This window comes from Vibrio sp. Vb339 (assembly GCF_902751245.1).
Classification (GTDB): Bacteria; Pseudomonadota; Gammaproteobacteria; order Enterobacterales; family Vibrionaceae; genus Vibrio; species Vibrio coralliirubri.
In genome coordinates this window covers 1-57,671 of record NZ_CADDIS010000011.1, presented here as the reverse complement: position 1 = coordinate 57,671, position 57,671 = coordinate 1, and the positions used below count along the sequence as shown (strand labels likewise).

Here is a 57,671-nt window from a genome sequence, read left to right as displayed (position 1 = left end):
GCGGCTACGACCAGAACGAACCTGAATACGGTCACCATCCAATACCACAGTGATCACTGAGTTATCTGGCAATCCACGGCAGATATCTAGGAATTTACGTGAAGGTACGGTAATGCTGCCCGCTTCGAAATCACCTTCAAGCGTTACACGGCTGATCAGTTCAACTTCTAGATCCGTCGCTGTCATCGACAACACGTTATCTTCTACTTTAATCAGTAGGTTTCCTAGAATTGGAAGCGTTGGCCTGCCACCGAGAGCGCCAGATACTTGTTGTAATGGCTTAATCAGGTGACTACGTTCAATGGTAAATTTCATATCTTGCTCTTACGGTCTAAATGGCACTGCGTAATAGTACGTGGCCAAGATTCTGCTTATTAAGGTTAAGAATACTGTGTATTAAGAAGAAAGGGTACGAATCAAGTTCGAATAATCTTCTTTAATGTCGTGGCTCTCTTCACGCAGCTGAGCAATTTTACGACAAGCATGCAGTACCGTCGTGTGGTCACGACCACCGAATGCATCGCCAATCTCAGGCAAGCTGTGGTTTGTTAGCTCTTTCGCCAGTGCCATCGCCAATTGACGTGGACGAGCAACAGAACGAGAACGACGCTTAGACAATAGATCAGCGACTTTGATTTTGTAGTACTCGGCGACTGTCTTTTGAATGTTATCAATAGTGACCAGTTTTTCTTGCAGTGCAAGTAGGTCACGCAGTGCTTCACGCACGAAGTCGATCGTGATCGGGCGGCCAGTGAAGTTTGCATTCGCAATAACACGGTTCAATGCGCCTTCCAGCTCACGAACGTTAGAGCGCAGACGCTTGGCAATAAAGAACGCCACTTCATCCGCAAGGTGAATTTGGTGGTCTTCCGCTTTCTTCATCAAGATCGCAACACGCGTCTCAAGCTCTGGTGGCTCAATTGCTACCGTCAAACCCCAGCCGAAGCGAGATTTAAGACGATCCTCTACCCCGTTGATCTCTTTTGGATAACGGTCAGACGTTAGGATGATCTGCTGGTTGCCTTCAAGCAGCGCGTTAAAGGTATGGAAGAACTCTTCTTGAGAACGCTCTTTATTAGCAAAGAATTGGATGTCATCGATAAGCAATGCATCAACACTACGGTAGTAGCGCTTAAATTCTTCGATCGCGTTGTTTTGTAGGGCCTTTACCATATCCTGAACAAAACGCTCTGAGTGCATGTAAACCACTTTCGCATTCGGCTTATTATCAACAATGGCGTTACCCACCGCATGCAACAAGTGCGTTTTACCTAAACCAGTGCCGCCGTATAGGAACAGCGGGTTGTAGGCTGTACCTGGGTTATCAGAAACCTGACGTGCCGCAGCCAAACCCAGTTGGTTCGACTTACCTTCAACAAAGTTATTGAACTTATGTTTTGGGTTCACGTTTGAGCGGTGATTCAAGTCAACCGCGACAGGCTCTTCATCACGCCAGATATTATGGACAGGCTTGCGAGCTTGTAATTGCGCAGGTGCTGATGACTCAGCGGCCACATCAGCAGCAGTACGAGTCTGAGTTGGTGCCGGTGTCGCTGGCTTTGGTGCAATCACACGCTTGCTTCCCACTTCAAAATGAAGATGTGGGATATCGTTACCGCAATATTCTTGCAGCAGACGGTTAATGCTATTTAGATACTTATCACGAACCCAATCGAGTACGAAACGGTTCGGTGCAAATAGAGTTAGAGTATTGTCATTGAGTTCCGCTTGTAACGGACGAACCCACATACTGAATTCTGTAGCTGGTAACTCTTCTTGAAGCTGTTGCAAACACTGCAACCAAAGCGAAGATGACACGGTGCCCTCACTCTATTTAAAGTAATATGAAATGACCGCTAATTTTACCTGTTGATAAGTCAGATCACCAGCAATTGATCACAGATCCAGTGAATAAGATCCAAGTTATTCACAATAAATTTGTAATTTATCGGTGGATCCACACATCTTGCCCCTAATTTACTCACACAATGATCCACTTATGCCCGGATCCTTGCTAGTTATCCCCAAATCGGGAATTCAATCTGGTTATGGTTAATAACATCTGGTTATTTATTCTAGTGAGCATTTTCCCAGTAACATCCAAACCCATAAATATAAGGAGTTACCAAATGAATAACTGGATTAAGGCTGCAATTGCGGCTATCGCACTCTCTGCTGCTACTGTTCAAGCTGCGACTGAAGTTAAAGTCGGCATGTCTGGTCGCTATTTCCCGTTTACGTTCGTTAAACAAGACCAATTACAGGGTTTTGAAGTGGATTTATGGGATGAGATCGGTAAGCGTAACGATTACAAGGTTGAATACGTAACGGCAAACTTCTCTGGTCTGTTTGGTCTTCTTGAAACGGGTCGCATCGATACCATTTCAAACCAAATTACAATGACGGATGCACGTAAAGCGAAATACCTATTCGCAGACCCATACGTAGTAGACGGTGCACAAATTACCGTTCGTAAAGGTAATGACAGCATTAAAGGCATCGAAGACCTTGATGGCAAGACGGTTGCGGTAAACCTAGGCTCAAACTTTGAACAACTGCTTCGCAGCTACGACAAAGATGGCAAGATCAATGTAAAAACCTACGATACAGGTATTGAACATGATGTGGCACTGGGTCGCGCCGATGCATTCGTAATGGATCGCCTATCAGCACTAGAGCTTATCAAGAAGACTGGTCTACCATTACAACTGGCGGGTCAGCCATTCGAAACAATTGAAAACGCTTGGCCTTTCGTGGACAACGATAACGGCAAAAAACTGCAAGCAGAAGTAAATGAAGCATTAGCAGCAATGCGCGCAGATGGTACGCTAGAAAGTATCTCTCAGAAATGGTTTGGTGCGGACATTACTCAGAAGTAATTACTCACTTTCTCCATTCAAGGCCCACGGCTTTATACAGCGGTGGGCTTTTTGCTTTTGTGCACTGATTAAAAAATCTGATAGAACAGTACTTACATATAGAACAACACTGCCAATAAAAATACGAGATAGATTATGGGATTTGACTTTAATTACATGCTAGAGCTGTTGCCGATACTACTGAAGTATTTAGGCACCACGATGGAGATGGCGACTTGGGGCTTGTTCTTTGCTCTGATCCTGTCTCTGATACTGGCGAATATTCGTGTATTCAAAATCCCAGTACTCGACCAACTGAGCCAGCTGTACATTAGCTTCTTCCGAGGCACGCCACTGTTGGTGCAGCTGTTCCTCCTTTATTACGGCTTACCACAAGTCTTCCCGTGGATGGTTGGGTTGGATGCCTTCAGCGCCGCTGTGATTGGCTTAACCCTGCACTTTGCCGCGTATATGGCAGAAAGTATTCGTGCGGCGATTATCGGTATTGATCGCAGCCAGATGGAAGCCAGCCTTTCGGTCGGTATGACAACCAGCCAAGCGATGCGCCGAGTGATCTTACCGCAAGCAACTCGCGTGGCACTGCCGTCATTGATGAACTACTTCATCGACATGATCAAGTCGACTTCACTTGCCTTCACCCTAGGTGTTGCCGAAATCATGGCTAAAGCTCAGATGGAGGCTTCTTCAAGTTTCCGCTTCTTCGAGGCTTTCTTAGCGGTCGCGCTGATTTACTGGGGCGTGGTGGTTATCCTCACTCGTATTCAAATTTGGGCCGAAGTGAAACTGAATAAGGCGTATGTACGATGATCAAATTACAAAATATCCACAAGCAGTTTGGTGACACCGAAGTTTTGAAAGGGATCGACCTAGAAATCAAGCAAGGCGAGATAATTGTCATCATAGGTTCAAGTGGTACGGGTAAATCTACCCTACTGCGTTGTGTGAATTTTCTAGAGCAAGCCGATCAAGGCACGATTTCGATTGATGATATCAAGGTTGATACTCAGAAACACACTAAGGCAGAGGTGCTTGCACTGCGTCGTAAGACCGGTTTTGTGTTCCAAAACTATGCACTGTTCGCTCACCAAACCGCGAGACAGAATATTGCTGAAGGTTTAATTACCGTTCGTGGTTGGAAAAAACAGCAAGCCCATGAAAAAGCACAACAAATACTTGATGATATTGGCTTAGGTGACAAAGGCGATAGCTACCCAGCCGCGCTCTCTGGTGGCCAACAACAACGGGTGGGTATTGGCCGTGCAATGGCACTACAACCCGAGCTTTTACTGTTTGATGAGCCGACTTCAGCGCTCGATCCTGAGTGGGTTGGCGAAGTGCTTAACCTAATGAAAAAGCTGGCAAATCAGCATCAAACCATGCTGGTGGTTACCCATGAAATGCAGTTCGCTAGAGAGGTCGCAGACCGAGTGATCTTCATGGCTGACGGTCATATTGTCGAGCAGGGATCTCCACAGGATATTTTTGGTAATCCACAGGATCCTAAATTAAAAAAATTCTTAAATAAGGTTGGGATCGACTAAGGATCCTTGTGATTTTAGTTATTCTACGTATAATCCCCCGACCGGAATTTTAGTTAACCCAATCATTGACACTTTTTGTGACAGTGATTACAATTCCGCCTCTTTGTTGAGAGGCGTCGGTTTTCCTTTCTTATATAAAGAAGAGAAAAAATGCCCACGCCGGGTTTAACAAAAACCTAAAACTACTGATCAGTAAGGTAATTACAATGAAACGCACTTTTCAACCTACAGTTCTAAAGCGTAAGCGTACTCACGGTTTCCGTGCTCGCATGGCTACTAAGAACGGTCGCGCAACAATCAATGCACGTCGTGCAAAAGGCCGTAAGCGTCTTTCTAAGTAATCTTTGATTATTTTGAATAAGCTAGCCTTCGGTCGGGAGTTACGCTTGTTAACTCCCGAACATTATCAAAATGTCTTCAAGCAAGCTCATCGAGCTGGCTCCCCTCATTTCACCATCATTGCCCGAAATAACTCTCTTTCAAATCCTCGTCTTGGATTAGCCGTTCCGAAAAAGCAGATTAAAACCGCCGTGGGTCGTAACCGATTCAAGCGTCTTACTCGTGAAAGCTTTCGTAACACTCAACACAAACTTCCTAACAAAGATTTTGTTGTAATCGCTAAGAAGAGCGCGCAAGATTTAAGCAATGAAGAAATGTTCAAGCTACTCGACAAATTATGGCTTCGCCTGTCTCGCCCTTCGCGTGGATAGCGCTAATACCCATCTATTTTTATAGATGGTTTATTAGTCCACTCATCGGCCCACGCTGCCGATTTACTCCAACCTGCTCTTTATATGCGATAGAAGCGTTGAAAGCTCACGGTTTTGTAAAAGGGTGTTGGTTATCAGGCAAACGTCTATTAAAATGCCATCCTTTGAACGAAGGGGGCTTTGACCCCGTTCCACCAGTCCAAAAACAAGACAGAGATAAATAACGATGGATTCTCAACGTAATATCCTGTTAATCGCATTGGCTTTGGTTTCTTTCCTACTGTTCCAACAATGGAACGTAGCTCAGAATCCAGCACCACAAGCGGTTGAGCAGGCACAATCTGGCAGCACCCTACCAGCGCCATCTTATGCAGATGATCTAGACCCGGCTCCTGGTCAAGTTGCTTCTGCTAAAACTATCACAGTAACAACTGATGTACTGACTCTGTCAATTGATACGGTTGGTGGTGATGTCGTTAAAGCAAACCTAAACGATTACTCTGCTGAGTTCGATTCAGAAGATACGTTTGTTCTTCTTAAAAACGAACCTGGTCACCAATTTATCGCTCAAAGCGGTCTAGTGGGCCCTCAAGGTATCGACCTAAGCAGCACAAACCGCCCAAGCTACACAGTTTCAGCAGACAGCTTCACGCTTGCTGATGGTCAAGATGAACTACGCATCCCGATGACTTACCAAGCGAACGGCCTTGATTACACGAAAACATTCGTCCTTAAGCGTGGCAGCTACGCAATGGATGTTGAATACGATGTAGTCAACAACTCTGGTAACAACGCGACATTCGGCATGTACGCTCACCTACGTCAAAACGTAATGGATGACGGTGGTAGCCTAACAATGCCAACTTACCGTGGTGGTGCTTACTCTACGGAAGATACGCGTTACAAAAAATACAGCTTCGACGATATGCAAGATCGCAACCTGTCTCTTAACCTAGCAAACGGTCAAGGTTGGGCAGCGATGATTCAGCACTACTTTGCAAGTGCTTGGATCCCACGCGACGAAGCAGGCAGCAACCTTTACACTCGTGTAATCGGTAACCTAGGCGACATCGGTGTTCGTATGCCGAACAAGACTATCGCTAATGGCGACGAAGCGAGCTTCAAAGCAACGCTTTGGGTTGGTCCTAAACTTCAAGACCAAATGGCTGCTGTTGCACCAAACCTAGACCTAGTAGTTGACTACGGTTGGTTATGGTTCATTGCTAAACCACTTCATACTCTGCTTTCGTTCATTCAAGGCATCGTTGTGAACTGGGGTCTGGCAATCATCTGTCTAACTTTCATCGTTCGTGGTGCTATGTACCCACTAACGAAAGCTCAGTACACGTCTATGGCGAAAATGCGTATGCTTCAGCCTAAGCTGACTGCAATGCGTGAGCGTATTGGCGACGACCGTCAACGCATGAGCCAAGAAATGATGGAGCTTTACAAGAAAGAGAAAGTAAACCCACTAGGTGGCTGTTTACCTATCCTTCTGCAAATGCCTATCTTCATTTCGCTATACTGGGCACTAATGGAGTCTGTTGAACTGCGTCACTCACCGTTCTTCGGTTGGATTACTGACCTTTCAGCACAAGACCCATACTACATCTTGCCACTTCTGATGGGTGCTTCAATGTTCCTAATCCAGAAGATGAGCCCGACAACTGTAACGGATCCAATGCAGCAGAAGATCATGACCTTTATGCCGGTTATGTTCACATTCTTCTTCCTGTTCTTCCCTTCAGGTCTGGTTCTATACTGGCTAGTATCGAACATCGTAACTCTGATTCAGCAAACGCTTATCTACCGTGCGCTGGAAAAGAAAGGCTTACATTCTAAGTAAGTTCGATAATAGAAAGAGATAAAGAAAGGCGACCAAAAGGTCGCCTTTTTGTTTTTAGCTGATTACAATTCAGCTAATTGATTAATCGTGAGCGCCCCTTTTTGGCTTTCACATGCTAGCAGGCACAACTATGACTACAGATACGATTGTTGCTCAAGCGACTGCACCCGGCCGTGGCGGCGTCGGTATTATTCGCGTTTCAGGCCCACAAGCAGCCCAAGTTGCGCTTGAAGTTACCGGCAAAGTACTGAAACCACGTTACGCTGAGTACACCCCTTTTAAATCTCACGATGGTTTAGAGCTAGACCAAGGCATCGCGCTTTACTTTCCTAACCCGCACTCGTTTACTGGTGAAGACGTATTAGAGCTACAAGGCCACGGTGGTCCTGTGGTAATGGATATGCTCATCAAACGCATCCTCGCGATTCCAGGGCTACGCGCAGCACGCCCAGGTGAGTTCTCGGAGCGTGCGTTCTTGAACGACAAGATGGATTTAACCCAAGCAGAAGCGATTGCCGACCTCATTGATGCCAGTTCAGAAGAAGCGGCGAAATCAGCCCTGCAATCGCTGCAAGGTGAGTTCTCAAAACGCATTAATACGCTGGTGGATTCTTTGATTCACTTACGCATCTATGTTGAAGCCGCTATCGACTTCCCAGAAGAAGAGATTGATTTCCTTGCTGACGGTAAAGTAAGTGCTGACTTACAAGCTATCATCGACAACCTCGAAGCGGTTCGCCAAGAAGCCAATCAAGGTGCCATCATGCGTGAAGGTATGAAGGTGGTGATTGCAGGTCGTCCTAATGCCGGTAAGTCGAGCTTATTGAATGCATTATCGGGTAAAGACTCCGCGATTGTGACTGATATTGCTGGTACAACCCGTGATGTACTGCGTGAACATATCCATATTGATGGTATGCCACTACACATTATTGATACCGCAGGCCTGCGTGAAGCCTCGGATGAAGTCGAAAAAATCGGTATTGAACGCGCTTGGGAAGAAATTGCTCAAGCCGATCGAGTTTTATTTATGGTCGATGGCACCACTACCGATGCAACCGACCCGAAAGATATCTGGCCAGATTTCGTTGATCGTCTGCCGAATAACATCGGAATGACCGTGATTCGTAACAAAGCCGATCAAACCGGTGAAGATCTCGGGATTTGCCATGTTAATGATCCAACTCTGATTCGACTATCAGCAAAGACGGGACAAGGCGTTGATGCACTGCGTAATCACTTAAAAGATTGCATGGGCTTTGCTGGTGGCAATGAAGGTGGCTTTATGGCACGTCGTCGCCACTTAGATGCCCTAGAACGCGCATCTGAGCACCTAGATATTGGCCAGCAACAGCTCGAAGGCTATATGGCAGGGGAAATATTGGCAGAAGAACTGCGTATAACGCAGCAACACCTTAACGAGATTACTGGTGAGTTCAGTTCCGATGACCTACTCGGCCGTATCTTCACCTCTTTCTGTATTGGTAAATAACCTTTAAAGGCCGGCTCATGCTGGCCTTTTTCTTTAGTAAGGACAGCTTAATGATCCACATTATTACAGGCAGCACCTTAGGTGGTGCAGAGTACGTTGGCGATCACCTTAATGATCTTCTTGAAGAGCAAGGCCACGAGATCACCCTTCACAATCAGCCTGAATTCGATGATATTCCCCAACAAGGCTTTTGGTTGCTGGTGACTTCAACTCATGGCGCTGGAGAATTTCCAGATAATATTAAGCCGTTTATCGACGCATTGACCCAGCAATCTCCAGATTTAAGCCCGGTTCGCTTTGCTGTCGTGGCGCTTGGTGATTCGAGTTACGATACCTTCTGTTTGGCGGGAAAATCAGTCCACAGCCAGATGAAAGAGCTCGGTGCTCAGCCTATTTCTGACTGTTTTACCATCGATGTATTGGAAACTCCGGTACCAGAAGACGCAGCAGAAGCTTGGTTTAACGATCATAGCGACCAGTTTTAACCTCTCTCTTCTCTCCAAAAGCGGCTTATGCCGCTTTTTTTGTCTCTGAACATCGCGATTGTGAATAACTTTTTTTCAAAAACATCGAAAATTAGCGATCTATTTTCAATTTCTGCTGTGGATAAGATCATACATATACGGTGATTAACCTATAGTTATCCAAATAACAAGTTTTAGGCTAATTTCCTCCTGTGAATAAGTAGCCATTTTGATCCCAGCTAATCCTCATTCTGATCAAAGTTAGATCACATCATTTGATCCAAAAAAGATCCATGATCTCGTTGATCATTTTCGACTTATCCACAGACACCCTCGATCCTAATAATAGATCTAATAAAAGATCTCCTTAAAGATCTTATCTATATTAATTAAAAACAGCTTTTTCGAAAAATCCCAAAAACGTTTTCTCAGGCTATGAAAACAGGTAGAATATCGCTCCTTTTTATCAATCTAGAAAACGTTTGAATACCTGAGGTCGTTTCATGCTTTATCACGAAAAATTTGACGTCATCGTTGTTGGTGGTGGCCATGCAGGAACGGAAGCCGCACTCGCATCTGCACGTACTGGTCAAAGTACGTTATTACTTACTCATAATATCGATACACTAGGACAAATGTCTTGTAACCCAGCCATTGGCGGGATCGGTAAGGGCCACTTGGTAAAAGAGGTCGATGCAATGGGTGGATTAATGGCGCAAGCTATTGATCATGCAGGTATTCAGTTCAGAACATTGAACGCATCAAAAGGCCCTGCGGTTCGTGCTACTCGTGCACAAGCTGACCGCGCACTGTACAAAGCCTTTGTTCGTAACGTTCTTGAAAACACGCCAAACCTGACTTTGTTCCAACAGTCGGTTGATGACTTGACCGTTGAACAGGATCAAGTGGTAGGTGTGGTAACGCAGATGGGCCTTAAGTTCCGCGCAAGCGCTGTGGTTCTGACTGTGGGCACATTCCTAGGCGGCAAGATCCATATTGGTATGGAAAGTTCTTCAGGTGGCCGTGCTGGTGATCCACCATCGATCGCACTGGCTGACCGTCTTCGTGATCTTCCATTCCGAGTTGATCGCCTGAAAACAGGTACTCCTCCTCGTATCGATGCGCGTAGCGTTGATTTTTCTGAGCTTGAGGTTCAGCACGGCGATAACCCTACGCCTGTTTTCTCGTTCATGGGCAGCCGAGCTCAACAACCTCGTCAAATTCCATGTTACATCACGCATACCAATGAAAATACGCATGACGTAATTCGTGCCAACCTTGATCGCAGCCCTATGTACGCAGGTGTGATTGAAGGCATTGGCCCTCGTTACTGTCCTTCGATTGAAGACAAAGTAATGCGTTTTGCTGACAAGAACAGTCACCAAATTTTTATTGAACCAGAAGGTCTAACGACTCACGAGCTATACCCGAATGGTATCTCTACCAGTCTGCCGTTTGATGTACAGGTTCAAATTGTTCGTTCGATGAAGGGTTTTGAAAATGCTCATATCGTTCGACCTGGCTATGCGATTGAGTACGATTTCTTTGATCCTCGCGACCTTAAGCTGACTTACGAAACTAAGTTTATCAAAGGTCTATTCTTTGCGGGTCAAATCAACGGTACCACTGGCTACGAAGAAGCGGCAGCACAAGGCTTGATGGCGGGTCTGAATGCAAGTTTGTTTACTCAAGGCAAAGAGGGTTGGAGTCCGCGTCGTGACCAAGCTTACATGGGCGTGCTTATTGACGATCTATCGACCATGGGTACCAAAGAACCTTACCGCATGTTTACGTCTCGCGCGGAATACCGTCTGCTGCTTCGTGAAGACAACGCCGATATCCGCTTGACTGAAAAGTCGCGTGAACTTGGCCTTGTTGATGACGCTCGTTGGGCTCGTTTCAACGAGAAGATGGAAAACATGGAGAAGGAGCGTCAACGTCTGAAAGAGACTTGGATTAATCCAAAATCTGAAGATATTGATCAACTGAACCAAATTCTGAAAACACCAATGTCTCGTGAAGCGAGCGGTGAAGATCTTCTTCGTCGCCCTGAAATGACTTATTCACAGCTAACCGCATTGGATCGTTTTGGTCCAGCACTGGAAGATCAACAAGCGTCTGAGCAAGTTGAGATCCAAGTGAAGTACGATGGTTACATTCAGCGTCAACAAGACGAAATTGAAAAATCACTGCGTCATGAAAACACCAAACTGCCTGCTGACATCGATTACAGCAAGGTAAAAGGACTTTCTAACGAAGTGGTTCTTAAACTAACGACAGCTAAGCCTGATTCAATTGGTATTGCTTCGCGAATTTCAGGTATCACACCTGCAGCAATCTCAATTCTGTTGGTTTACTTGAAAAAGCATGGCCTGTTGAAAAAAGGTGAGGAAGCATAATGAGCGCATTACGCGAAAAACTGGATCACCTGATTGGCCAGACTGAACTTGAAGTATCTGAAAAACAACGTGGCCAGTTGGTTGGCTACGTTGAGTTACTGAACAAGTGGAACAAAGCTTATAACCTAACATCAGTTCGTGACCCACAAGAAATGATGGTGAAACATATCTTAGATAGCATCATTGTTAGCACTCACTTACAAGGTAAGCGCTTTATCGATGTGGGCACGGGACCTGGTCTTCCTGGGATTCCGCTCTCAATCATGAATCCAGACTGCGAGTTTTACTTGCTAGATAGCCTAGGTAAGCGTATTCGTTTTATCAAACAGGTGATTCATGAGCTGGGTATCGACAACGTGGTACCGGTTCAAAGTCGCGTTGAAGAATTTCAACCAGAAGAAAAGTTTGATGCAGTGCTCAGTCGTGCATTTGCGTCAATGACAGACATGGTAGAGTGGTGTCACCATTTACCTAAAGAGCAATCCGGTGTATTTTTGGCTCTTAAGGGACAACATCCTAGAGACGAAATCGACCTGTTACCTGAATGGTGTTCAGTGACAGACATTAAAGCTTTGCAAGTGCCAGAGCTTGATGGAGAGCGTCATCTAGTTACTTTATCGCGTCAGGGATAATCAGCGAGGCCATAGTGGGTAGAATCGTAGCAATTGCCAACCAGAAGGGTGGCGTAGGAAAAACAACAACTTGCATTAATTTAGCAGCATCAATGGCGGCAACAAAACGCAAGATATTGGTTGTTGACCTCGATCCTCAAGGTAATGCCACTATGGCGAGCGGTGTCGACAAGTATCAAGTTGAAGCAACTGCTTACGATTTGTTGGTTGAAGACACCCCATTTGATGAGGTAGTTTGCCGGAGTACATCTGGCAATTATGACCTCATCGCCGCGAACGGTGATGTTACTGCGGCAGAAATCAAGCTGATGGAAGTGTTTGCTCGTGAAGTTCGTTTAAAAAATGCACTCGAATCCATTCGCAATAACTATGATTTCATCTTTATTGATTGCCCACCCTCATTAAACCTTCTTACAATCAACGCGATGGCTGCGGCCGACTCCGTATTGGTTCCTATGCAATGTGAATACTTTGCTTTGGAAGGTTTGACTGCATTGATGGATACCATCAGTAAGCTAGCGGCTGTTGTAAACGAGAACCTGAAGATCGAAGGTCTTCTGCGTACTATGTACGATCCTCGCAACCGCTTATCGAACGAAGTATCTGATCAACTCAAAAAACACTTTGGTAGCAAAGTCTACCGAACTGTGATCCCTAGAAATGTGCGTCTGGCAGAAGCCCCGAGTCACGGCAAGCCAGCAATGTACTACGACAAATATTCCGCAGGAGCTAAGGCTTACCTTGCTCTTGCTGGCGAAATGTTGCGTCGTGAAGAAGTCCCAGTATAGGTCCAATCAAAGGAATTCGCTCAATGTCTAAGCGTGGTTTAGGAAAAGGGCTAGATGCATTGCTTGCAACTAGCTCATTGGCTCGTGAAAAACAGCAAGTTGCTTCTCATAGTCAGGCGTTGTCGGCTGATGGTGAGCTTATTGAACTGGCTGTTGGTTGCTTGAAGCCTGGTGTATATCAACCGCGTAAGGATATTGCGCCTGAAGCGCTAGAAGAGCTGGCTGCATCAATTCAATCTCAAGGCATTATCCAACCGATCGTAGTTCGCCCATTGGCGCATGACCAGTTCGAGATTATTGCTGGTGAACGTCGTTGGAGAGCGGCTCGTCAAGCTGGCCTTAAACAAGTGCCATGCCTGATCAAGAGAGTTGAAGACAAGGCCGCTATCGCGATGGCATTGATTGAGAATATTCAGCGTGAAGACCTGAATGTTATCGAAGAAGCACAAGCGCTAGAGCGCCTACAGAACGAATTTGAGCTGACACACCAACAAGTCGCTGATGTTATCGGTAAATCGAGAGCAACGGTGAGTAACTTATTACGTCTAAATCAGCTCGAAAATGAAGTAAAAGGTTTAGTTTCCAATAAACAACTGGAAATGGGGCATGCTCGAGCACTGCTTGCGCTTGAAGGTGATACCCAGGTTGAAGCAGCAAACACTGCGGCAACCAAAAAAATGACCGTGCGTCAAACTGAGCAACTTGTCAAAAAGTGCTTAAAACCAGACGTTGAGCCAGAATCGAAGCCTGAAGACACAGAAGCTATCGAACTTTCACGAAGACTCACGGAAAAATTGCAAGCAAACGTTTCAGTCACTCGTTCTGTTAGCGGTAAGTCAAAAGTAATAATTACTATTGATGAGCCTCACAAATTAGAGCAACTTATTGCTAAACTAGAGTACTAAATGAGATAATTGATTTAGGTCAATTATGTAATAAACAAGTGATTTCGTACAAAAGTTGTCGCTTTGTATGCAAAAATGTAAATGATTGCTGCGTTGTTGTTGCAATCAATTTGGCTGAACGTATAATTTTCGCCAATTTCTCAGCACGCTTTTAAGCGAGTAGTAAAGAAGGCTTAAAAGAGGAACGAATACATGGTAGCGGCGTTAGCAAGACCAGGACGAGTGCTTGCAAAGCAAATGTTATTGATCGAGCTTAGCGCGGTTATATTAGTGGCGATAGGGTTAGGTTTAGCTGTTAATCCTGATTGGGGTTTTGCTGCATTAATCGGTGGCGGTATTTTTGTCATCGCAAATGCAGTTTTTTGTGTGTGTGCTTTCCTATTTAGTGGAGCTCGTGCAACTAAGTTAGTTGCGGCGTCGTTCTATGCAGGCGAAGCGCTAAAAATCCTTATCACAGTTTTACTATTCTCTATTGTCTACATGTATATGCAGGTGGAATTAGTTCCCCTCAAACTGACCTATTTACTGGTTCTAGGTATTAATATCTTTGCGCCAGTGCTTTTCATTAACAATAAAAAATAGGATGAGTTATGGCTGCGCCAACAGCATCCGGATACATTGAACACCACTTACAAAACCTTTCTTTAGCTAAGTTTGGTCTTGTAGAGGAGACAAGTTTCTGGAACGTACATATAGACAGTCTGTTTTTTTCGGTGTTGACAGGGATGTTATTCCTTTGGGTTTTTCGCTCAGTCGCAAAGAAAGCAACAGTAGGTGTACCTGGTAAGCTTCAGTGTTTTGTTGAAATGGTAGTGGAATTCGTTGGTGACAACGTTAAAGAAACTTTCCATGGCCGCAACCCTCTGATTGCCCCACTAGCACTGACTATATTCTGCTGGATTATATTAATGAACTTGATGGACTTAGTGCCTATCGATTTCTTACCATATCCTGCAGAGCATTGGCTAGGTATCCCTTACTTGAAAGTGGTTCCTACAGCTGATGTAAATATAACAATGGCAATGGCTTTAGGTGTTTTTGCTCTGATGATCTACTACAGCATCAAAGTGAAAGGTCTAGGCGGATTTGCTAAAGAATTGGCACTGCATCCATTTAATCACCCAATCATGATTCCATTTAACTTGGTACTTGAGGTAATTTCGTTATTAGCGAAGCCACTATCTCTAGGTATGCGTTTATTTGGTAATATGTTTGCGGGTGAGGTGGTGTTTATTCTTATCGCGGCAATGCTACCGTGGTACTTACAATGGGTAGGTGCACTACCTTGGGCTATCTTCCATATCTTGGTTATTTTGATTCAAGCGTTTGTTTTCATGATGTTGACAATCGTTTACTTATCAATGGCTCATGAAGATAGTGATCACTAAAAAAAATTTTTAAGCTTTATTCTAACTATTAATGTTAATCGGAGAACGTAAATGGAAACTGTACTAAGTTTTTCAGCAATCGCTGTTGCTATTATTGTTGGTCTTTGTGCCGTAGGTACTGCAATTGGTTTTGCTATTCTTGGTGGTAAATTCCTAGAAGGCGCTGCGCGTCAACCTGAAATGGCTCCAATGCTACAAGTTAAGATGTTCATCATCGCTGGTCTACTGGATGCTGTTCCAATGATCGGTATCGTAATCGCACTACTATTCACGTTTGCTAACCCATTTGTTGGTCAACTAGCAGGCTAATTAACTCTCAATAGTTAATTAAATTTTTGTAGTTGATTCTTAACGAGGGGTAGCTGTTGTGAATATGAACGCAACTCTGTTAGGTCAAGCAATTGCTTTTTCATTGTTTGTTTGGTTCTGCATGAAATATGTATGGCCACCAATCATGCAAGCAATTGAAGAACGTCAGAAAAAAATTGCTGACGGTCTAGTAGCCGCTGAACGCGCTGCTAAAGACTTGAACCTGGCACAAGCCAACGCTTCTGAGCAAATGAAAGAAGCAAAGCGCACTGCAACTGAGGTTATTGATCAGGCAAACAAACGTAAAGCTCAAATTATTGATGAAGCACGCGAAGAAGCTCAGGCAGAACGCCAGAAAATCTTAGCGCAAGCTGAAGCAGAAATTGAAGCAGAGCGTACACGTGCCCGTGATGACCTGCGCAAACAAGTCGCAACTCTGGCTATAGCTGGTGCTGAGAAAATCCTTGAGCGTACAATCGATAAAGATGTACACGATGATCTTCTTAACAACATTACTGCAAAACTTTAAAGCAAGGGGCTGTATATGTCTGATTTGACTACAATCGCACGCCCCTATGCTAAAGCAGCGTTTGACTTTGCGGTAGATAAAGGTGAGCTAGACCAATGGGGTCAGATGCTTACTTTTGCTGCCGAAGTGGCACAAAATGATGATGTTCATAATTTATTAAGCGGTTCTATGACTGCTGAAAAATTAGCTGAAGTATTCATTGTAATTTGTGGCGAACAATTTGATGAATTCGGTCAGAACTTAATTAAAGTGATGGCAGAGAATGGCCGCTTAATGGCTTTTCCTGATGTTTGTAAAGAGTTCTTTATACTCAAAAAAGAGTATGAGAAAGAGATCGACGTTGAAGTAACTTCAGCGGTAGAACTTTCTGAAGAACAACGCGCAGAGATCAGCAGCAAATTGGAACAGCGCTTAGCGCGCAAAGTTCAGCTGAATTGCAGTATAGATGAGACTCTACTTAGTGGAGTTATTATTCGAGCCGGAGACCTAGTCATCGATAACTCAGCGCGCAGTCGTTTAGACCGCCTGAGCGATGCATTGCAGTCTTAATGGGGATTGGAGCATGCAACTTAATTCCACTGAAATTAGCGATCTAATTAAACAACGTATTGAATCTTTCGACGTTGTTAGTGAAGCTCGCAATGAAGGTACTATCGTTTCTGTAAGCGATGGCATCCTTAGCATCCACGGCCTAGCGGACGTGATGCAAGGTGAAATGATCGAACTACCGGGTGGCCGTTACGCTCTAGCACTAAACTTGAACCGTGATTCGGTTGGTGCTGTTGTAATGGGCCCGTATGCTGACCTACAGGAAGGCATGAAAGTTACAGGTACTGGTCGTATTCTAGAAGTACCAGTAGGTCCTGAAATGCTTGGTCGTGTTGTAAACACGCTAGGTGAGCCAATTGATGGTAAAGGTCCAATCGAAGCTAAATTGACTTCGCCTGTAGAAATTATCGCACCAGGTGTAATCGACCGTAAATCGGTAGATCAACCTGTTCAAACTGGTTACAAGTCTGTTGACTCAATGATCCCTATCGGTCGTGGTCAACGTGAACTAGTAATCGGTGACCGTCAGACTGGTAAAACAGCAATGGCGATCGATGCGATTATTAACCAAAAAGATTCTGGTATTTTCTCTATCTACGTAGCTATCGGCCAAAAAGCGTCGACTATTGCTAACGTAGTTCGCAAACTAGAAGAGCACGGCGCACTAGCAAACACTGTTGTTGTTGTTGCATCTGCTTCTGAATCTGCAGCGCTGCAATACCTTGCACCGTACGCTGGTTGTGCGATGGGCGAATACTTCCGTGATCGCGGTGAAGATGCACTGATTGTTTATGATGATCTATCTAAGCAAGCTGTAGCTTACCGTCAAATCTCGCTACTACTTAAGCGTCCACCAGGTCGTGAAGCGTTCCCAGGTGATGTTTTCTACCTTCACTCTCGTCTACTAGAGCGTGCTGCTCGTGTAAGCGAAGCATACGTAGAAAAATTCACTAACGGTGAAGTGACAGGCAAGACTGGTTCTTTAACTGCTCTACCTATCATCGAAACGCAAGCTGGTGACGTATCTGCATTCGTACCAACGAACGTAATCTCGATTACTGATGGTCAGATCTTCCTACAAACTGAGCTATTCAACGCGGGCGTACGTCCAGCTGTTGACCCAGGTATCTCAGTTTCTCGTGTAGGTGGTTCGGCGCAGACTAAAATCATCAAGAAGCTATCTGGCGGTATCCGTACTGCTCTAGCTCAATACCGTGAACTTGCAGCATTTGCTCAGTTCTCTTCGGATCTTGATGAAGCGACTAAGAAGCAGCTAGACCACGGTCAAAAAGTTACAGAACTGATGAAGCAGAAGCAATACGCTCCTATGTCTGTATTTGACCAAGCTCTAGTAATCTTCGCTGCAGAGCGTGGATACCTTCAAGACGTTGAACTTTCTAAAGTTCTAGACTTTGAAGCTGCTTTACTGTCGTTTGCTCGTGGTCAATATGCCGATCTAGCAACACAGATCGACACAACGGGTGCTTTCAATAAAGAAATCGAAGCTGAGCTGAAGAAGCTTGTTGACGATTTCAAGGCAACCCAGACCTGGTAATTGGTAGGTGGTCTTAGGGCCACCTCATACCATTAACGGAGAGTAACGATGGCCGGCGCAAAAGAGATACGTAATAAAATCGGTAGTGTTAAAAGCACACAGAAGATTACGAAAGCAATGGAAATGGTAGCAGCTTCAAAAATGCGTCGTTCTCAAGACGCAATGGAAGCTACTCGTCCATATGCAGAAACAATGCGTAAAGTGATCGGTCATTTGGCTAATGGTAGCCTCGAGTATAAGCATCCTTATCTTGAGGAACGTGAAGCCAAACGTGTTGGTTACATCATCGTTTCTACAGACCGTGGTCTTTGTGGTGGTTTGAACATTAACTTGTTCAAAAAAGCCATGAACGACATGAAAGATTGGTCTGAGAAAGGTGCTGACGTTGAACTTGCAATTGTAGGTTCAAAAGCGACAGCATTTTTCAACAACAGCGGCGCGAAAGTAGCAGCTCAAGTTTCTGGTCTGGGCGATCGTCCAAGCCTTGAAGACTTGATTGGCTCTGTAAGCGTTATGCTGAAGAAATATGATGAAGGCGAATTAGATCGCCTGTTCGTAGTGTTCAACAAGTTTGAAAACACTATGGTTCAAGAACCAACGATCGATCAATTACTTCCTTTGCCTAAATCAGACAGCGAAGAAATGAAACGCAGTCATTCTTGGGACTACATTTATGAGCCCGAGCCAAAACCACTACTAGATGCACTATTGGTTCGCTATGTCGAATCTCAAGTGTACCAAGGTGTGGTTGAGAACCTTGCTTGTGAGCAAGCGGCTCGAATGATTGCAATGAAATCAGCAACAGATAACGCTGGTGACATTATTGATGACTTAGAACTTGTGTATAACAAAGCGCGTCAAGCGGCGATTACACAAGAACTTTCTGAGATCGTTTCAGGCGCAGCTGCGGTTTAAGCTTAGGTAAAACTAAATAGTTAGAGGATTAACGATGGCTACAGGTAAGATCGTACAGATCATCGGTGCGGTAGTCGACGTAGAGTTCCCACAGGGTGAAGTACCTCGTGTATACGACGCTCTGAATGTTAATGAAGTACAAGAACGTCTAGTTCTTGAAGTTCAGCAACAACTTGGCGGTGGCGTAGTTCGCGCAATCGTAATGGGTAGCTCTGATGGTTTACGTCGTGGTTTGACAGTTGAAAATACTGGCGCTCCAATCTCAGTACCAGTAGGTACTAAGACATTGGGTCGTATCATGAACGTCCTAGGTGACGCGATTGATGAGTGTGGCGAGATTGGTGCTGAAGAGCATTACGCCATTCACCGTGAAGCTCCAAGCTACGAAGAGCAGTCTAACGAGACAGCTCTTCTAGAAACTGGTGTTAAAGTAATCGACTTGATTTGTCCATTCGCTAAGGGTGGTAAAATCGGTCTATTCGGTGGTGCTGGTGTAGGTAAGACCGTTAACATGATGGAACTTATCAACAACATCGCACTTCAACACTCAGGCCTATCTGTATTTGCAGGTGTAGGTGAGCGTACTCGTGAAGGTAACGATTTCTACTTTGAGATGCAGGAAGCAGGTGTTGTAAACATCGAAAAACCTGAAGAATCAAAAGTAGCGATGGTTTACGGTCAGATGAACGAGCCACCAGGTAACCGTCTACGTGTTGCACTGACTGGTCTAACAATGGCAGAGCGCTTCCGTGACGAAGGTCGTGACGTTCTACTGTTCGTTGATAACATCTACCGTTACACACTAGCAGGTACTGAAGTATCAGCACTTCTAGGTCGTATGCCTTCTGCGGTAGGTTACCAACCTACACTAGCTGAAGAAATGGGTGTTCTACAAGAGCGTATCACGTCAACTAAATCTGGTTCTATCACGTCTGTACAGGCGGTATACGTACCAGCGGATGACTTGACTGACCCGTCTCCAGCAACAACGTTCGCTCACTTGGATGCAACGGTTGTACTTAACCGTAACATCGCATCTATGGGTCTATACCCAGCGATCGACCCGCTAGATTCTACTTCACGTCAACTGGATCCATTGGTAGTTGGACAAGAGCACTACGACATCGCTCGTGGCGTTCAGTCTACTCTTCAGCGCTATAAAGAGCTGAAAGATATCATTGCTATCCTAGGTATGGACGAGCTATCTGAAGAAGATAAGCAAGTTGTATCTCGTGCTCGTAAGATTGAGAAGTTCCTAACTCAGCCTTACCACGTAGCGGAAGTATTTACAGGTGACCCAGGCGTTTACGTACCTCTTAAAGAGACTCTACGTGGCTTCCAAGGTCTTCTATCTGGTGAATACGATGACATTCCAGAGCAAGCGTTCATGTACTGTGGTGCAATTGACGAAGCTATCGAGAATGCTAAGAAGCTATAAGGCTAACTAGGAGGCGATATGGCAGCAATAACCTTTCACCTAGACGTTGTAAGTGCAGAGAAACAAATTTTCTCAGGCCTTGTTGAGACGTTTCAGGTGACCGGTAGTGAGGGTGAGCTTGGTATTTTCCATGGTCATACTCCACTGCTGACCGCTATCAAGCCTGGTATGGTGCGTATTGTTAAGCAGCACGGCCACGAAGAAATTATTTATGTTTCTGGTGGTATGGTAGAAGTTCAGCCTGGTACAGCGACTGTACTGGCTGATACAGCTATCCGTGGTGAAGAGCTAGACGCAGCAAAGGCGGAAGAAGCTAAACGCAAGGCTGTGGAGAATATCCAAAATCAGCATGGCGACATAGACTTCGCACAAGCGGCCGGTGAACTGGCTAAAGCCATTGCTCAGTTACGAGTTATCGAACTGACAAAACAGCGTCGTTAATCTTTTTAAGATTATAGACTCTGAGATAAAGGCGACCTAAGGGTCGCCTTTTTGCATTTTTGATGTTCTCAAAAATGCTTCTTTTACGTATCACTACTGGTTAAATGGTTATTGCGATTTAATTTTTCGGCCAAAAACGGTTACAATATCGGCTTAATAAAAATAACGTTGGATAGGTTTACAATGAAGTTTAGCGCGGTAATTCTCGCGGCGGGCAAAGGCACTCGCATGTATTCAAACACACCAAAGGTTCTGCACACACTTGCGGGTAAGCCAATGGTGAAGCATGTTATCGATACCTGTAATGGTCTAGGCGCTCAAAACATCAACCTGGTTTACGGCCACGGTGGTGATCAGATGAAGGCTACTCTAGCTGAAGAATCTGTAAATTGGGCACTGCAAGCTGAGCAACTGGGTACAGGCCACGCGGTGGATCAAGCATCTGCACATTTCGCTGATGATGAAAAAGTATTGGTGCTATACGGTGATGTTCCACTGATCTCACCTGAAACCATTGAAAACCTATTAGACGCTCAACCAAACGGTGGTATCGCGCTACTTACGGTCGTGCTAGACAACCCAATGGGATACGGTCGCATTATTCGTCGTAATGGCCCTGTTGTGGCTATCGTTGAGCAGAAAGATGCAACGGATGAGCAGAAGCTTATCAAAGAGATCAACACTGGCGTTATGGTGGCGACTGGTGGCGATCTGAAGCGCTGGTTGTCTGGCCTAAGTAACGACAACGCACAGGGTGAATACTACCTGACTGACGTTATCGCAGCGGCTCACGATGAAGGTCGAGCGGTTGAAGCGGTACACCCAGTAAGCCCAATTGAAGTGGAAGGCGTAAACGACCGCTCTCAACTGGCTCGTCTAGAGCGTGCTTACCAAGCTGAGCAAGCAGACAAGTTATTAAAGCAAGGCGTAATGCTGCGCGACCCAAGCCGCTTCGATCTACGTGGCGAACTGCAGTGCGGTATGGACGTTGAGATTGATACTAACGTTATCATCGAAGGCAGCGTAAGCATTGGCGATAACGTGATTATCGGCACTGGTTGTGTATTGAAAGACTGCGAGATTGATGACAACACCATCGTTCGCCCATACAGTGTGATCGAAGGTGCAACAGTAGGTGAAGACTGTACGGTTGGTCCTTTCACTCGTCTACGTCCTGGTGCTGACATGCGTAATAACTCGCACGTCGGTAACTTTGTTGAAGTGAAGAACACTCGCCTTGGTGAAGGTTCTAAAGCGAACCACTTAACGTATCTAGGCGATGCTGAAATTGGTCAGCGCGTAAACGTGGGTGCGGGTGCAATTACTTGTAACTACGATGGTGCGAATAAGTTTAAGACCATCATCGGCGACGACGTATTCGTTGGTTCAGATAGCCAATTAATAGCACCTGTTACGATTGGTAATGGTGCTACCGTTGGAGCTGGCTCTACAGTAACACGCGATGTTTCTGAAAATGAGCTGGTTATCAGCCGTGCGAAAGAACGTAAGATTGCTGATTGGAAACGTCCAACTAAGAAATAATCTCTAACGTTCAAAAGATATTCTTATGAAAGCCAGTAGCATCGCTACTGGCTTTTTTGTATCGGTCACTCACTGCTAACAAAATAATCAATTTGGCAATTGTATTTTTTTAATAGATTGTTAATATTCGGGCAGTAGTTCGGTATAAATGGGTTAATGTACGGTGATATTGGTTGAAAAGAAATGGCAAACATTGCCGATCATTATTTTGTCTTTTTCAATGTTAATAGGTCTCTATGGCTTTTATGTAACGTTGGAAAAGCTGGTTGTTGAGAATGAGCGTGATCATCTTGTCTCTTTGATGTCAGACGTTATCTATGAAATTCGTGAAGATAGTGAGTTATTTACGGCTGATATGGATGTCGATGATTACATCGGAGACTTAACGCAAGCCAACACTCGACTCCGAATCCAAGTGATCAGTCCCGATGGTGTCGTGATTGGTGATACGGATCTTTCAGACCATGCACTAGCTAGAGTTGAAAATCACGCTAACCGCCCCGAATTCAAGCAAGCCCTTCAACAAGGTACTGGCAGTGATGTCCGTTTTAGTACCGTTACCTCCATCGACCGAATCTACTATTCAATGAATGAGAGCGTTAACGGGCAAGATTTCGTTATCGTGATCTCTTCGCCAATGCATCAACTGAAACAGATGAACTTCCAATTGATGGGGATTCTGGTTGGTATGGTGTTACTGAGTTTGAGCTTCTTGATCGGCACCTCTTACGTGAGTAATCGCCAAATTGTTCATCGAGTGGAAGAAGAACAGAAGAAGCAAGATGAACGCATTCGCCAACGAACCCACGAAATTGAGTTGATGCACCGCCTCGCGAATATGCTGGCCGCGTGTAACAACATGGTGGAAGCCCAACAGATCGTGTCGGATATCTTGCCGCGAATTCTCGGTAACGTGAACGGCAGTGTTTCTTTGATGCGTGCATCGCGTAACCAGTTGATCACTCAGCTCGATTGGGGAGAGACTTGGCCGGGAAGTGCGAGCTTTGCTCCTGAAGAGTGTTGGTCACTGCGTAAGGGGCGTGCACATCAATCAAATGACGATTTCCACTCGTTAACCTGTGGTCACATGCATGAGATGGAAAACAACCAAACCCTGTGTATTCCGTTGACGGCACATGGCAACACCATCGGTATAATGCACCTTTATTTCGGTGTTGGTGATATCAAGATAGATCCCATTACTGAGCAATTGGCGTTCAGCGTTTCAGAGCACTTAGGCTTGGCATTAGCTAACCTGAGCCTGCAAGAGAAGCTTCGCTCGCAAGCATTGAGCGACCCTCTTACTGGCTTATTCAACCGTCGTTTCTTCGAACAAAAACTGGAAGAGCACTCAATGAATTCGGCCACCAGCGAGCAGCCATTATCGCTATTGATGCTCGATTTGGATCACTTCAAACGCTTTAATAACAACTTTGGTCATGATGCGGGTGACTTCGTATTGAAAGAGATCAGTGCACTACTCAAACAGAGTGTTAGCGAAGACGAGATTGCTTGCCGGCTCGGTGGTGAGGAGTTAGCGGTTCTGCTTCCACATTATTCAATGCAAGAAGCGACGGAGTTTGGTCAAACCTTGTGTGATGCGGTGCGCTCAATGCACCTTGAGCACAAAGGCTTATCGCTAGGGCAGCTTGGAGTTTCAATTGGTGTGGCCACCTATCCTAAGCCTGCGTCTGATACCGAATCTCTGGTCAAGATGGCCGATAATGCTTTGTACATGGCGAAAGATATGGGCCGCAGCCGAGTGGTTAACTATGATGAATATAGCCGCCATAAAGCGCCAGCGTTAGAAATTGTTGACGGTGAAGCGGCTTCGAAATAGTCATAAGCAAAGGCTGAATTTAGATATAAAAAAAGAGCGAGTAATCTCGCTCTTTTTTGTTTTCGTTAACCTAGAAACTAATCTTGTTTCTCGTCAGCGACCACTCGAGAGTTGTCTGGTGTCGCGAAGTGTTCAGAAAGCTCTTTGTTCGAAACAATATAGCCAACCCACAATGCGCCCAAACAGATCACAACCGCGATACCTGTCGCGCTTAGTGCTTGGCTAGCCATTGCTGCGACCAATGCACTTGATAGGCCACTGATGCTGATTTGCAGGCTGTTTTGTAGACCAGCAGCTGTCGCAGGGCTCTGTTTAGCGCTTGATAGGGCACGGTTTACTACGATTGGGTAAAGTGCGCCGTTTGCGACAGCAATCAAACAGAAAGGCGCAAGTAGAGGCCAGATTGACGTCAATTCCCACTGTGATGCGATAAAGATGAGCATCGCCGCTACACTGAACAAACCGATAAGGTTTCTAAGTACAACGCCATCGCCATATTTCTTCACTGCTTGCTTACCGAAGTAACCACCCGCCATGAACGCGATTGTTTGTGGGATAAAGCTCAAACCGATGTCTTTTGCTTCATAACCTAGTTGAGCCATGATCTCTGGCATACCTGTTAGGTAAGCAAAGAACGCTGCAGATGCTGACGCAAACATTAAAACATTACCCATGTAAGGCTTTGATTTAAGCAACATCTTGATGTCTGTCTTAATCGATGTCTGTTTTACTTCAGGCGCTTCTTTTGGTTGAGCCATTGTTGTCGCCACTAGCAGTGCACCCATCAAGGTTAATGTGATGAAGATGCTGTGCCAACCAAAGCTATCCGCCAGTAACACTCCTAGCTGAGGTGCTAGTGCAGGAGATAGCGCAACCAAAGGCATGATGGTTGCAAAAATTTGTTGGCTACTGCTTTGTGAGTAACGCTTGATAACCATTGCTTGCCAGATTACCGCAGGAGCACATACGCCGATTGCTTGAATGAAGCGCAGTGTCAGTAGATGCCATACCTCGGTGCTGAATGCTAAGCCGAATGAAGCTGCAGTAAAGATAACAAGACCAACCGCCAGCGTATTACGGTGACCATACTTGTCACTCGCCAGACCCCAAAGAAGCTGACCCATTGCCATACCGCCAAGAAATACCGTTAGAGACAGAGCAATCTGCTCTGGGCCGGTTGCGAAATCAACTTCCATTGCCTTAAATGCAGGAAGGTACATGTCGGTCGCAATAAAGCCAAGCATTGAAAGAACTGCAAGGTAGACCAATTGAAATTTAGAAATATTCATAAGATGCCATTAAACTAAAGGTAGTGATGTTTTTATCATCAAAAAAATTGTTAGATATACAGAAGTAAAAGCCCCTGTTTATTTATGCTGACATTCTATTTTTCAGACCTGATAAAATAAAACGCTAAAATATGTGGTTATTAATCAAAAAATTTGAAGGCTTATGTTCTCTAAATCCTCTTTAGAAATGCTCGATACGGTTGCTCGCTTAGGCAGTTTTACTGCGGCGGCAGAACAATTGCACAAAGTACCATCGGCGATCAGCTACGGTGTTAGGCAGGTTGAGCAAGAACTGGATGTTCTACTTTTCAGACGTTTACCGAGAAAAGTAGAGCTGACACCGGCAGGTGAATTGTTCATTGAAGAGGCACGTGCGTTGTTGAGGCAGATGGAAGAGGTCAGTGCTCAGACTCGCCGAGCAGCGCGTGGTTGGAAGAAAACCTTGCGCCTAACGCTCGATAACGTAGTTAAGCTCGATAAGATGAAGCCGATGATTGAAGAGTTCTACCAAACCTTTGAGTTCGCAGAGCTTCAGATCAACATGGAGGTGTTTAATGGCTCTTGGGAGGCGATTGCACAGGGCAGAGCGGATATTGTGATTGGCGCAACCTCAGCGATACCGGTCGGTGGCGACTTTGAGGTTAAAGATATGGGACGCCTAGATTGGGCGTTTGTAATGTCGCCAAGTCACCCGTGTGTGCGAGAGCAAAACCTCAACGAAGAATTTGTCAGCCAGTATCCCGCGATATGTTTGGACGATACCTCTAGTGTGCTCCCCAAGCGACACACAGGCCACTACTCAAGTCAAAGACGCCTGTTGTTACCCAACTGGTATAGCGCCATAGAGTGTCTTAAGAATGGAGTAGGAGTGGGTTATATGCCAAGGCACATTGCCGCGCCAATTATCGAACAAGGCCTGCTGGTGGAGAAAATACTGCCTGAACCGAGCCCGCAGAGTCATTGTTGTTTGGTATGGCGAAAAGACGATAACCATAAACTGATCGAATGGATGGTGAAGTACCTAGGATCGAGTGAGAAACTTTACCAAGATTGGTTGGATCATCGCAAGGCGATCTAATGATCTGTTTACAAGAAGATCCTTTTCAAGCTTGAGCTGAATCAGCACCAGTAAAAAGAGCGAGTAAATACTCGCTCTTTTTTGATTCGGTCGTTAACTCTTATGACAAGAAGAACTTGTAGGAAGGGTTATCGGTTTCATCTTTACACTGATAGCCAAGCTCTCGTAGGTGTGTCGAGAATTGAGCCAAATCATCATCATCAAGTTCAAAGCCACACAATACACGGCCGTAGTCGGCACCGTGGTTACGGTAATTGAATAGGCTGATATTCCAGTGTGTCCCTAAGGTATCAAGGAATTTAATCAATGCACCTGGGTACTCTGGGAACTCAAAGCTGTATAGGCGTTCTTTGAGTGGTTTCGATGGTTTACCGCCAATCATGTAGCGAATGTGCAGTTTTGCCATCTCATCATCAGAGAGATCGACAACCGGGTAGCCGCCCTCACGTAAGTCATTGATGATGTGTTCGAGTTCTTCTTGACCACCTTGTAGGCGTACACCAACGAAGATATTCGCTAGGCTTTCGTCGTTGTGGCGGTAGTTAAACTCAGTCACCGCTCGGCCACCAATGATATTACAGAACTCCAGGAATGCCCCTTGTCGCTCTGGAATAGTAACCGCAAGTAGACCTTCTCGCTTCTCACCTAGCTCACAACGTTCAGAGACATATCGCAGGCCGTGGAAGTTGGTGTTAGCACCAGACAATACCGTTGCCAATTGCTTGTCTTGCAGTTGGTTCTGTTCAGCAAACTTCTTCAAGCCAGCCAGAGCAAGCGCTCCTGAAGGTTCAGCAATCGCACGAGTGTCTTCAAAGATGTCTTTCACCGCAGAGCAGATCTCATCACTAGAGACTGCAATGTGACCGTCAATGTACTGTTGGCAAAGACGGAAGGTTTCTTCGCCAATGCGTTTAACCGCAACACCGTCAGCAAACATGCTGACCTGATCCAGTACTACAGGTTCACCGGCATCGAGGGCCGCTTTCAAGCAAGACGAATCTTCTGGTTCTACTGCAATGACTTTAATCTCTGGCATCAGCTGTTTTACTAATACAGCAACACCTGCAGCTAAGCCACCACCACCAACCGGCACAAAGATATAATCCATGTGACCGTTTTGCTGAAGCATCTCCATACCCATAGTGCCTTGTCCTGCAATCACCAGTGGGTGATCGAAAGGAGGCACAAAGGTGAAGCCATGTTCAGCAGAAAGACGCTCGGCTTCTGCCTTGGCTTCATCAAAGTTGCTGCCGTGCAGAACCACGTTACCGCCAAATCCACGTACCGCATCAACCTTGATGTCTGGTGTGGTTTTTGGCATCACAATCGTAGTCTGAATTCCCAACTTAGAACCAGACAGCGCCATACCTTGAGCATGATTACCCGCCGATGCAGCAATCACACCTGCGGCTTTTTGCTGCTCAGAAAGGCTTGATACCATGTTGTAGGCGCCGCGTAGCTTGAACGAGTGCACCGGCTGACGGTCTTCTCGCTTAAGCTGAACCTGATTACCAATGCGCGCGCTTAAACGCGGCATATCCTGTAGAGGTGTTACGATTGCCGCTTCGTAAACCGGCGCTCTCAGGATCTGACGCAGATAATCTGCGCCAGTTTGTTTCTGGGGACTGGAGGTGTCATCACTCATAGTTAGCCCTCAAGCTTAGACTTATCACGTACTGCGCCTTTGTCGGCACTGGTCGCCATGCTTGCGTAAGCCTTCAGTGCGAAAGACACTTCACGCTGACGGTTTTCTGGTTTCCAGCCTAGTGCATCTTGTTTAACTCGACGTGCTTCAAGCTCTGCTTCAGGCACATCAAGTGTGATTGAGCGGCTAGGGATGTCGATAGTGATAATATCGCCCGTGTTCACTAGACCAATCACACCGCCACTTGCAGCTTCTGGAGAAGCGTGGCCGATAGATAGACCTGATGTACCACCAGAGAAACGTCCGTCAGTTAGAAGAGCACAAGACTTACCTAGACCCATAGATTTTAGGTAAGTGGTTGGGTAGAGCATTTCTTGCATGCCCGGACCACCTTTAGGACCTTCGTAACGAATAACAACCACTTCGCCTGCTTTTACTTTACCCGCTAAGATGCCGTCTACTGCTGTGTCTTGGCTTTCGAATACGATTGCAGGGCCTTGGAACTTAAGGTTTTCTTCATCAACACCCGCGGTCTTAACGATACAACCATCAACCGCGATGTTACCTGAAAGTACCGCTAGACCACCTTCTTGGCTGAATGCGTTCTCTTTGGTACGAATACAACCATCGACGCGGTCATCATCAAGGCGATCCCAACGACAATCTTGTGAGAAAGCTTTGGTGGTACGGATACCAGCAGGGCCAGCGCGGAAGAACTTAAGCACGGCTTCGTCTTCTGTCTGCATGATGTCGTATTGAGCTAGTTGCTCTTGCATGCTTAGACCAAGCACGGTGCGAGTCTGGTTGTTCAGTAGGCCAGCACGATCAAGCTCACCTAGGATAGCCATTACGCCACCAGCGCGGTGAACGTCTTCCATGTGGTATTTAGGTGTTGAAGGTGCAACCTTACATAGGTGTGGAACGCGGCGAGACATCTCGTCGATATCACCCATATCAAAGTCAATCTCACCTTCTTGAGCTGCCGCTAAAAGGTGAAGTACTGTGTTACTTGAACCGCCCATCGCGATATCTAACGCTATTGCATTATCAAAGGCTGCGCGGTTAGCAATGTTGCGTGGCAGTGCTGATTCGTCGTCTTGCTCGTAGTAACGCTTAGTGAGGTCAACGATGCGCTTACCAGCATTGATGAATAGCTCTTCACGGTCTGCGTGGGTTGCCAGCATAGAACCGTTACCTGGCTGAGATAGACCAAGCGCTTCTGTTAGACAGTTCATTGAGTTCGCTGTGAACATGCCTGAACAAGAGCCACATGTTGGACATGCAGAACGTTCTACTTGCTCACTTTGCTCGTCTGAAATCGTTGGATCGGCACCCTGAATCATCGCGTCAACAAGGTCTAGCTTGATGATCTGATCTGAAAGCTTGGTTTTACCCGCTTCCATTGGGCCGCCAGATACAAAGATCACTGGGATGTTAAGACGCATTGCGGCCATCATCATTCCCGGAGTGATTTTGTCACAGTTCGAGATACACACCATCGCATCTGCACAGTGCGCATTGACCATGTATTCTACTGAATCTGCGATAAGCTCACGTGATGGCAGTGAGTACAGCATGCCGCCGTGACCCATTGCGATACCATCATCAACTGCGATGGTGTTGAATTCTTTAGCGATACCGCCCGCTTTCTCGATTTCACCCGCAACCAGTTGACCCATGTCTTTTAGGTGAACGTGGCCTGGTACAAATTGAGTGAACGAGTTTACAACCGCGATGATTGGCTTACCGAAGTCATCATCTTTAACGCCAGTTGCACGCCATAAAGCGCGCGCACCAGCCATGTTGCGTCCGTGGGTAGTCGTTGCTGAACGATAGATTGGCATTGCTTAAATCCTTATAAAATATTTGGCTGTTGCTTACTTAGTTGTTTGCGTTTGGTTTTCTGAAGTTTGGTCTGCTGGGTAAACGTAGTCTAACCAGCCCCACTTATCTTCAGTGGTTCCATTGAATAAACCAAAGTAAGCCGCTTGAACTTTTTCAGTGATAGGACCGCGTTTGCCTTCACCTACTGTAATTTTGTCTACGCTGCGAACCGGAACGATTTCCGCCGCTGTGCCTGTCATGAATACTTCATCGGCAAGGTATAGCGCTTCACGAGCAATGTTCTCTTCACGGATTTCGTAACCCATGTCTTTTGCTAGTGTCATGATCGAATCACGAGTGATACCCGGCAGAATCGCGCTGGTCGCTGGTGGCGTTGATAGCACGCCGTTACGTACCACAAAGATATTCTCACCTGCACCTTCAGAAAGGTAACCATCAACACTCAGTGCGATGCCTTCATCGTAACCATGACGACGAGCTTCACCACCAACTAATAGTGAAGATAGGTAGTTACCACCGGCTTTTGCTGCGGTTGGGATCGTGTTTGGCGCGGCACGGTTCCAGCTAGAAATCATCGCATCAACGCCATTTTCTAGCGCTTCTTCGCCTAGGTAAGAACCCCAAGGGAAAGCAGCGATGATTAGCTCCATCTCAGTGTTTTCTGGCGGGCAGACACCCAAACCAACGTTACCTACGAAACCTAGAGGGCGAATGTACGCTGACTCTAGCTTATTTTGGCGTAGCGTTTCGCGAGTCGCTTCCATAATTTCTTCCTCTGTGTAAGGAATAGGGAAGCGGTAGATTTTTGCTGAATCTTTTAGGCGCTTAGCGTGCTCAGGGTGACGGAAGATAACCGGCCCTTTTGGTGTGTTGTAACAACGAACACCTTCAAACACAGAAGTACCGTAGTGCATTGCGTGAGTCAGGACGTGAACGTTCGCCTCTGCCCAAGGAACCATCTCACCGTTAAACCAAATATAGTCTGCTGTTTTAGCTGTCATGTTTGCGGTTCCTTATGCGTTTATCTTTTGTTGTAAGTTGTTGTTTGGCAGTTCATTACGGCTGATCGAGATAACGTCAACGGTACGCACATCCCACAGCTTTTCGATTTGGTTTACCAAGAAAGAGATCGGACGGTCACTGTCTACGATGATCTCAACACTCGCCACTTTGCTTTCGTGGTTTTGAGTGCCCGCAACTTGCTTAACAATGAAGCCACGGTGGCGGATAACACGAAGAACACGCTCTAGTAGTACAGGCTTATCATCGGCTTTAATGTCTAATAGGTATCTTTTCATGTTATGTGTTCTCCAACATCTCACTGTTTGAAGCACCTGGCGGTACTAGTGGCCATACGTTTTCTTCTTCATCGATAAGAACATGAAGTAGGTAAGCGGTTTTGCTCTCTAGCATCTCTTTCAATGCTGGTTCTACTTCTTCTTTACGAGTGATGGTTTTGCCCGGGATATCGAACGCTTTCGCGAGCATCACGAAATCAGGGTTGTCATCCAAGATAGTTTCACTGTGGCGGCCATCAAAGAACAGCGATTGCCATTGGCGAACCATGCCCAAGCGAGAGTTATTAAGCAGTACCATCTTCACTGGGATCTGACGACGCTTCAATGTACCAAGCTCTTGAATGTTCATCATGAACGAGCCGTCACCTGAGATAAGTATAGATTGGTCATCAGGACGCCCAACCGATGCACCCATTGCAGCTGGCAAGCCAAAGCCCATGGTGCCTAAACCGGCAGAGGTAATGAAGTTCTGTGGATCGCGCGGCTGAATGTGCTGAGCTGCCCACATTTGGTGTTGGCCGACATCAGTCGAAACCATAGAGCTTGCTGGCATCATGTCTGAAAGTTGCTTCAACAGCAGGGGAGCAAAAATCAGATCGCCAGGGTGGTCGTAACGCCATTTGAATGAGCTACGAAGGCCTTCAGAGTGGTGAACCCAAGAGGAGATGTCTTGGCTTAGCTCTAGTTGAGGCATGATCTTGTTGATGTCACCGCGAATTGGCGCATTGGCAAGACGCAGCTTGCTGAACTCAGCGGCATCGATATCGATATGGATAACCTTAGCATGCGGCGCAAAGGTATCGAGTTTGCCCGTTACTCGGTCATCAAAACGAGCACCAACAACAATCAGTAGGTCACTCTCTTGAACCACAAGGTTAGCGGCTTTAGTGCCATGCATACCCAGCATGCCAAGGTAGTGTGGGTCGTCACGTTCGATAGTGCCCAAGCCTTTCAGTGTGCTTACTGCTGGCATTGGGTTAAGGCGTAAAAACTCACGAACCGCATCGGTTGCTTTAGCAAGTTGAACACCACCACCTACGTATAAAACAGGACGGGTTGCTTGAGACAAAAAGTACTGTGCCTGTTCAATGGCATCAGTTGTCGAAACAGGAATTGCGGGTGGAGTAAATTCAGGAAGAGTATTAACAGGTGCTTCTGCTAGTTGAACGTCTTTAGCGATATCGACTATAACTGGGCCAGGACGGCCAGACTTTGCTACCACAAATGCTTCAGCGAGGGTTGGAGCTAGATCTTCAATATCAGTTACTAGGTAGCTGTGTTTAGTACATGACAGAGACATACCAATCACATCCATTTCTTGGAATGCATCGGTACCAATGTGGGAACTTGCAACCTGACCTGTGATGGCAACCATTGGGATAGAGTCCATAAAGGCATCAGCAAGGCCAGTGACTAGGTTGGTAGCACCTGGGCCAGACGTTGCCATACAAACAGCGACATCTTGTGTTGCACGAGCCATGCCGATCGCGGCCATAGCGGCGCCTTGCTCATGGCGACATAGGATATGTTCAACCCCGCCGTCATAGAGTGCATCGTAGATTGGCATGATGGCACCACCTGGGTAACCAAATACGGTCTCAATTCCTTGTTGCTTGAGTGCGGATACGACTAGTTCTGCGCCTTTCATCGGAATTCTCCCGTATTACCTTTATTTTGGTAACTGTTTCCTTTGTCTCTGCACATCTTGTGCTCCCATTCTTCCTGTAAATCGGCAAAGCCGAAAATGCTCAAAAATATAAAAATCGAATGTTTAAATTAGAAAAAACCCCCGGACTTGTCAGTGCGGGGGTTTTTTCTAATTCGTGGTTACTTTCTTCCCACTCGCCCCCGCGCAGTCTTAATAATGACTACGATAATCAGGTTAATCAGTGCGTAAATGCGAGCGTTAAAAATCATAATATTCGAGTTTTCTCGTTTATTGTCTTCAGTAAATGTCTACATCTCTAGTGTTATCACACAAATCTGCCGCATGACAAGGAAAATGTCATTCTTTTTTCACATTAAAACACCATTCCACCAAGCTATATAACAACCTTATAGCTTTGGTGAGCAACGAATATCCAGAGCGAATACTTTTAAATCAAAGACAAAGGAAAGTTATGGGACTCGCGATAATTCATAGCCGAGCTAGTGTGGGTGTAGAGGCGCCAGAAGTAACCGTTGAGGTGCATATAAGCAACGGAATGCCTGGTTTTACGTTGGTGGGTCTGCCTGAAACAACGGTCAAGGAATCTAAAGATCGAGTGAGAAGCGCGATCATCAATTCTCGCTTTGAGTTTCCATCAAAAAGAATCACGGTCAACCTCGCCCCTGCCGATTTACCCAAAGAAGGGGGCCGTTTCGACTTGCCCATCGCGCTTGGAATTTTAGTCGCATCTGATCAGCTTCCGACATCAAAAATAGCTCAGCATGAATTCATCGGTGAGTTGGCGTTGTCAGGAGAATTACGCTCAATAAAGGGTGTGTTGCCAGCGACGTTAGCCGCCGATAGTGTCGAACGAAGTTTAGTTGTCCCACACCATAACGGTGATCAGGCTGCGCTGGTGGGCAAGGGAGCGCATAAGTCTGCACAAACCTTGTTGGAGGTTTGCGCTGACATGTGTGGACAGGCTCAGCTTGGCCTATATAGAACAGAGCATCATCAGGCTGATGTCTCAGAGCTTCGCGACTTACAAGATATTATCGGCCAACAACAAGGCAAGCGAGCTCTGGAGATCGCTGCTGCTGGGAATCACAACTTATTGTTTCTTGGCCCGCCCGGAACCGGCAAGACCATGCTCGCTTCTCGATTGCGTGACTTGCTACCTGAAATGAGTGATGACGAGGCGATGGAAACCGCGTCGGTGGCCTCGTTAACGCAACAAGAGATCAATCAATACAACTGGAAGCAACGACCTTTTCGCTCCCCACACCATTCCAGTTCGATGGCAGCATTGGTAGGTGGTGGCTCAGTGCCTCGCCCCGGAGAGATCTCCTTGGCGCATAACGGCTTATTGTTCTTGGATGAGATGCCGGAGTTTGAGCGCAAGGTGCTTGATTCACTGCGAGAGCCGCTAGAGTCTGGTGAAATCATTATCTCTCGTGTTGCGGGCAAGACTCGTTTCCCTGCTCGTTTTCAGTTAGTCGGTGCACTCAACCCCAGTCCAACGGGCTACTACGAAGGAAATCAGGCGCGCGCCAACCCACAGATCATACTGCGTTACCTCAATCGACTATCAGGGCCGTTATTGGATAGATTCGATATGTCGTTAGAGATCCCATTGCTTCCTAAAGGCATGCTCGCTGAGGGTGGTGATCGCGGTGAAACCACTCAAGTAGTTAAGCAAAGGGTCAGGCAGGCGCGAGAGTTGATGCTATCTCGCAACCATAAATCGAATGCACTGTTAGGTAGCCGAGAAATTGAGAAGTATTGCCCGTTAAGGCGTGAGGATGCGGAGTTTCTGGAAACGGCGTTGCACCGACTGGGTCTGTCGATTCGTGCTTATCATCGAATCATTAAGGTGGCACGAACCATTGCCGACCTTGACGGTAACGAGCAGATCGAAAAGAAACATCTATCGGAAGCGCTTGGCTATCGCGCGATGGATCGATTGTTGAAACAACTCACGGCTCAAGCTGTCTAGCAAGCAAAAAAAAGCCTGCTTAGATGCAGGCTTTCGTTGGATAGCAGTTCATACTCGCTAAGGTTAGAACTTGTAGTTCAGGCCAACTGAAACGATGTATTGAGACTCGTCGTAGAAGGTGATGTTGGAATCGCTAGTGCCGTAACCTGCAAGGGAGACGAACGACCAGTTTTCCCAATCCATGAATTGGTCATACTCGTAGGCGGCGAATAGGTTGATATTGTCGTCGCTGCGTTTCTTATCGTAGATCGGGTTGCTGGCATCGTAAGAGCGTTGGTTGTAACCCGCTGTTAGTGCGTACTGGTGACGCCCCATGCCACCAAATAAGCTTACCTCACCACCGAATTGGTCGTAAGACTCAGCTTTACCATCTGCATCACGTGTTTGATAGATTACGGATGGAATCAACATCATGGTACGACTGAGTGGCAGGCGATACTGACCTTTCAAGTAGAGCGTATTGGCATCTCGTTTGAGCTCTTGCTCTTGAATATCATCCTTGTCGACATCTTTGGTCGCATAGGCCATGTCTAGCGAGAAAGCTGAACCCGCAATGCTGCTAAGCTTCAAACGAAAGGCATTGCCAGTTTCATCTGTCTTTGTGCGAGCTGATGTGGTGTTGTACGGATCAGCCCAGGTCTCACCTGACATAATGGTTGGTAGCAGTGAAGCGTCGATCACCATCCCAGACTCAAGCTGGTATTTATAACCAACCTCTAGCACAACAGTACCCGTAGCTACGTCATCACGAGCGGTACCCGTGTAAACCTGGTGATTTAGCTTCTCACCAAAGGTATAAGCAACACTTCCTAAAGGGGCGACAAGAAACGAGCTTTCTGAAGAAGCCTTCTGATCTTTAGATGAAAGATTGCTATCAGCATCGGTATTAAAGTTTGAGGTGGAAGAGGCAACCCCGGTATTGATAGAGATTTCACCACTGAAACCTTGTTGGTCTGCAAGCTTGGCAAAGGCGGGAGAAGCCGCAACGCTCAATGCCAAGAGAGTTATTTTTATTTTCATTCAAGGGCTCCTTGCCCACCGGTTCTTAGGACGGGTTATTAGTAGCAGTAAAGCTTTAAACTTCCAGGTTAATTATTTATCAATGATGATTTTTGAACAAGCAAAAAAAAGGAAGCCGAAGCTTCCTTTCATCAATGACTTACTTCTTCAATAAGAAGTTCACCAGCTCGAAGTACTCATCAAGAGAGTTGATACCTTGAGCTTCTACTAGGTAGCGGTTGTTAACCACAACAGCGGGTACACCTGAAAGGCCGCTGTCTTTGAATGCTTTGTCGAAGCGACGAACCATAGAATCTACTGCAAAGCCGTTATACGCAGCATCGAACTTCTTCGCATCAACGCCTTCGTCTAGGAAGATTTGACGCAGTTCTTCTTCATCACGTGGTGGCTTGTTCATGGTGTGGATGCGGTTAAACATCACTGGCACCATTTTGTCTTCAACTTTCAGTGCAATCATGGTCGCGTAAGCTTTGCTCATTGGCAGACCCATGTTGCCACCCATGAATGAAACATGGTTCTTCTGTAGCTTAGCGTCTTTAGGTAGCTGTTGTTTTAGCTGCTGGATGATTGGCTCAAAGCTATTACAGTGTGGGCAGTAAAAAGAGAAGAACTCTGTCACCATTGGTTTTTTTGATGCTTCTAGGTCGAGAACTTTGTAGTGTTCACCTTCGTTAAATTTCGCAGCGTGAGCTGAAAGGCTCAACATGATCAATGAGAAAAATGCGAATAGCTTTTTCATTTATCCAATCTCCATTATGTTTGAATTTTTATCTAGTTGTATGTTGCGATTGCTGTTACCACTGAGGCATTAACGAAAGTGGTGGCTCTTGCAGGGTAGCAATTTGCTCTTTACAAGCAAGTACTTGTTGCTCCCAATATTTCGGATCATTAAACCACGGGAAGGCCAGAGGAAACGCAGGATCGTGCCATCGTTTCGCCAACCATGCCATGTAATGCACCATACGTAGACCGCGTAGTGGTTCGATTAGTTTCAGTTGTGCGGTATTAAAATCGCAAAATTCTTGGTAACTCTCGAGCAAAATATCCAGTTGCATCAGCTTATCTTGGCGTTCGCCATTAAGCAGCATCCACAGATCTTGTATCGCAGGGCCGTTTCGTGCGTCATCAAGGTCGACGAACATTGGCCCATCGCGCCACAAGATATTGCCAGGGTGGCAGTCACCATGCAGGCGGATATTTTCAATGTTGCTCGGCCACTGGCTCTCTAGCTCTTTGATCAGAAGGTCAACGTCATTGAAGAAGGCATTTTCTAGGTGCGTCGGGATAAACTGAGAGTTCTCTAGAATCTTACGTGGCTGATAAAGGTATTCATCTAAGCTGATGGTCGGGCGATGTTGGAATGTCTTTCCTGCGCTGGCTTTGTGAATACGTCCAAGAAAACGTCCAACGCCTTCCAATTGGTCTAGGTTATCCACCTCATACTGTCTGCCGCCAACACTTTCAAATAGTGCAAATAGGTAGCCTTGGTATTCATGTAAGGTTGCACCGTTGATTCGCATTGGAGGCGCAACCGGCATCTCTTGTTCGATAAGCTCGAGTGCGAAGTCATGCTCTTCTTGGATCTGTGCTTTGTTCCAGCGTTGCGGACGATAAAACTTAACGACGTAGCGCTTACGGTCTTCATCGGTGAACTGATAGACACGGTTTTCGTAACTGTTGAGAGCGAGAAGCCCGGATTCAGCGCGAACCCCGATGCTCTCCAATGCGTACCACATGAAGTCAGGAGTCAGGTTATCAAAGTTAAAGGCTTGCATCGTCATAGAATAAAAAAGGCTCATTACTGAGCCTTTTTCCATTTATTGGGTTGTTATACCAAGCACTAAGGTGCGGGTATCAGAGCTTCTTGATAAAGCGGCTTTCGACTTCCATCGTAAACTCTTCATTATCCGAGAGTATAAACTGAATTGTCGAAACTGGTGAGCTCAGTTTTTCTGGGTCGGCGCCTAAACTGATAGGTAGGTTCAAAACCTCGCCTGGATCGACAGTAATCGTCTGTTTACCATACCAGATTGAATCGGGCAGTCCGCTAACATCGAGTTTGTACTCTTGCTCTTGTTGAGTCTTGTTGATCACTTTCAAGGTGTAGGTGTTTTCAACCAAGCCTTGGTTATTGACTCTGAACAGCTGGTTTCTATCGCGTAGAACACTCAGGCCGGCAGGATCAACGCTCGCGATTTGGGCGAAGAACAAGCCCAACATCACGATCAAGATGGCGCCATAGCCCAATAGCTTAGGACGCATTACCTTGGTCGAGTGACCTTCAAGTCTGTGCTCGGTAGTGTAGTTAATCAGGCCTTTCTCGTAGCCCATACGCTCCATGGTGTTGTCACAGGCATCAATACACGCGCCGCAGTTAATACACTCGTATTGTAGGCCATCACGGATATCAATCCCCGTTGGGCACACTTGAACACACAGGTTACAGTCAATACAGTCGCCTAGACCAAGCTCTTTTGGGTCAGCTTTACGAGAGCGAGGGCCACGGCTTTCACCACGTTCTGTGTTGTAACCAACAATGAAGGTGTCTTTATCGAACATTGCCGACTGGAAACGTGCGTAAGGACACATGTGCAGACAAACAATTGAACGCATCCAACCCGCATTGGCATACGTACACCCAGCAAAGAACAGTACCCAAAACACTGGCCAGAAAGATGAGTTAAAGGTAAAGAAGCCAACCACTAACTCTTTGATTGGGATGAAGTAACCAACAAAGGTTAAGCCAGTTGCAATGGCAATCGCCCACCACGCAATGTGTTTGAGGGTTTTTCTGAGGATTAAATTGCTCGTCAGTTTGCCCGAGTCTTGTTTTCTTCGCTTATTGGCAGCACCTTCCAGTTTCTCTTCGAACCAGATGTACATGAAGGTCCAGACGGTTTGCGGGCATAAATAGCCACACCAGACACGGCCTAAGAAGGTGGTTATGAAGAACAGGCCAAACGCGGCAATCATAAATAGGATCGCGAGTAGGGTCAGATCTTGCGGGTATAAGGTGGTGCCAAAGAAGTTGAACTGTTGGCTGCCGATATCGAGCAAGATCGCTTGGCGTTCACCAAAGGGAATCCATGGGATAAGCGCAAAAAGTAAAAGTAAGAACCAACCGCCATAGCGACGCAGTTGTTGGAATTTACCTTTGCTTTCTCGAACATAGATTCGGTTACTTGGGTTAAATCGATCTCCATTACCTTTATGTGTTTTTGGGTTAAAGGTTTTAGGAGTCACATCTTTGATATCGATTTTATCCTGACTCATGGACTATCCTTTTTGTGGCTTGTTTGCCCGGTTAAGTCGGGCATGACGACATTACTTGAAAGTATGGTTTAGAGAACCTGTTGAAATTGAGCTTGGTGCATTTGTTGTTATCGCACTCACTCTTATTATTTTAGAAGATTCTTATGGATGGCGATTATAGCGACAATCTTGTTCTCATTTCTTTAACGCTATCAACCTTTAACAACAAAAGTCATAACAGTTGTGACGAAAAAATAGCGAACAGAAACAAAAAAGCGACCTGGTGGTCGCTTTTTAAAATTGAGTATTTTATCTATACGGCAATTGAGTTCTAAACAAACGGGCGACTAAAGAAGGCCGCGTGCTTTTAGAATTGCGGTTTTGAAATCATCTTCTTGGTCTTTTTTCAGGCCTGGGATCATTTCATCTTTTTCGCTGTTGCGCATTTTTAGGTGGTAGATAAGAACATCGTCAGTCAGTTCTTCAAGCTTGCCTTGGTAGCCCGCTTCTTTTGATAGCTTAATGATGAACTCTAATAGGTTAAGCTCTTGATCTTTCTGCCACTCAGGCTCCATCAGTTCAAGCAGTTCTTCAATGCGGTGACACTTCATACTTTATTTCTCCACAAATTTTATAATGATTTGTGGCTAAGGTATCAAATCGGGTAGGGAATACCAATGTGTAAACACATTTCAAGATGGGAGCGGGCAAGAAAAAAGCGCAGTAAAAACTGCGCTTTTTGTTAAGCGGCTTTAATCACTTTCGTTGTAGTCGGTGCTAATAAAGCAGTCTTCTCAACTAGAGTCATTGTAGGAGCCAGTTTCTTAGCCGTTGGAGCAGCAACAAAGCCACTACGACGACGCATCGCACTACGGTTGGTGTGCGAGAACCTGACAGCTGTTGGGCGCATTAATTTACCTAACGGTCAGGCATATCCATTGCCAATCTAATGGCCTGATTTACCATGAGCTCCACCTCAATTGCTTGAAGCGTCACTCGTCTGGCTTTCGCCAATCCGAAGAATAAATCAGGATAATGATATGCATGCATATCAAGGCTTAGATTATCACTATCTAACTTATCGATCGACGCCTGAGTGATAAATAGACGATATTAGAGCTAAAATAGTGTGAGCAGTATATTTGAGTTTGAACCTCTTTCAGGCTTAAGATGATGCTTTAAAGGAGGTGCATATGTCGTTCTTAAAGAAAACGTTAGCAAGTTTTGGAATTGGATCTGCCAAGGTGGATTCGGTATTGCAACAGGAAGTGCTTTATCCAGGCAAGAAGGCGAGCATTATTGTGCATGTCTATGGTGGCGCTCAGCCACAAGAGATCGACAACATCGATCTCAACTTGTGCTGTCGTTACGTCAAAGAAGTTACCATGAATTCGCAAAGGCAAGAGGGCGGTCAAACACGTCGAATGCACCAGACATACTCGTTGGCCAAATGGAGCCTGCCGTATGCCTTTGTTATTCAGCCGGGTGAAACCCGTGATTTTGAATGTGAGTTTGATGTCCCGCTGAATACACCAGTCACGATTGGTGATTCAAAGGTGTGGCTAGAAACCGGGCTCGATATTGCGATGGCGATTGATCCATCGGATAAAGACATCTTAACGGTGCGCCCTGACGCACTCCTCGATGGTATTTTCAACGAACTTGAAGCTCAAGGGCTACGCATTCGCCAAGTTGAGTGTGAAGCGGTAGAAGGCTTTGAACTGCCATTTGTACAAGAGTTCGAGTTTGTTCCGACGACGGGTCCTTATCATGGCCGTTGGCGTGAGCTTGAGGTTGTAGCTCATCGTGATGAAACTGAGCTTAAGTTGTGGTTTGAGATAGACCGCAATCGCGACGGTGCCAAAGGCATGTTGGCGAGCTTATTGGGAGTGGGTCAGCTACAGCGTCAATTGAGTGTGCCATTGGATACCTCACCGGAAGAAGCCGGCAAGATGGTACTTGAATATCTAGATAGCGCCTCTTAGTTGGCTCTTTGGTTCTTTAGCTTTAGAGAGCCTAGCCTCATCACACAGTTTAGGCGTCATTAATGTCATAAAAGATGTCATATAAATTTAAGCTTACACGTGTAAGCTTAATGTGCAATACTAGGTCAATTGAACATTTACTCTAGTAGGATACTCATGTCTGCATCATCAGCTAGCGAATACAGCGATATCGAAGAACGCGCTAACGCGATAACCCATGGCTTGGGCGTCGTGCTTGGCGTGGTTGGTCTGATCTTGTTGTTGATTCGCGCGTTTGATTACCAAGCCGACATGTTGACGGTTGCCAGTATGGCAATCTATGGCAGCAGCATTATCCTGCTCTTTCTTGCTTCAACGCTTTATCACTCGATCACCACAGAAAAAACCAAGCGTTTATTAAAAACCCTCGATCACTGTGCAATTTACTTACTCATCGCAGGTAGCTACACCCCGTTTTTATTGGTTGGTTTAAGAACCCCACTGGCGATGGGCTTGATGGCGGTTATTTGGGGAATTGCGCTGGTCGGTATCATCATGAAGATTGCCTTCGTCTACCGATTTAAGCGCCTATCACTGTTCATTTATTTAGCTATGGGCTGGCTGTCGTTGATTGTGGTGTATCAACTGGCGATGAATATCGAGATAGGCGGCTTGGTGTTATTGGCGCTCGGTGGCGTGATCTACTCGTTGGGTGTTATTTTCTATGTGGCAAAACGCATCCCTTACAACCACGCCATCTGGCACTTGTTTGTTTTGGCGGGCTGCGCTTGCCATTTCTTCGCTATCTATTTGTACGTGACTCCGGTTTAGCGAGCCAGTACCTCAGTAATCTCAGCTTTAATCTGATATTCAGGGTGTTGTTCTAGGTCGAGCTTGATTAGCTTGCCTTCTTCACCCGTCTTTGGTCGCAGATATGTGTCGGCCATTCGTTTGATTGATTTCCACACAGCAACTTCTTCTTCTGCCAACAACTCACCTTCTGCAGTAAACACACTGATGTTAAGTGATACCAAAATGACTGCTTGAGTGCCTTGGTTGGTGATGGCTGTCGGAATGATAAGCTCACCATCTTCATAGCGACTGGCACCCAGTACAACATCCACTCCTGACTGAGAGAGCTGTAAGCTTGGCTTTTTACTATTAACCACAATCGTAGTGCCACGCGTGTTCGTTGCGACAGGTACGGCTACGACAGGGGCTGCTGAAACAGGCACTGCGATCTCTGATGTTGTCGCTGCTGCTTCCGTTTGCTTAGGTGCCACGTATTGCCAAGTAAAATCATCTTTGAGTAACACTTGTTTGCCATCAGGCAATGTGACCATTTGATCAGCAAAGGCAGAACTTACGAATACTGAGTTTGCGAGCAATGCGCCAGCGAGAAGTGCGTATGATTTCATCTGTGTTTCCTTGATTTTGTGCTTGGTTAGCGTCGCCAAAAGGCTGGGAAAAATAGAACAATGAGCGTCAATATCTCAAGTCGCCCCATCAGCATTCCTAAGCTTAGCAACCATTTAGCGGCGTCGGGCAGTGGAGCAAAGTTCCCGGTTGGACCGATCACGCTGCCCATACCAGGACCAACGTTGGCAACGGCTGTGATAGCGCCAGATATACTGGTCACGGGATCAAGTCCCATCGCGCTCAAGCCGCCTGCAATTAGGATAATCGTAATAAAGAACATCAAACCAAATGCGACCAGTGAACGCACAATGTCGTCATTTACGGGGCGTTGGTTATAGCGTTGAACAAACACACCCGACGGGTGAATCAGTTTCATCATTTGCTTATGGAGCATGGTCATCGCGATCTGGAAGCGGAAGATTTTGATACCGCCAGAGGTTGAACCTGAGCACGCGCCCGCCATCATTAAAAAGGCAAACAGCGTGGTAGGCAAAGCGCCCCACGCGGTGAAGTCTTCTAAGCCAAAACCGGTAGTGGTAACTACGGACACAATGTTGAACATCGAAACACGCATCGCATCCATGACTGTGTAGCCATCTCTAACCACCAACCATGTCGATATCACGGCACTGGTGACCAAGAATAGATAGGTGAAGCCTCTCACTTGCGCATCTTTGTATAGAATTGAGAGTTTTCTGCCACGCAGTGCGCTAACGAACAGTAGGAACGGCAGACCACCAAGGAACATGAACAGAGTTCCCACCCAGTGAGCACTGTTAGAGAAGTGGTTCATCGAGCCATCTGATGTTGAGTAACCACCCGTAGACAGTGTTGTGAAGGCATGATTGATCGCGTCAAAGATGCCCATGCCTGCAAAGAGATAGCTAATGATGCACAAGCCAGTCAGAACCAGATAAACCGCCACGATGTTCTTGGCGACCGTTTTCGCTCGTGGGCTGCTTTTATCTGACCAATCTGATGATTCGGTTTGGAAGAGGCGCATGCCACCGACGTTGAGCATTGGCAGAACCGCTACCGCCATAACGATGAAGCCGATGCCACCTAACCATTGCAGTATAGAACGCCACAACAGAATACTTGGTGCCATGCTGTCTAAGCCGCTTAATACGGTTGAGCCTGTTGTAGTGATACCAGACATGGTTTCAAAATAGGCGTCAGTGAAGCTGATGTGGTTGATGAAGACAAACGGCAGTGCGGCAAAGGCACTGGCTATCGTCCATACCAGAGAGGTGATGAGGAACATGTCCCGCACCCCAAGTCGGAACTTAGCTGAACGGCCTAAACTCAAGCAGATGAACGCCACAATGTGCGTGATCACTACCGATTGACCAAACTCGAGGAAGCCACCGGTGCCTGTGAAAAAGGCAACCAATGTAGGGATGTACATGAAAAGGGCTAGTTTTGATAACACTAACCCTATCACTAATAATATCGGACGAAAGTTGACCATAGCTTAATAGACCATCGCTTTGAGCCGGAGCATCATTCTCACAAGAAGAAGGTTGTGAGAACAAGCTTACGAGAACAAGGCTATAAGAAGAACGGGCTCGGTTGGAATAGAGACTCAACATCTGGTACGTATTTCTTGTCCACTAGGAACATCACTACGTGGTCATCTTGTTCGATTACGGTTCTATCGTGCGCGATAAGTACTTCTTCTCCGCGAACAATCGCACCAATAGTGGTGCCCGGTGGTAGTTTGATGTCGCCAATCGCTCGGCCAACCACTTTAGATGTGGTTTCGTCACCGTGAGCAATGGCTTCGATCGCCTCTGCAGCGCCGCGGCGTAGAGAGGATACGTTTACGATATCAGCACGACGAACGTGAGTAAGCAGCGCAGAAATGGTCGCTTGCTGTGGAGAGATAGCAATATCAATCACACCACCCTGAACAAGGTCGACGTAAGCACCACGCTGAATCAGTACCATTACCTTCTTGGCACCCATTCGCTTCGCCAGCATGGCTGACATGATGTTGGTTTCATCTTCATTGGTTAGGGCAATGAATACGTCCACTTGATCGATGTTCTCTTCGGTCAGCAACTCTTGGTCTGCCGCATCGCCACAGAAGACGATGGTGTTTTCTAATTCTTCAGACAGCTTCTCGGCACGAGTGTAGCTGCGCTCGATAAGCTTGATGCTGTAGCTCTGCTCAAGGCGTTTTGCCAAGCTTGCACCAATGTTACCACCACCGACAATCATGATGCGGCGGTACGGTTTCTCTAGGCGCTGCAGCTCACTCATTACTGAGCGGATGTGGTTACTTGCTGCGACGAAGAAAACCTCATCATCGGCTTCAATGATGGTAGTGCCTTGTGGGCGAATAGGGCGACCTTGACGGAAAATAGCGGCAACACGGGTATCGATGTGCGGCATGTGCTCACGCAAAGCAGACAGTGCGTTACCAACCAGTGGACCACCGTAGTAGGCTTTTACTGCTACTAGGCTCACTTTTTGTTCAGCAAAGCTCACAACCTGCAGTGCGCCTGGGTATTGAATCAGGCGCTCGATGTAGCTGGTCACTAGCTCTTCGGGTGCAATTAGATGATCGACTGGGATGGCACCTGATTTGAATAGCGCTTCTTTCTCTTCTAGGTATTGAGGAGAACGAATACGAGCAATTCGGTTCGGCGTATTGAAAAGAGAGAAAGCAACCTGACACGCAGCCATGTTGGTTTCATCCATGTTGGTTACAGCAACCAACATGTCGGCATCTTGCGCACCCGCTTCACGTAGTGTGTTTGGGTGGCTGGCATAACCGTTTACAACCCTAAGGTCGTACTTATCCTGAAGTTCACGAAGTCGGTCAGCGTTACGGTCGACAATGGTGATGTCGTTGTTTTCACCAACCAGGTTTTCAGCAAGGGTACCGCCAACTTGTCCAGCACCTAGGATAATGATCTTCATAGCCTTTCTCTTTTCTTTACCGTGGTAATTCTAGTTATCTAACTTTGTTTTGATAATGCACTAGAAAGAAACAGCGGCTAAGAAATAAATTCTTAGCCGCTGTTAGTTGTTATGCCTGTTTTACTAGAACTGCGTAGTAGAAGCCATCCATATCTTCTTCTCCAGGTAGTATTTGACGACCCGGATTTTCGATATCAGACCCAACCAGCGTTGCGTTCTCAGTACGTGCTAGGAATGCCTTCACTTGCAGCACGTTTTCTTGCGGCGTGATAGAACATGTCGCATAAACCATGGTGCCGCCTTCTTTCAGCTGACGCCACATTGCATCCATAATTTCGCTTTGCAGTTCAGCCAGCGCATCAATATCAGATGCACGACGTAACCACTTGATATCAGGGTGACGGCGAATTACGCCTGTCGCTGAACAAGGTGCATCAAGTAGGATACGGTCGAACTTATCACCCATCCACCACTCTTCAGGGTAGCGAGCATCACCACAAATTACGTCGGCACGCAGTTGTAGACGCTCAAGGTTATCGTAAACGCGGTCTAGACGTTTGATGTCGCAGTCAATCGCAACCACTTCAGTATCTTGAGTGTGCTCAAGAATATGTGCCGTTTTACCACCTGGTGCAGCACAACAATCTAGGATCAGCTCACCATCTTTTGGTGTTAGGTAATCAACCGAAAGCTGAGCGGCAGCGTCTTGCACTGATACCCAACCTCTGTCGAAGCCAGGAAGCAAAGTAACATCACAAGGTGCAGCTAATTTTATGGCATCAGCTGCTTCTGGGTGCAATGTGTATTCAATGTTTTCGTTTTTAAGCAGTTCAACATACTCGTCACGAGTGTGGTGTTGGCGGTTTACGCGTAGCCACATTGGTGCCTTGCTGTTGTTTGCTTCAACCAATTGCTCCCACTGATCTGGGTAGCTCTCTTGAAGCATTTTTAGGATCCAGCTTGGATGGCTGTATTTGCCCGCATTGTGGCTAACGGCTTTCTCATCTAGCTCTTCTTGATCGCGCAGATAGCTGCGAAGTACTGCGTTGATCAAACCACTCAGGCTTGGGCCGCGCAGTGTTTTGGTTGCTTCAACTGTTTCAGCAACGGCAGCATGCGAAGGAATGCGCATAAAGCTCAACTGGTAAATGCCTACTAAGATCAGGTGGTGGAATACGCGCTTTTTACCTTTAAGCGAGTTTTCCATCAGTTCGTTAGCGATTGACTCTAAGCGAGGCAGGTAACGAAGTGCGCCGTAGCAAATCTCTTGCAGTAGAGCATGGTCTCGCGGACGGATCGTTTTTTGAGCCGCAGGGAGAGCGTGTGAAAGAGAGTGGCCTTTATCGACAACTTGGAATAGGACATTTGCAGCAGCAGCGCGAACATTCATGAGGGGTACCGAATATTTATTTGAATACATGAGGGCATCTCTGCCCTCGTAAAGGTTTTCTAAGCTGCGTAATTAACAGCTTTAAAAGCGGATTAAGAAAGTTGAGTACCAACTTCAAACCAGCTTGCACGTGAGTTCAAGATATCCTGAACTGACATGGCTTTTTTACCTGGAACTTGCAGCTGTTCAAGAACAAGTACGCCTTGCCCTGTTGCTACGTAGATACCAGTTTTATCCGCTTGCAGAATGGTACCTGCAGGCTTATCAGAAGTTTGCTCTGCCACACGGCTTTGCCATACTTTAATGCTGTTCTCAGCAGCTTCAAAGTGGCTCATTGGCCATGGGTTGAAGGCACGAACGCAGCGCTCAATATGCGCAGCTTCATCACTCCAGTTGATACGCGCTTCTTCTTTGCTTAGCTTCTTCGCGTAGTTCGCAAGCTCATCGTCTTGCTTTTCTGCAACTGCTTTGCCAGAAGCGATGTCCGCTAGACATTCAACAAGCGCATCAGGGCCAAGGCCCGCTAACTTCTCGTACATCGATGCGCTAGTATCTGTCGCTTCGATAGGCAGCGTCGCGATACTTAGCATGTCGCCAGTATCTAGGCCGATATCCATCTGCATGATCGTCACGCCTGTCTCTTTATCACCCGCCCAAATAGAGCGTTGAATCGGAGCAGCACCACGCCAGCGTGGCAGGATTGAACCATGCACGTTGATACAACCCAAGCGAGGCGTATCTAATACAACTTGCGGAAGCAATAAGCCGTAAGCGACAACCACCATGATGTCAGCGTTCAATTCAGCTAGCTCTTGCTTAGCCTCATCTGACTTGAAGTTTTCTGGTTGGTAAACCGGAATATTGTTTTCAAGTGCGATGTTTTTTACTGGGCTCGCAGTGAGTTTTTTACCGCGGCCTGCTGGGCGATCTGGCTGTGTGTAAACAGCAACAACTTCATGCTCCGAAGACAACAACGCCGCCAAGTGACGGGCGGCGAAATCCGGAGTACCTGCAAAGACAATTCTTAAAGACTGACTCAAGGTAGGCTTCCTTCTAATTTAGTAATAGCAGCGGTTATTAACCTTGTTTCTCGTTGAAACGTTTGATCTTCGCTAGCTTATCTTGGATACGTTTACGCTTTAGTGGCGATAGGTAATCAACAAACAACTTGCCTTCTAGGTGGTCAAGTTCGTGCTGAACACAGATAGCCAGAAGGTCGTCAGCGTCGAATGTGAATTCGTTGCCGTCACGGTCTAATGCTTTAACCGTTACTTCTGCAGCGCGAGGTACTAGAGCTCGAGCGCCTGGTACAGATAGGCAGCCTTCTTCGATTCCATCTTCGCCGCGCTTCTCAGTAATTTCAGGGTTGATAAGCACCATTGGCTCATCACGTGTTTCTGAAATATCGATAACAACGATGCGTTGGTGGAAATCTACTTGCGTTGCCGCAAGGCCGATACCTTCTTCGTCGTACATGGTTTCAATCATGTCATCAACGAACTTTTGAATCTCTGGGGTAACTTCTTTTACCGGTTTCGCCACGGTACGTAGACGATCATCTGGTAATGTTAATACTTGTAATACAGACATATACACTCGAAATATTGAACTGTGCCGAAACAGCTTAAACCTTGTTGGCTCAATTCTAGACATTTTAGAGGTCAAATGACAGCATCCTGAAGGTAATTCTCAAATCAGATGTCATATATTCAGACCAAGGAACCTAGGTCATGCGTCATTTTTCTCCCATTTTTTCTCTTGTTTGTGCCTCGCTTTCGTTCGCCGCTACGGCTGAAAATAGCGCTCAACCTTTAACCATTAAGCAGGGCGCACCTGAGGCGTATGTGGTGGTAAAGGGCGATACCTTATGGGACATATCTGCGATGTATCTTGATAGCCCGTGGTTGTGGCCAAGGTTATGGCAGGTAAACCCTGAAATAGAAAACCCTCATCTTATATATCCCGGAGATAAACTGTCTTTGGTTTGGATTAATGGTGAGCCGGTATTGAGTCTTAAACCGGTTATCAAGCTGAGCCCTAAGATTCGTGTCTCGGAGAAGAAAGCGGTGCCAACCGTCAATGAAGGATTGGTTCTTCCTTACCTACAATCTGATCGCTTGGTTGAACAGCAAGACATTCAATCGGCTCAACGAGTGTTAGGGACGAGTGATGGAAAGAGATTCTTATCGGGTGAAGACCGGTTGTTTATCTCTGGTAGTCAGCAGCATCCCAAGTGGGGTATTTACCGTTCTGTCGAAACTTACCAGCGACAGCAACCTCAAGCGAGTATGACCTCGTTGCGTTTGGTCGCCACGGCGCGCCTGAAAGAGGTGGATGCTGAGTTCAGTAGTTTACAGATAGAGACTCAACTGCAAGAGGTGTTACTTAATGACCTCGTGTTACCAGAGCTTGGCGTTGATCAGGTGAAGCTCTCAACCACATTTTATCCAGCGCCTAGTGCTGCGGGGCAGTTTGCTAATATCTTGGGTTCATTAGATGGCAGCCAATACAGTGCAAAGAATCAGGTGGTTGTTATCAACAAAGGCTCGCAAGACAACCTTCGCCAGGGCTCTATGTTTACGCTCAGTGAAAGCGGAGCTGTGGTGTTTGGTAAGCAAGGTGAATACAGCTATAAAGAATCAGCAGCGAGCGATAAGGTGCAATTGCCAAGTACCTCACTCGGAAGTTTGATGGTTATTCGCCCTTACGAGTATTTTAGCTTGGCGTTGATCACTCGAAGCTCTAAGCCGGTTAGCAATGATATTCTGGCGGTATCGCCTTTAGACCTTGCGTTGACGGAAGAGGTTAAGGGCACCGAGTGAATGAGCAAAAACTGATCGCTTGGCTCTCGCTGAGCTTTGTTCCGCAACTCGGTGGTAAGCGCCTTTCTCGTCTGCTGAGTGTTGATTCCCCATCTAATATTGTTGGTTACTCCAGCCAACAGCTGCAAGCGATTGGTTTGTCAGCCAAGCAAATATCCTACTTAAGACAGCAAGCCCCTAGAGAAGTGGAGGCTTGCCTGGCGTGGCAATCGAGGCAGCCCAACCATCACATCATTACCCCTAATTGCTCGCATTATCCCAAACTGCTGAATGAGACCGCCTCCGCGCCAAGCGTGCTTTTCGTTAAAGGTCATGTTGAAAAACTGATTGAGCCTCAAATCGCTATGGTTGGCAGTCGTAACGCCAGTCTCGAAGGGTTGCAAACCGCGAAGTCCTTCGCCAAAGAGTTCGTCCAAAACGGTTTGATTGTCACCAGTGGCTTAGCGCTCGGTATTGATGGTTATGCTCATGATGGTGCTTTAGATAAAGGAGGGGAAACTTTTGCTGTGTTGGGCTCAGGCTTAGACTCCATTTACCCTGCACGTCACCGAAATCTAGCGGATAGAATTTGTGAGAATGGCGCTCTGATCTCAGAATTCCGCCCAAGCGCTAAACCAAGACCTGAACATTTTCCCCGTCGTAACCGTATTATAAGTGGCTTGTCGTTAGGAACCTTGGTGGTGGAAGCGGCAGAAAAGAGTGGTTCTCTGATTACGGCGCGTTATGCGATGGAGCAAGGTCGCGAAGTGTTTGCGCTTCCCGGTTCGATTCATAACCCAACCAGTCGCGGGGGCAACAGTTTAATTAAGGCTGGGGCATGTTTGGTACAGAGCGCTCAAGATGTTCTAATTGAAATAAAGAGTCTGTTAGACTGGTCTATAGATCAGCAGCCCAGTTTGTTCGAACCTACGCCGAACAAGAGTGAAAATGAACAATTGCCATTTCCACAGCTGTTAGCTAACGTAGGATTAGAGGCGACACCCGTTGATATTTTGGCACAGAGAACCCATATACCTGTGCATGAGGTCATGATGCAGCTTTTAGAGCTTGAGCTCTCAGGGCATGTTGTTGCAGTTTCCGGTGGCTATATTCGAAAGGGGAGAGGCTAGCTATGATGATGGACATACTGATGTACTTGTTTGAAACCTACATCCATAGCGATTCTGAATTGCAGGTGGATCAAGATGAGCTGGAAGATGAGCTTCTTCGAGCAGGGTTTCACCAAGATGATATTTATAAGGCCCTCCATTGGTTAGAAGATCTTGCTGCACTGCAAGATACCGACAACCAAGCGGCGATTACTATGTGCTCCAATACCTCGATGCGTGTTTATACCAATCGAGAGATTTCACGGATTGATATGGAGTGTCGAGGCTTCTTATTGTTCCTTGAGCAGATCAACGTGCTCACGACAGAGATTCGTGAAATGGTGATTGATCGTGTGATGGGGCTTGAGACGAGCGAATTTGAATTGGATGATCTGAAATGGATTATCTTAATGGTGCTATTTAATGTGCCGGGTAATGAAAGTGCTTACACGCAAATGGAAGAGCTGTTGTATACCAAAGAGCAAGGTATCTTGCATTAATACAGGCTTGTCATGAGTAGTAAGATTGATAATCAGCTTTTTTCAGCACATGAACATGCGTTAGAGCATGAACCATGTCCACAGTGCGGTGGGGAGCTTCAGCTTCGCCATGGTAAGCACGGCCCATTTTTAGGCTGTAAGCAGTATCCGAGCTGTGATTACATCAAGCCTCTGCATCAGAACGATGGCCACGTAGTGAAAGAGCTAGGCGTTCCGTGTCCTAAATGCCAAAACGAATTGGTATTAAGGCAAGGCCGCTTTGGGATGTTCATTGGTTGTAGCAGCTACCCAACGTGTAATCACATCGAATCTTTGGATCAACCGAAAGAACAACCTGAAGAGCAGCCACTTGTTGCTTGTCCTGAGTGCGGCAGAGGCCATTTGGTTGAGCGTAAATCTCGCTATGGCAAAACCTTCTATGCGTGTGATAACTACCCTAAGTGTAAGTTCGCAGTTAACCAACAACCAGTTATAGGTCGCTGTGAAGAGTGCCAGTTCCCACTGTTACTGGAGAAGAAAACAGCCAGTGGTACCAAGAAAAAATGTGCTGATCGCAAGTGTCACCACATTCAATCTCAATAACTCGATATTATAGACACAAAAAAAACGGCGCTCAATGAGCGCCGTTTCTATATCCAATGAACCTTTTATATCAATAATCCAATGTAGGCTTACTTCATCTGCTCAGCAAATTCATGCACAGCAGGGTAGGCTTGCTTATCGAGAATGTCTGCCAGTGAACATAACGTTCTTTGCAGCTCTGCGTTGTAGTCAGCGCTCACGTTAATGTGGCCCATCTTACGACCCGCACGCTTCTCTTTGCCATACCAATGAACATGACAACCACCTTGAGCCAGAATAGCTTCAGGTAGGGTATCTTCACCAAGAATGTTGATCATTGCGGTTGGGCGAATCAGTTTAGTGCTGCCTAGTGGCATACCACATACGGCACGCAGGTGGTTCTCAAACTGACAAGTTTCAGCGCCTTGTTGCGTCCAGTGGCCAGAGTTATGAACACGTGGTGCAATCTCATTAACCAACAGTGAACCTTGAACATCAAAGAACTCAAGTGCAAGCACGCCAACGTAGTCCAAACGTTCTGCAACTGCAGTAAACATGGTTTTCGCTTGATCTTGCAGTTCAATGTCGTCAATGGCTGTTGATAAGCTCAACACGCCGTCGGTGTGAACATTCTCAGCCAGCGGATACACTTGAATCTCGCCATTGATACCACGGGCACCAACCAGTGATACTTCGCGGTCAAACGGAACAAACTCTTCAGCCACAATAGCTTGGTTGTCTGTTGCGGCAATGCACTCAGCCATTTCTGCCCAAGTCGCGTCAACATTGTCTAATGTCTTTAAGCGCCATTGGCCCTTGCCGTCGTAGCCGCCAAGTGTACTCTTCAACACCATTGGCAAGCCAACGTGAGCAATTGCAGCGTCAAAGTCTTCGCGAGAGTTGATCACGTAGTACTTAGCGTTTTTCACGTTTGCTTCGTCTAACAGAGCTTTTTCAAGGCGACGGTCACCGCCGGCTTTGATTGCTTCTGTTGTCGGTAAGAACTTACCGCTGCGTTCACATACCTCAAGTACATCGTGAGGGATGTGTTCAAACTCAGCAGTAATGACGTCCGCGCGCTTTATCGCATTTTCTAAGCCGTTGCCTAGAATCGCTTGCGTTAATGGGTGAACAATATTTTTGCTGCCAACATCAAAAGCAGAAATTTCAATATTCAGCGGTGCCCCAGCTAGGGACATCATGCGAGCAAGTTGGCCCGCGCCTAACACAAGAACATGCATGGAAATTAGTCCTCTGCAGGGTTTGGATTAGCTAGAACCGTTTCTGTTTGCTCAGAGCGGAACGCTTCTACTTTCGCCATCACTTCGTCATTGTGTGTACCAATGATTTGAGCGGCTAGGATGCCAGCGTTAGCAGCACCAGCTTCACCGATAGCCAGAGTACCTACCGCGATACCTTTCGGCATCTGTACGATAGAAAGTAGAGAGTCCATGCCTTTCAGTGCTTTAGACTGAACAGGAACACCCAGAACTGGTACGCTTGTGAAAGCAGCAGCCATGCCCGGAAGGTGCGCTGCACCGCCAGCACCAGCAATAATCACTTTAATACCGCGCTCTTTCGCACTGGTTGCGTAGTCTGCAAGCAACTGAGGTGTGCGGTGAGCAGAAACCACTTTTGTTTCGTACGCCACGCCAAACTGATCCAACATTTCTGCAGCTAGCTTCATTGTTGGCCAATCAGATTTAGAACCCATGATAATACCGACAGTCATCTCAAACTCCTTCAGGTACGATTTAATTAGTGATTAGATATTTTGCGCGCATTATACGGGTAAAATTGCCTAAGGAAAACGTTTGCGTCAGTCTAAGTTGTTAATTGATACATTTTATAAACAAATAGCTTTAGTCACAGTGAATGATAATTTGTACACTTAGTGAGTTAGATAACTGAATTAATGAGGCAACCCGTGGATAACTTTCAACATACTTTGCAGGCATTACAACAAGGTGAAGTCATTGCTTACCCGACTGAAGGCGTTTTTGGGGTCGGTTGTGATCCCGATAATCCACAAGCCATCAAGAAATTACTCGACTTAAAACAACGACCGATCGAGAAAGGGTTGATCTTAATTGCTGCGAGCTACGAGCAACTGTTACCTTACATTGATGAAAGCCAATTGACGGAAGCGCAGTTGGCAACAGTGAAAGCGACATGGCCAGGTCCGGTGACTTGGATTATGCCAACCAGCAGCAAAGTCACTGACTGGGTAAGTGGTCAGTTTGATTCCATCGCGGTACGAGTGACTGATCACCCTTTGGTTCAAAGAATGTGTAATGAGTTTGGTAAGCCGTTAACCTCTACCAGTGCTAACCTGACCGGCAAGCCGCCTTGTATGACAACTGAAGAAGTTCAGCTGCAACTTGGCCAACATTTGGTGGCTATTTTAGAAGGTCAAACGGGTGGCCGTGAGAAGCCAAGCGAAATTAGAGATGCAAAAACGTCGAAAATATTAAGACAGGGTTAAACCCTGCAGAGGAAGAAAGATGTCAGCTATTGATAAAGAAGCAGTAAAACAGTTTTTACTGAGCCTACAAGATTCGATTTGCCAGCAGCTTGAACAAGCTGATGGCGCAGCACTGTTTGAAGAAGATGCATGGCAGCGTGAGCCTGGCGAGCGCCTTGGTGGTGGTGGTCGAACTCGTGTGATGACCAACGGTGTGGTATTTGAGCAAGGTGGGGTTAACTTCTCTCACGTAGCGGGTAAGGCGATGCCAGCCTCAGCCACCGCTCATCGCCCTGAATTAGCCGGACGCAAGTTTGAGGCGATGGGGGTATCATTAGTTATCCACCCTAAAAACCCATATATCCCTACCTCACACGCGAACGTTCGATTCTTCATAGCAGAAAAAGAAGGGGAAGACCCAATTTGGTGGTTTGGTGGTGGTTTTGACTTAACGCCATTTTATCCTGTCGATGAAGATTGCCAATCTTGGCATCAAACAGCCAAAGATCTTTGTGCGCCATTTGGAGATGATGTTTATCAAGAGCACAAAGAGTGGTGTGACAAGTACTTCTATCTTCCGCATAGAGATGAAACACGTGGTGTGGGTGGGTTGTTCTTTGATGATCTTAACGAGTGGGGCTTTGAAAAGAGCTTTGCTTATATGCAGGCGGTCGGTGAAGGTTTCGCAGCCGCATACTTACCAATTGTAGAACGACGCAAAGAGACGCCTTATGGTGAGCGCGAGCGTGATTTCCAACTTTATCGTCGTGGTCGCTATGTTGAATTTAACTTAGTCTATGACCGTGGCACCCTATTTGGTCTACAAAGCGGTGGTCGCACAGAGTCTATATTGATGTCGATGCCGCCGTTGGCTCGTTGGGAGTATCGCTACGAACCACAAGCGGGTTCACCAGAAGCTTTGCTTTACAGCGACTACCTAAAGCCTCGAGTTTGGTAGTTCTTCCTTCCTTATAGGGATAGTGATAGGGTCATCTATATAGATGACCCTTTTTATTATTTCTGTTAGGTAAGGATATGACACAGCAAGTAGATCGTTATGCCGTTTTCGGTAACCCTATTGGGCAGAGCAAATCGCCATTCATTCACACATTATTTGCTCGCCAAACCAGTCAACAACTTACCTATACAGCACTCCAGCCAGAACAAGGTGAATTCATCACTGCTGCTCAAGCTTTTTTTAGTGAAGGTGGTAGAGGGTGTAATGTCACAGCGCCATTTAAAGAAGATGCTTATCAGTTCGCTAGTCGCCTGACTGAAAGAGCTGAACTAGCAGGTGCTGTAAACACACTTAAGAAGCTCGATGATGGAGAGATAATTGGTGATAACACCGATGGTGAGGGTTTAGTTCAAGACCTTCTTCAACATCAAGTTGTGCTCGAAGGGGCTCGCGTTCTTCTGCTTGGCGCTGGTGGTGCTGCTCGAGGGGTGATTCAACCTCTTCTCGACCAAAAGCCACAACAGTTGGTGATCGCTAACCGAACCAGTTCAAAAGCAGAACTATTGGCTGAGATGTTTTCGTCGCATGGAAATATCAAAGGTATGGGGCTAAGTGATGTTAATGATGGCTTTGATGTCATTATTAACTCGACCTCATCAGGTCTAAGCGGTCAGCTCCCTGAAGTTTCCGATGTAATCTTTAATACAAACAGCGCCGTTTATGACATGGTCTACGGATCTGGAACCACAGTCTTTAATCAGTGGGCGTTAGATAACGGTGTTCATGCTGCTTATGATGGTTTGGGTATGTTAGTGGGGCAGGCTGCAGAGAGCTTTATGCTTTGGCGTGGCCTTCGTCCGGGAACAAAACAGATTTTAAGAGAATTACGTAAAAACCTAGAGATGTAATGAGGTATTTATAAAAAAATGAATCAATCAATTCTATTTCCAGATATCCAAGATTGGAATGAAGAGAATCAAACAATCACCTTCCCTGCACAACAGTCGGGCGCATTGATTGAATGTGTCATGTCTATTGAAGAATTATCACGATTGGCAGGTAAAGAGATAAAAGAGGGCGATCAAGCTTTAGTTATCTTTTCTGAGTTACGTTTCGATATTGAAGAGCTAGCGGAAGAGTTAATAGAAGAAGAGGAGTATGACTCCTCTAATCGGATTCAGATCAAAGCGCTTTAGACTGGAAGTACAGAGTCTAGATAGTCGTTTTTATTCTGAACATAGTTGTCAGCGGACTTCTGTAAAAAGGCACGCTCTTTATCATTTAATGGGCGTGCTTGTTTTACTGGGCTTCCTACATATAGGTAACCGCTTTCAAGTACCTTATTAGGCGGCACTAAGCTACCAGCACCAATCATGACTTCTTGTTTGATAATCACGCCATCCAACACGATAGCTCCCATGCCAACAAGTACACGATCTTCAATTGTGCAGCCATGCAGCATTACTTTATGTCCGATAGTGACATCATTACCTATTAATAGAGGATAACCCTCAGGGTTTTCTGCATTCTTATGGGTGACGTGCAAAACGCTGCCGTCTTGGATATTCGTTCTATCTCCAATATGAATGTGGTTTACATCTCCTCGAGCTGCAACCAAAGGCCACACGCTAGAGTCGTCACCGATTTTGATATCACCAACCAGTACCGAACTTGTATCTATATAGACGTCTCGCCCGATCTGAGGTGATATACCTTTATAACTGCGTATTGAACTCATAAATCCTCCTTTATATAGGCACCTTAAGCCCTTAATTAAGAGGAATACTAGTGAAAATGGCGTGTTTTGAACAAAAAACGCTCGAACAATCAAAAAAGTAAGAAAAACTTCAAAAAGGGCTTGCCAGTGTGATCGAAATCTCTATAATGCGACCTCGTTGAAACGGGAAGGCTTCGTAAGAAACCAAAACGAATCAGCAGGTCAAATTAGCCAAGCTAAGCGCTTGAAAAAAGTTTTGAAAATAGTGGTTGACACTAAAACTTAAATCGCTAAAATGGCCGTCCGATTTGAGCGAAGCTCAAAAAGGAAAAGCTCTTTAACAATTTAAACCTATCAATCTGTGTGGGCACTCGTTGATGAATATCAAAACGTTATTACTTAGGTAATAGCAGTTACTTCGGTAACAAAATTGATTTCAATGAACTGAGTGACCAATACGTTTAACTACTTGTAGTTATTCGGCACAGTCAATTCATTATCATTCTGTTGGAATGGTAATAGCTTTAGAATTACATGTTCATGTTTACATGAATATTAGTTTTGAAGTCAGTATTCGTTGAGTCACAAAATCTTAAATTGAAGAGTTTGATCATGGCTCAGATTGAA

Annotated in this window: 59 protein-coding genes (1 of these 59 running past the window's edge); 36 read left to right on the top strand and 23 right to left on the bottom strand. The window is 46.1% G+C overall.

The window, feature by feature from the left end; genetic code table 11:
- Together dnaN and dnaA are read right to left on the bottom strand one after the other, a co-directional pair.
- Positions 1–315, bottom strand: the 5' end (the start) of a protein-coding gene (gene dnaN / locus HRQ85_RS24865; RefSeq protein ID WP_017058809.1) for a DNA polymerase III subunit beta. Its footprint begins 786 nt before the window's first position; the window shows 315 of its 1,101 coding nt (coding positions 1–315); its start codon is at positions 313–315; its stop codon lies beyond the left edge, outside the window.
- A gap of 81 nt (positions 316–396) precedes the next feature.
- Positions 397–1,818, bottom strand: coding sequence for a chromosomal replication initiator protein DnaA (dnaA, locus tag HRQ85_RS24860; RefSeq protein ID WP_019825569.1), 1,422 nt, complete (start codon positions 1,816–1,818; stop codon positions 397–399).
- Between the two features lie 311 nt (positions 1,819–2,129).
- On the opposite strand from dnaA, the gene HRQ85_RS24855 reads away from it, so the two are divergent.
- From HRQ85_RS24855 to HRQ85_RS24740, 24 genes are all read left to right on the top strand, one after another.
- Positions 2,130–2,879 (top strand): amino acid ABC transporter substrate-binding protein, encoded by a 750-nt coding sequence (locus HRQ85_RS24855; protein ID WP_009848135.1) that lies wholly within the window; start codon positions 2,130–2,132, stop codon positions 2,877–2,879.
- 135 nt (positions 2,880–3,014) lie between these two features.
- Positions 3,015–3,686 (top strand): amino acid ABC transporter permease, encoded by a 672-nt coding sequence (locus HRQ85_RS24850; protein ID WP_009848134.1) that lies wholly within the window; start codon positions 3,015–3,017, stop codon positions 3,684–3,686.
- The gene (locus tag HRQ85_RS24845) at positions 3,683–4,420 is read left to right on the top strand and encodes an amino acid ABC transporter ATP-binding protein (RefSeq protein ID WP_048610829.1); all 738 of its coding nucleotides are present in this window, start codon (positions 3,683–3,685) and stop codon (positions 4,418–4,420) included. Before HRQ85_RS24850 ends, HRQ85_RS24845 begins: the two co-directional genes overlap by 4 nt.
- A gap of 206 nt (positions 4,421–4,626) precedes the next feature.
- The gene (rpmH, locus tag HRQ85_RS24840) at positions 4,627–4,761 is read left to right on the top strand and encodes a 50S ribosomal protein L34 (protein ID WP_004735800.1); all 135 of its coding nucleotides are present in this window, start codon (positions 4,627–4,629) and stop codon (positions 4,759–4,761) included.
- A gap of 45 nt (positions 4,762–4,806) precedes the next feature.
- Entirely contained in the window at positions 4,807–5,130 is a 324-nt protein-coding gene (rnpA, locus tag HRQ85_RS24835; protein WP_017055478.1) for a ribonuclease P protein component, read from the top strand.
- Positions 5,097–5,354, top strand: coding sequence for a membrane protein insertion efficiency factor YidD (gene yidD / locus HRQ85_RS24830; protein ID WP_004735802.1), 258 nt, complete (start codon positions 5,097–5,099; stop codon positions 5,352–5,354). The genes rnpA and yidD overlap by 34 nt, the downstream gene beginning before the upstream one ends.
- Positions 5,355–5,356: 2 nt before the next feature.
- Positions 5,357–6,976 carry a membrane protein insertase YidC gene (gene yidC, locus HRQ85_RS24825; protein ID WP_172380839.1) on the top strand — a complete coding sequence of 540 codons (1,620 nt, stop codon included), beginning with the start codon at positions 5,357–5,359 and terminating at the stop codon, positions 6,974–6,976.
- Positions 6,977–7,106: 130 nt separating this feature from the next.
- A complete protein-coding gene (gene mnmE, locus HRQ85_RS24820; RefSeq protein ID WP_029235098.1) occupies positions 7,107–8,468 on the top strand; it encodes a tRNA uridine-5-carboxymethylaminomethyl(34) synthesis GTPase MnmE in 1,362 nt (453 codons plus the stop codon).
- 50 nt (positions 8,469–8,518) lie between these two features.
- Positions 8,519–8,953 carry an FMN-binding protein MioC gene (gene mioC, locus HRQ85_RS24815; RefSeq protein WP_017058804.1) on the top strand — a complete coding sequence of 145 codons (435 nt, stop codon included), beginning with the start codon at positions 8,519–8,521 and terminating at the stop codon, positions 8,951–8,953.
- Between the two features lie 482 nt (positions 8,954–9,435).
- Positions 9,436–11,331, top strand: a complete 1,896-nt coding sequence (gene mnmG, locus HRQ85_RS24810) for a tRNA uridine-5-carboxymethylaminomethyl(34) synthesis enzyme MnmG (protein ID WP_172380838.1) — start codon at positions 9,436–9,438, stop codon at positions 11,329–11,331.
- Complete coding sequence (gene rsmG, locus HRQ85_RS24805; RefSeq protein ID WP_017058801.1) at positions 11,331–11,963, top strand: 16S rRNA (guanine(527)-N(7))-methyltransferase RsmG; 633 nt, start codon at positions 11,331–11,333, stop codon at positions 11,961–11,963. The genes mnmG and rsmG overlap by 1 nt, the downstream gene beginning before the upstream one ends.
- 14 nt (positions 11,964–11,977) lie before the next feature.
- Positions 11,978–12,751, top strand: coding sequence for a ParA family protein (locus HRQ85_RS24800; RefSeq protein ID WP_019825554.1), 774 nt, complete (start codon positions 11,978–11,980; stop codon positions 12,749–12,751).
- Between the two features lie 23 nt (positions 12,752–12,774).
- Positions 12,775–13,656, top strand: coding sequence for a ParB/RepB/Spo0J family partition protein (locus HRQ85_RS24795; RefSeq protein ID WP_050622182.1), 882 nt, complete (start codon positions 12,775–12,777; stop codon positions 13,654–13,656).
- 192 nt (positions 13,657–13,848) lie between these two features.
- A complete protein-coding gene (locus tag HRQ85_RS24790; protein ID WP_017058798.1) occupies positions 13,849–14,238 on the top strand; it encodes a F0F1 ATP synthase subunit I in 390 nt (129 codons plus the stop codon).
- An 8-nt stretch (positions 14,239–14,246) separates the two neighbouring features.
- Complete coding sequence (gene atpB / locus HRQ85_RS24785) at positions 14,247–15,044, top strand: F0F1 ATP synthase subunit A (RefSeq protein ID WP_017632650.1); 798 nt, start codon at positions 14,247–14,249, stop codon at positions 15,042–15,044.
- 51 nt (positions 15,045–15,095) lie between these two features.
- On the top strand, positions 15,096–15,353 hold the full coding sequence (gene atpE / locus HRQ85_RS24780; RefSeq protein ID WP_004411110.1) for a F0F1 ATP synthase subunit C: 258 nt from the start codon (positions 15,096–15,098) through the stop codon (positions 15,351–15,353).
- Between the two features lie 58 nt (positions 15,354–15,411).
- Positions 15,412–15,882 carry a F0F1 ATP synthase subunit B gene (gene atpF, locus HRQ85_RS24775; RefSeq protein WP_010433231.1) on the top strand — a complete coding sequence of 157 codons (471 nt, stop codon included), beginning with the start codon at positions 15,412–15,414 and terminating at the stop codon, positions 15,880–15,882.
- A 15-nt stretch (positions 15,883–15,897) separates the two neighbouring features.
- Entirely contained in the window at positions 15,898–16,431 is a 534-nt protein-coding gene (atpH, locus tag HRQ85_RS24770; protein WP_009848122.1) for a F0F1 ATP synthase subunit delta, read from the top strand.
- Between the two features lie 13 nt (positions 16,432–16,444).
- Positions 16,445–17,986, top strand: a complete 1,542-nt coding sequence (atpA, locus tag HRQ85_RS24765; protein WP_010433235.1) for a F0F1 ATP synthase subunit alpha — start codon at positions 16,445–16,447, stop codon at positions 17,984–17,986.
- A 48-nt stretch (positions 17,987–18,034) separates the two neighbouring features.
- Positions 18,035–18,901: a F0F1 ATP synthase subunit gamma gene (gene atpG / locus HRQ85_RS24760; RefSeq protein ID WP_016794171.1), complete on the top strand. Its 867-nt coding sequence runs from the start codon at positions 18,035–18,037 to the stop codon at positions 18,899–18,901.
- Between the two features lie 34 nt (positions 18,902–18,935).
- Positions 18,936–20,339 (top strand): F0F1 ATP synthase subunit beta, encoded by a 1,404-nt coding sequence (gene atpD / locus HRQ85_RS24755; protein ID WP_048610850.1) that lies wholly within the window; start codon positions 18,936–18,938, stop codon positions 20,337–20,339.
- A gap of 18 nt (positions 20,340–20,357) precedes the next feature.
- A complete protein-coding gene (locus HRQ85_RS24750) occupies positions 20,358–20,780 on the top strand; it encodes a F0F1 ATP synthase subunit epsilon (protein WP_004735742.1) in 423 nt (140 codons plus the stop codon).
- 183 nt (positions 20,781–20,963) lie between these two features.
- On the top strand, positions 20,964–22,322 hold the full coding sequence (gene glmU, locus HRQ85_RS24745) for a bifunctional UDP-N-acetylglucosamine diphosphorylase/glucosamine-1-phosphate N-acetyltransferase GlmU (RefSeq protein WP_048610853.1): 1,359 nt from the start codon (positions 20,964–20,966) through the stop codon (positions 22,320–22,322).
- 220 nt (positions 22,323–22,542) lie between these two features.
- Positions 22,543–24,162: a sensor domain-containing diguanylate cyclase gene (locus HRQ85_RS24740; protein WP_172380837.1), complete on the top strand. Its 1,620-nt coding sequence runs from the start codon at positions 22,543–22,545 to the stop codon at positions 24,160–24,162.
- Positions 24,163–24,239: 77 nt separating this feature from the next.
- On the opposite strand, the gene punC is transcribed toward HRQ85_RS24740, so the two are convergent.
- Positions 24,240–25,451: a purine nucleoside transporter PunC gene (punC, locus tag HRQ85_RS24735; protein ID WP_017063021.1), complete on the bottom strand. Its 1,212-nt coding sequence runs from the start codon at positions 25,449–25,451 to the stop codon at positions 24,240–24,242.
- 163 nt (positions 25,452–25,614) lie between these two features.
- Here punC and punR point away from each other — a divergent pair, with 163 nt between their 5' ends.
- A complete protein-coding gene (gene punR / locus HRQ85_RS24730; RefSeq protein ID WP_172380836.1) occupies positions 25,615–26,529 on the top strand; it encodes a DNA-binding transcriptional activator PunR in 915 nt (304 codons plus the stop codon).
- Between the two features lie 100 nt (positions 26,530–26,629).
- On the opposite strand, the gene ilvA is transcribed toward punR, so the two are convergent.
- Genes ilvA through ilvG form a run of 5 tightly spaced genes read right to left on the bottom strand, consistent with a single transcriptional unit; the run spans position 26,630 to position 32,965 of the window.
- Complete coding sequence (gene ilvA, locus HRQ85_RS24725) at positions 26,630–28,174, bottom strand: threonine ammonia-lyase, biosynthetic (RefSeq protein WP_048610859.1); 1,545 nt, start codon at positions 28,172–28,174, stop codon at positions 26,630–26,632.
- Positions 28,175–28,176: 2 nt separating this feature from the next.
- Positions 28,177–30,018, bottom strand: a complete 1,842-nt coding sequence (gene ilvD, locus HRQ85_RS24720; protein WP_172380835.1) for a dihydroxy-acid dehydratase — start codon at positions 30,016–30,018, stop codon at positions 28,177–28,179.
- A gap of 33 nt (positions 30,019–30,051) precedes the next feature.
- Positions 30,052–31,020 carry a branched-chain amino acid transaminase gene (locus HRQ85_RS24715; RefSeq protein ID WP_017063017.1) on the bottom strand — a complete coding sequence of 323 codons (969 nt, stop codon included), beginning with the start codon at positions 31,018–31,020 and terminating at the stop codon, positions 30,052–30,054.
- Between the two features lie 12 nt (positions 31,021–31,032).
- Positions 31,033–31,317, bottom strand: coding sequence for an acetolactate synthase 2 small subunit (gene ilvM, locus HRQ85_RS24710; RefSeq protein WP_017055442.1), 285 nt, complete (start codon positions 31,315–31,317; stop codon positions 31,033–31,035).
- A gap of 1 nt (position 31,318) precedes the next feature.
- Entirely contained in the window at positions 31,319–32,965 is a 1,647-nt protein-coding gene (gene ilvG, locus HRQ85_RS24705) for an acetolactate synthase 2 catalytic subunit (RefSeq protein ID WP_172380834.1), read from the bottom strand.
- 472 nt (positions 32,966–33,437) lie between these two features.
- On the opposite strand from ilvG, the gene HRQ85_RS24700 reads away from it, so the two are divergent.
- Complete coding sequence (locus tag HRQ85_RS24700; RefSeq protein WP_172380833.1) at positions 33,438–34,961, top strand: YifB family Mg chelatase-like AAA ATPase; 1,524 nt, start codon at positions 33,438–33,440, stop codon at positions 34,959–34,961.
- A 63-nt stretch (positions 34,962–35,024) separates the two neighbouring features.
- Here the strand turns inward: HRQ85_RS24700 and HRQ85_RS24695 are convergent, their stop codons facing one another.
- From HRQ85_RS24695 to HRQ85_RS24670, 6 genes are all read right to left on the bottom strand, one after another.
- Complete coding sequence (locus HRQ85_RS24695) at positions 35,025–35,981, bottom strand: DUF2860 domain-containing protein (protein ID WP_172380832.1); 957 nt, start codon at positions 35,979–35,981, stop codon at positions 35,025–35,027.
- 139 nt (positions 35,982–36,120) lie between these two features.
- The gene (locus HRQ85_RS24690; protein WP_048610871.1) at positions 36,121–36,720 is read right to left on the bottom strand and encodes a thiol:disulfide interchange protein DsbA/DsbL; all 600 of its coding nucleotides are present in this window, start codon (positions 36,718–36,720) and stop codon (positions 36,121–36,123) included.
- Positions 36,721–36,775: 55 nt separating this feature from the next.
- A complete protein-coding gene (locus tag HRQ85_RS24685) occupies positions 36,776–37,762 on the bottom strand; it encodes a serine/threonine protein kinase (protein WP_172380847.1) in 987 nt (328 codons plus the stop codon).
- Between the two features lie 73 nt (positions 37,763–37,835).
- Positions 37,836–39,254, bottom strand: coding sequence for a cytochrome c oxidase accessory protein CcoG (gene ccoG, locus HRQ85_RS24680; RefSeq protein ID WP_065584151.1), 1,419 nt, complete (start codon positions 39,252–39,254; stop codon positions 37,836–37,838).
- A 326-nt stretch (positions 39,255–39,580) separates the two neighbouring features.
- Positions 39,581–39,844, bottom strand: coding sequence for a YihD family protein (locus HRQ85_RS24675; RefSeq protein WP_009848104.1), 264 nt, complete (start codon positions 39,842–39,844; stop codon positions 39,581–39,583).
- Between the two features lie 131 nt (positions 39,845–39,975).
- Positions 39,976–40,143 (bottom strand): hypothetical protein, encoded by a 168-nt coding sequence (locus HRQ85_RS24670; protein WP_004739323.1) that lies wholly within the window; start codon positions 40,141–40,143, stop codon positions 39,976–39,978.
- A 283-nt stretch (positions 40,144–40,426) separates the two neighbouring features.
- On the opposite strand from HRQ85_RS24670, the gene HRQ85_RS24665 reads away from it, so the two are divergent.
- On the top strand, positions 40,427–41,218 hold the full coding sequence (locus HRQ85_RS24665) for a sporulation protein (RefSeq protein WP_048610874.1): 792 nt from the start codon (positions 40,427–40,429) through the stop codon (positions 41,216–41,218).
- A 156-nt stretch (positions 41,219–41,374) separates the two neighbouring features.
- Positions 41,375–42,028, top strand: a complete 654-nt coding sequence (gene trhA / locus HRQ85_RS24660; protein ID WP_086971960.1) for a PAQR family membrane homeostasis protein TrhA — start codon at positions 41,375–41,377, stop codon at positions 42,026–42,028.
- Here the strand turns inward: trhA and HRQ85_RS24655 are convergent.
- The 6 genes from HRQ85_RS24655 to def all read right to left on the bottom strand — a co-directional run bounded on the left by HRQ85_RS24655 (position 42,025) and on the right by def (position 48,524).
- Positions 42,025–42,615: a DUF3157 family protein gene (locus tag HRQ85_RS24655; RefSeq protein ID WP_172380831.1), complete on the bottom strand. Its 591-nt coding sequence runs from the start codon at positions 42,613–42,615 to the stop codon at positions 42,025–42,027. The two genes, trhA and HRQ85_RS24655, sit on opposite strands and share 4 nt — an antisense overlap.
- A 26-nt stretch (positions 42,616–42,641) precedes the next feature.
- Positions 42,642–44,087 (bottom strand): TrkH family potassium uptake protein, encoded by a 1,446-nt coding sequence (locus HRQ85_RS24650; protein ID WP_017077319.1) that lies wholly within the window; start codon positions 44,085–44,087, stop codon positions 42,642–42,644.
- 80 nt (positions 44,088–44,167) lie between these two features.
- Complete coding sequence (gene trkA, locus HRQ85_RS24645; protein WP_004735766.1) at positions 44,168–45,544, bottom strand: Trk system potassium transporter TrkA; 1,377 nt, start codon at positions 45,542–45,544, stop codon at positions 44,168–44,170.
- A gap of 109 nt (positions 45,545–45,653) precedes the next feature.
- Positions 45,654–46,934 carry a 16S rRNA (cytosine(967)-C(5))-methyltransferase RsmB gene (gene rsmB / locus HRQ85_RS24640; RefSeq protein ID WP_050642886.1) on the bottom strand — a complete coding sequence of 427 codons (1,281 nt, stop codon included), beginning with the start codon at positions 46,932–46,934 and terminating at the stop codon, positions 45,654–45,656.
- A gap of 92 nt (positions 46,935–47,026) precedes the next feature.
- Complete coding sequence (gene fmt, locus HRQ85_RS24635) at positions 47,027–47,974, bottom strand: methionyl-tRNA formyltransferase (RefSeq protein ID WP_017058773.1); 948 nt, start codon at positions 47,972–47,974, stop codon at positions 47,027–47,029.
- Positions 47,975–48,011: 37 nt separating this feature from the next.
- Positions 48,012–48,524: a peptide deformylase gene (gene def, locus HRQ85_RS24630; protein WP_017058772.1), complete on the bottom strand. Its 513-nt coding sequence runs from the start codon at positions 48,522–48,524 to the stop codon at positions 48,012–48,014.
- Between the two features lie 140 nt (positions 48,525–48,664).
- On the opposite strand from def, the gene HRQ85_RS24625 reads away from it, so the two are divergent.
- The 4 genes from HRQ85_RS24625 to HRQ85_RS24610 are packed head-to-tail and all read left to right on the top strand — an operon-like array spanning position 48,665 to position 51,926.
- Positions 48,665–49,756 carry a LysM peptidoglycan-binding domain-containing protein gene (locus HRQ85_RS24625; protein WP_172380830.1) on the top strand — a complete coding sequence of 364 codons (1,092 nt, stop codon included), beginning with the start codon at positions 48,665–48,667 and terminating at the stop codon, positions 49,754–49,756.
- Complete coding sequence (gene dprA, locus HRQ85_RS24620; RefSeq protein WP_172380829.1) at positions 49,753–50,865, top strand: DNA-processing protein DprA; 1,113 nt, start codon at positions 49,753–49,755, stop codon at positions 50,863–50,865. The genes HRQ85_RS24625 and dprA overlap by 4 nt, the downstream gene beginning before the upstream one ends.
- A 2-nt stretch (positions 50,866–50,867) precedes the next feature.
- Positions 50,868–51,344 carry a DUF494 family protein gene (locus HRQ85_RS24615; RefSeq protein ID WP_172380828.1) on the top strand — a complete coding sequence of 159 codons (477 nt, stop codon included), beginning with the start codon at positions 50,868–50,870 and terminating at the stop codon, positions 51,342–51,344.
- Positions 51,345–51,356: 12 nt separating this feature from the next.
- Complete coding sequence (locus tag HRQ85_RS24610) at positions 51,357–51,926, top strand: DNA topoisomerase family protein (RefSeq protein WP_172380827.1); 570 nt, start codon at positions 51,357–51,359, stop codon at positions 51,924–51,926.
- 89 nt (positions 51,927–52,015) lie between these two features.
- On the opposite strand, the gene HRQ85_RS24605 is transcribed toward HRQ85_RS24610, so the two are convergent.
- A complete protein-coding gene (locus HRQ85_RS24605; protein ID WP_172380826.1) occupies positions 52,016–53,146 on the bottom strand; it encodes a 5-(carboxyamino)imidazole ribonucleotide synthase in 1,131 nt (376 codons plus the stop codon).
- A 5-nt stretch (positions 53,147–53,151) separates the two neighbouring features.
- Positions 53,152–53,637: a 5-(carboxyamino)imidazole ribonucleotide mutase gene (purE, locus tag HRQ85_RS24600; RefSeq protein ID WP_172380825.1), complete on the bottom strand. Its 486-nt coding sequence runs from the start codon at positions 53,635–53,637 to the stop codon at positions 53,152–53,154.
- Positions 53,638–53,832: 195 nt separating this feature from the next.
- Here purE and HRQ85_RS24595 point away from each other — a divergent pair, with 195 nt between their 5' ends.
- From HRQ85_RS24595 to HRQ85_RS24580, 4 genes are all read left to right on the top strand, one after another.
- Positions 53,833–54,390, top strand: coding sequence for an L-threonylcarbamoyladenylate synthase (locus HRQ85_RS24595; protein ID WP_050642891.1), 558 nt, complete (start codon positions 53,833–53,835; stop codon positions 54,388–54,390).
- 19 nt (positions 54,391–54,409) lie between these two features.
- On the top strand, positions 54,410–55,327 hold the full coding sequence (hemF, locus tag HRQ85_RS24590; protein WP_172380824.1) for an oxygen-dependent coproporphyrinogen oxidase: 918 nt from the start codon (positions 54,410–54,412) through the stop codon (positions 55,325–55,327).
- A 77-nt stretch (positions 55,328–55,404) separates the two neighbouring features.
- Positions 55,405–56,235, top strand: coding sequence for a shikimate dehydrogenase (gene aroE / locus HRQ85_RS24585; protein ID WP_172380823.1), 831 nt, complete (start codon positions 55,405–55,407; stop codon positions 56,233–56,235).
- Positions 56,236–56,253: 18 nt separating this feature from the next.
- Positions 56,254–56,523 carry a DUF1488 domain-containing protein gene (locus HRQ85_RS24580; RefSeq protein WP_102432372.1) on the top strand — a complete coding sequence of 90 codons (270 nt, stop codon included), beginning with the start codon at positions 56,254–56,256 and terminating at the stop codon, positions 56,521–56,523.
- Here the strand turns inward: HRQ85_RS24580 and HRQ85_RS24575 are convergent.
- Positions 56,520–57,065 carry a gamma carbonic anhydrase family protein gene (locus HRQ85_RS24575; protein WP_102432371.1) on the bottom strand — a complete coding sequence of 182 codons (546 nt, stop codon included), beginning with the start codon at positions 57,063–57,065 and terminating at the stop codon, positions 56,520–56,522. The genes HRQ85_RS24580 and HRQ85_RS24575 overlap by 4 nt on opposite strands.
- Positions 57,066–57,671: the final 606 nt, after the last annotated feature.

Bases quoted from the DNA above. Each gene is read 5' to 3' on its own strand.
- HRQ85_RS24855 (WP_009848135.1), top strand. From the start codon at position 2,130: ATGAATAACTGGATTAAGGCTGCAATTGCGGCTATCGCACTCTCTGCT.
- HRQ85_RS24850 (WP_009848134.1), top strand. From the start codon at position 3,015: ATGGGATTTGACTTTAATTACATGCTAGAGCTGTTGCCGATACTACTG.
- HRQ85_RS24845 (WP_048610829.1), top strand. From the start codon at position 3,683: ATGATCAAATTACAAAATATCCACAAGCAGTTTGGTGACACCGAAGTT.
- rpmH (WP_004735800.1), top strand. From the start codon at position 4,627: ATGAAACGCACTTTTCAACCTACAGTTCTAAAGCGTAAGCGTACTCAC.
- yidD (WP_004735802.1), top strand. From the start codon at position 5,097: ATGGCTTCGCCTGTCTCGCCCTTCGCGTGGATAGCGCTAATACCCATC.
- yidC (WP_172380839.1), top strand. From the start codon at position 5,357: ATGGATTCTCAACGTAATATCCTGTTAATCGCATTGGCTTTGGTTTCT.
- mnmE (WP_029235098.1), top strand. From the start codon at position 7,107: ATGACTACAGATACGATTGTTGCTCAAGCGACTGCACCCGGCCGTGGC.
- mioC (WP_017058804.1), top strand. From the start codon at position 8,519: ATGATCCACATTATTACAGGCAGCACCTTAGGTGGTGCAGAGTACGTT.
- mnmG (WP_172380838.1), top strand. From the start codon at position 9,436: ATGCTTTATCACGAAAAATTTGACGTCATCGTTGTTGGTGGTGGCCAT.
- rsmG (WP_017058801.1), top strand. From the start codon at position 11,331: ATGAGCGCATTACGCGAAAAACTGGATCACCTGATTGGCCAGACTGAA.
- HRQ85_RS24795 (WP_050622182.1), top strand. From the start codon at position 12,775: ATGTCTAAGCGTGGTTTAGGAAAAGGGCTAGATGCATTGCTTGCAACT.
- HRQ85_RS24790 (WP_017058798.1), top strand. From the start codon at position 13,849: ATGGTAGCGGCGTTAGCAAGACCAGGACGAGTGCTTGCAAAGCAAATG.
- atpB (WP_017632650.1), top strand. From the start codon at position 14,247: ATGGCTGCGCCAACAGCATCCGGATACATTGAACACCACTTACAAAAC.
- atpE (WP_004411110.1), top strand. From the start codon at position 15,096: ATGGAAACTGTACTAAGTTTTTCAGCAATCGCTGTTGCTATTATTGTT.
- atpH (WP_009848122.1), top strand. From the start codon at position 15,898: ATGTCTGATTTGACTACAATCGCACGCCCCTATGCTAAAGCAGCGTTT.
- atpA (WP_010433235.1), top strand. From the start codon at position 16,445: ATGCAACTTAATTCCACTGAAATTAGCGATCTAATTAAACAACGTATT.
- atpG (WP_016794171.1), top strand. From the start codon at position 18,035: ATGGCCGGCGCAAAAGAGATACGTAATAAAATCGGTAGTGTTAAAAGC.
- atpD (WP_048610850.1), top strand. From the start codon at position 18,936: ATGGCTACAGGTAAGATCGTACAGATCATCGGTGCGGTAGTCGACGTA.
- HRQ85_RS24750 (WP_004735742.1), top strand. From the start codon at position 20,358: ATGGCAGCAATAACCTTTCACCTAGACGTTGTAAGTGCAGAGAAACAA.
- glmU (WP_048610853.1), top strand. From the start codon at position 20,964: ATGAAGTTTAGCGCGGTAATTCTCGCGGCGGGCAAAGGCACTCGCATG.
- HRQ85_RS24740 (WP_172380837.1), top strand. From the start codon at position 22,543: ATGTTAATAGGTCTCTATGGCTTTTATGTAACGTTGGAAAAGCTGGTT.
- punC (WP_017063021.1), bottom strand. From the start codon at position 25,451: ATGAATATTTCTAAATTTCAATTGGTCTACCTTGCAGTTCTTTCAATG.
- punR (WP_172380836.1), top strand. From the start codon at position 25,615: ATGTTCTCTAAATCCTCTTTAGAAATGCTCGATACGGTTGCTCGCTTA.
- ilvA (WP_048610859.1), bottom strand. From the start codon at position 28,174: ATGAGTGATGACACCTCCAGTCCCCAGAAACAAACTGGCGCAGATTAT.
- ilvD (WP_172380835.1), bottom strand. From the start codon at position 30,018: ATGCCAATCTATCGTTCAGCAACGACTACCCACGGACGCAACATGGCT.
- HRQ85_RS24715 (WP_017063017.1), bottom strand. From the start codon at position 31,020: ATGACAGCTAAAACAGCAGACTATATTTGGTTTAACGGTGAGATGGTT.
- ilvM (WP_017055442.1), bottom strand. From the start codon at position 31,317: ATGAAAAGATACCTATTAGACATTAAAGCCGATGATAAGCCTGTACTA.
- ilvG (WP_172380834.1), bottom strand. From the start codon at position 32,965: ATGAAAGGCGCAGAACTAGTCGTATCCGCACTCAAGCAACAAGGAATT.
- HRQ85_RS24700 (WP_172380833.1), top strand. From the start codon at position 33,438: ATGGGACTCGCGATAATTCATAGCCGAGCTAGTGTGGGTGTAGAGGCG.
- HRQ85_RS24695 (WP_172380832.1), bottom strand. From the start codon at position 35,981: ATGAAAATAAAAATAACTCTCTTGGCATTGAGCGTTGCGGCTTCTCCC.
- HRQ85_RS24690 (WP_048610871.1), bottom strand. From the start codon at position 36,720: ATGAAAAAGCTATTCGCATTTTTCTCATTGATCATGTTGAGCCTTTCA.
- HRQ85_RS24685 (WP_172380847.1), bottom strand. From the start codon at position 37,762: ATGACGATGCAAGCCTTTAACTTTGATAACCTGACTCCTGACTTCATG.
- ccoG (WP_065584151.1), bottom strand. From the start codon at position 39,254: ATGAGTCAGGATAAAATCGATATCAAAGATGTGACTCCTAAAACCTTT.
- HRQ85_RS24675 (WP_009848104.1), bottom strand. From the start codon at position 39,844: ATGAAGTGTCACCGCATTGAAGAACTGCTTGAACTGATGGAGCCTGAG.
- HRQ85_RS24670 (WP_004739323.1), bottom strand. From the start codon at position 40,143: ATGCGCCCAACAGCTGTCAGGTTCTCGCACACCAACCGTAGTGCGATG.
- HRQ85_RS24665 (WP_048610874.1), top strand. From the start codon at position 40,427: ATGTCGTTCTTAAAGAAAACGTTAGCAAGTTTTGGAATTGGATCTGCC.
- trhA (WP_086971960.1), top strand. From the start codon at position 41,375: ATGTCTGCATCATCAGCTAGCGAATACAGCGATATCGAAGAACGCGCT.
- HRQ85_RS24655 (WP_172380831.1), bottom strand. From the start codon at position 42,615: ATGAAATCATACGCACTTCTCGCTGGCGCATTGCTCGCAAACTCAGTA.
- HRQ85_RS24650 (WP_017077319.1), bottom strand. From the start codon at position 44,087: ATGGTCAACTTTCGTCCGATATTATTAGTGATAGGGTTAGTGTTATCA.
- trkA (WP_004735766.1), bottom strand. From the start codon at position 45,544: ATGAAGATCATTATCCTAGGTGCTGGACAAGTTGGCGGTACCCTTGCT.
- rsmB (WP_050642886.1), bottom strand. From the start codon at position 46,934: ATGAATGTTCGCGCTGCTGCTGCAAATGTCCTATTCCAAGTTGTCGAT.
- def (WP_017058772.1), bottom strand. From the start codon at position 48,524: ATGTCTGTATTACAAGTATTAACATTACCAGATGATCGTCTACGTACC.
- HRQ85_RS24625 (WP_172380830.1), top strand. From the start codon at position 48,665: ATGCGTCATTTTTCTCCCATTTTTTCTCTTGTTTGTGCCTCGCTTTCG.
- HRQ85_RS24615 (WP_172380828.1), top strand. From the start codon at position 50,868: ATGATGATGGACATACTGATGTACTTGTTTGAAACCTACATCCATAGC.
- HRQ85_RS24610 (WP_172380827.1), top strand. From the start codon at position 51,357: ATGAGTAGTAAGATTGATAATCAGCTTTTTTCAGCACATGAACATGCG.
- HRQ85_RS24605 (WP_172380826.1), bottom strand. From the start codon at position 53,146: ATGCATGTTCTTGTGTTAGGCGCGGGCCAACTTGCTCGCATGATGTCC.
- purE (WP_172380825.1), bottom strand. From the start codon at position 53,637: ATGACTGTCGGTATTATCATGGGTTCTAAATCTGATTGGCCAACAATG.
- hemF (WP_172380824.1), top strand. From the start codon at position 54,410: ATGTCAGCTATTGATAAAGAAGCAGTAAAACAGTTTTTACTGAGCCTA.
- aroE (WP_172380823.1), top strand. From the start codon at position 55,405: ATGACACAGCAAGTAGATCGTTATGCCGTTTTCGGTAACCCTATTGGG.
- HRQ85_RS24580 (WP_102432372.1), top strand. From the start codon at position 56,254: ATGAATCAATCAATTCTATTTCCAGATATCCAAGATTGGAATGAAGAG.
- HRQ85_RS24575 (WP_102432371.1), bottom strand. From the start codon at position 57,065: ATGAGTTCAATACGCAGTTATAAAGGTATATCACCTCAGATCGGGCGA.